The following is a 57,671-nucleotide window of genomic DNA, read 5'->3' on the forward strand; positions in this document are numbered from 1 at the left end:
AGCCGACTCTGAACAGTAGGTTTTTAGGATGGAAGAAAGGGTCGGCTACGCCGGCCCTTTTTTTTGCTTATTTTTTGTCTCTTGGCCACTGAAGTAATAACGAGCATCACGTATTGGCAAGCGATACCTCGCCTCGATCGATGGCGCGTTCTGGAGCAGACCTGCGCAGAAAGGTGGTCATGTCATCTTTTGGATTTATTCTATACTCTCAGTGCAGTCAGTCCTGAAGGGTCTGGTTACAAGACTCGACGTACGCTGTCGATGAAACAATAACAAGGTATTCAAGGAGGCTTGCAATGGCTGAGCGATTTGAGGGCAAGGTGGTATTGGTTACAGGTGCAGGTTCGGGGATTGGCAGAGCCTCTGCCCAGCGTTTTTATGCTGAGGGCGCCAACGTATTCCTAGTGGATATCAATGCTGAAGGGCTCGCCGATACCATGGTGCAGATGCCCGACACCGCCCGCGTGCAATCGATGGTTGCTGATATAAGCCTACCGGAGGTCTGCCATGCCACCGTGACGAAAGCAGTCGAGGCTTTTGGGCAGCTAGACGTGCTGTGCAACATTGCGGGCATTCTGCTGACTGGGCGTATCGAAGATATCACCCCAGAGGCCTGGCAGCGGATTTTGCAGGTTAACCTGACCTCGGTGTTTTTCTTGTGTCAGGCCGCAGTGCCAGAACTTACAAAAACGCGTGGCAATATCATTAACATGGCGTCCACTGCCGCATTGACAGGGCAGGCGTATTCGTCGCCTTACGGTGTCACTAAAGCGGGGGTGGCGATGTTAACCAAGTCTCTGTCGATGGAACTCGCTGAACGCGGTATTCGTGTGAATGCGGTGTGTCCCGGGGCAGTGAATACGCCCTTGGCAGCTACGGCAAACTTCCCTAAAGACGCTACGCCGCGGTTGATCGACAAGTTGATGTCATTCTATGGATTTGCAGAACCCGCTGAAATTGCTTCTCTGGTTGCGTTTATCGCATCTGATGAGGCACGCTACATGAGCGGTTCTGTAGTGCCCATCGATGGCGCGCAGACGGCCGGTTGAAGATGAGGCGTTGTAAGACCAGGCAACGCTTTTGCGGTTGGAAAAAGCACACTGCTTTGGGCTGCAGCTGAGCCCGATCCCCGACTTTTCATCTCTTTTCCCTCCGGCCTCGAAAGACGCCGCTGTGAGAAGTCCATTGGCGGCAAAGCTTGGAAACAATTTTGGCTTTGTAATGAATCAGACCCAGCCTTTTCTCTTAAAGAAAAAATACAGGCTGGTGGCGATGGTGATGAACACCACCCAGACGCCCGGGTATCCCCACTTCCAAGCGAGTTCAGGCATGTGTTTGAAATTCATTCCATATATGCCGGCGACAAATGTTAGTGGAATGAAAATAGCGGAAAAGATGGTGAGTATCTTCATGACCTCATTGAGCTTGCTGCTGACGCTGGAGAGGTAAATGTCCAGCAGGCTGGAGAGAATGTCCCTGTGTGTTTCTATAGATTCGATAATACGCATCACGTGGTCATGCACATCTCTTAGATAGATCTGCGTGCTGGGTTTGATGAGTTCGGATTCACTGCGCAATAAATTGGCGGATAGGTCCCTGACAGGGGAGATATAACGCCGCATTTTGATGACTTCCAATTTAATCTGGTGAATTTTTTCCAACATTTTTGGCGTTGGATCGGTGAATATGTCGTCTTCAAGCGCAGCCAGGGTTTCGTCTAGCTGATCCAGTATGCCGAAGTTCTGATCGACAATCGTATCCAGCAACGAATACATCAGATAATCCGAACCTAGGCTTCTGACGCGACCGTGGCTGTTTTCAATACGCGTGGCAACTAAGGAGAAGAGCGAGTCGGTTTTTTCCTTGAAGGCAAAAACGAAATTTTTGAGGACAATCAGGCTGACCTGCTCATAGGCAATATTAAATTGGTCATTATCGGGTGCTAGGCTCTTCAGCACGATGTAAAGATAGTCCTCGTGCTCCTCTAGCTTAGGCCGTTGGTGCGTGTTGAGAATATCTTCTAGCACCAAAGGGTGAATATTGAAGTGCTCGCCGATAGATTCCACGATCGATGCGTCTGCGAGTCCCTCGATTGTGACCCATGTGATTGAGTCCTGATCACGGTACTTCAGAGCGTCGTCTATTGATGACAACGAGCGCTGTTCGCAGTGGTCTTCGCTATAGTCGATCAACGTTAGCTTTGTATCTGGGTGATGAATGTCGCCTATGTGAATCAGCGATCCGGGCGCGAGGCCCGATTTGTGAGAGCTTTTTGTGCCGCTTTTAGTCATCATTGTTGTCTCGCAACACGGATTCTGGCTTAACCCACTGAATTTTTTTATAATCGAAGTCACCCTGAATTGTGGGCTTAACGATTTCAAAGTATGGGGACAGGTCGAAATCCCGCGGGGTGAAATGGCTGTAGTGCTTAGGTTTCAGCAGGGCGGTGTCGTATTGCCCCGGTGCATTGCTCTGATTCCCGGGTGCCTCATGGGGAATGATGGGGTATTTCACCGACTGGAACGCCTGAGCAATAAGCGTTGAGCAGATCGCCATAGTAGGATCTCCGCTCCCCAGTTCCATCAGGCGCCGACGATAGCGTGTCGGTACCGGTGGCATGGGAAGCAGGTAGCGGACGAGGTCGACAATATTTTGTGTGTCGTAGCGGAGGCCTTCGCGGTCAAGCGCATACTGCAGTGTGGCGAGCCTGTCCGGCTCTGTCAGGTTGACGGGCCGGCAAATCCGCGTGTTGCAATTCGCATATTTTCCCAGCGGAGACCGGATGACACCTTCCGCTAGGTCCGCTTCAATCACAAAACCTTCGCCATCTGCTCCCTTGCCCACAAACATACACACATGTGACCATGTGGATTGGGTCAGATACTTGATGGCCGTGCTGATGCGGCTGTTTCCCTCCACTAATAGTAGATCGCCGGGCCTTAAAGCATCATCCAGCTGCGCCTGACTTAATACTGAAAAGCGTTCGTAGTGGCTGCGAGGCTGGCTCAAAAATCTTGCGAGCCGCAACCCCAGTCGTTGGAAAATAAAATTCATGTCGGCCCTACACAGTCTGCAACGCACTGGATACCCATCTGCACAAGCATAAGGCTCTGTTGCAGAAAAATCTATGGCAGGTGAAGGCTTTTGCAGTACACTTTCGGTGTAGGCTACATCGATGTCATCGCCCCCATTCGACATCCTAGTCGCTAAACACTCTGATTTGCACCACCCGGCGATAAAATGACAGCGAGAGATCGAAAGGCGCTTATTGCCAATGGTTTATGTCATCCAATAGCAGTGGCGCGCCGTAAGGGAGTATCATCTGGCTTTAAAGGAGAATATTTTAGTGGTCAATATCGGCAAGAAGGCTTTGCGTGGCGTGTTGCTGAGCACGGTATTTTTTCTTTTGAGCGCCTGCAGCGATGGCAATGATTCGTCTAGTGTAGCGACGCCAGGGCCTTATGCGGACGAGGCCCTGTGGCTATGCAAACCAGGGATAGAGACCGACAGGTGCCTGGAGTTGGATCAGACAATCACTTATGTTTATGAAGATGGCAATACGGCAGTATTTGAGCATGAGACTGTCGTTGATGCTCCTTTTGATTGTTTCTATGTCTACCCAACGGTAGATATGCGGAGCGAGCCTGGAAACATGCTCGACCTCTCCGACGATACCCTGATGTTGCGGCCTCTCTACAATCAAGCAGCCCGCTTTACGCAACTGTGCGACATGTATGCACCGAAGTATCGGCAGATGACGATTGGGACGTATACGTTAGAGAACCCTTTTGACAGTGAGTATTTTCAGCTCGGTTATTCGGATGTAGAAGAGGCCTTTAATCAGTACCTTTTGGAGAATCCTGGCCGCAATTTTGTACTCATGGGGCATTCGCAGGGTTCTCATGTCCTGCTACAGCTTCTTCAAAACCGTATCGATAATGATGAGGCCCTAAGAGCTAGGATGATCTCTGCGCTGACGATTGGACCTACAGGCCGGCTGAAAGTCCCAGTCGGCGAGTTGTCTGGGGGTACCTTGGATAATATAGCCCTGTGTAGCTATGAGAGCGAGACAGGCTGTATCGTGGCCTACGATAGTATCGCCGCGGGAGATGAAGCGCAGCGGCCAGTCCCGTTGCAGCCGCGCCCGTGCGTGAATCCAACCGAGTTGGGTGGGGAGCCAGGGATCGCCGCCATGACGATTTATAACAGCGACGAGGGCATCCCTTTCCCGGAGGGGGTAGAGACCTATTGGATTGGCTATCTTGGTCTGTACTCCGCAGCCTGTGAAAGCGACGGTTTCCTAGGGATTGGTGTCGCCCCCGGGCAGACTACTGTTTACACACCTGAGCTGATCCAAACATTTTTCGGTGGGTCGTCACTGCATCTGGCAGATTACAATTTTGGAATGGGTGACCTGTTGAGAATTGTTGACACTCACGCCGCTAATTTCTGAGGGTTTAACGCGTTAGGTGGTTTTTTCACTGCTGCAGGTATGGGAGTACTTGGTTTTCAAACAGGCGCAGCATTTCCCATGCGCGTGCGGGCTCGATGCCCGCTAGCAGTGGATTAAGATAGAGCACAGTATCGTCACCCAGTTCGCTGAAGAGTGCCAGAGACTGCTCTGGAGTGAGTACTCGATAGGCTGGACTTTGCCGCACCGTTTCCGGTGTTATGCCGCCCGCATAGGGCCCTGCAGCTTTGCCGAAGGCCTCTCGCGTCCAGGTGCTGTAAGAGATAAGTTGGTGACACACGTGGGGATAGATCCACTCCCAGTCTTTGTCCGGGTGCTCCGAAATCCAGAGAAATATAGGGCCCTGCGCCGGGTAGGGGCCAGGATCAGTTTTGCCAATGGCAATGCACTCATCCCTGTAGGGTGGCCAGAGGCGAGCATCCAGTGGCGGGAACCAGTCATCAGCGATGTGCGCGGCGCGGCGAGCGGCAGCCGGCGAACTGCCACCCAGCAATATAGGCGGTGGACCTGGCTCCGGAGCGGGCGTGATGTGGCAGCGTCGTCCCTGCCATTCGAAGGGCTCGCCAGTCCACGCCAGTCTGAGAAACTGACAGGTCTCCCCCATGAATTTCCAGCGGTCTTTGAGGTCGCGTCCAAACGTTTCAAACTCACTAGGACGGTAGCCCGCGCCGATTCCGAGCAGCAGACGGCCGTTAGAGATGGTCTGGGTTACCGCCGCGTCCTCTGCTAATTTGGGTAGATCGTACAATGGGGCGAGCAGCACCGAAGTGCGTATTTTCAGATTGCGTGTACGCGCGGCCATAGCGCTAGCTAAAATCAATGGCGAGGGATTGTAACCGTCTTCGCTGCCGTGATGTTCGCCCAGCCCCACGAGGTCAAAACCGAGATCATCGGCCCAGGCAACCTGATCTAGCGCGGCATCATATAAGCGATTGCGCGCGGCACCAAAGTCAGGTGTCCGCATGTCGTAGGTTAGGCAAAGTTCCATGATTTCATTCCTTTGTCTGATAGCGGCAGTTGCGCCAACACTCTCTTCTGTTCAAACCGAATCGTTTTATATTATGATGCAGCTGAATTTTTCTTCCAACTACCAAAGGATTTTTACATTGAGTGACCTAATGTACCAGAGCTCTAAACCGGTGTTTATTCACAACCTCAAAAACCTTTCGAGTATTCTGAAGACCGCAGCCCGTGATGCGAAAGCACGGGGTATTGATCCTGCAGTGATGTTGAATGCGCGGCTCTCCCCTGACATGCTCCCCTTGACGCGCCAGGTTCAAATGGTGACTGACCATGCCAAGGGTTGCTGTTCGCGTCTTGCGAGTGTTGAGGCCCCGGCATTTTCTGACAACGAGACAACGTTTGCCGAGCTTGAGGCCCGCATTCAGAACACAGTGCGTTTCCTTCGGGCTCTAAAGGCCTCACAGTTTGTGGGTAGTGAGAGCAGAGAGATTGTGATGCAGTTACCCATTGGAACGTTAAGTTTCAGCGGGATTGATTTTTTGAATGGCTGGTCATTACCCAATTTCTATTTTCACTATTCGACGGTCTACAATATTTTGCGCCACAACGGCGTTGTCATTGGCAAGCTGGATTTACTGGGTGTGATGCCTGGCATGAAGGCCAAGGGAAAGATAAAAAAAATGATGGATGCCAAGCCCGCTGCGAAGGCAAAGAAAAAGCGTTAACGGTATACGCTGCATCATCGGTATAACGCTTGCTCGTATTGTATACACGGCCAAAGCAGAGACATTTATTTCCTCCTGACAGGGAGTATGGGAAAATAAGACTTAATTGGCCACGGTTTGATCCGAGGTAAATAATGTTTACAATAAAACCTATTGCGGCTGCCCTCGGTGCAGAGCTTCACGGGGTTGATCTGTGCGCAGATTTGTCCAGTGCCGTGTATCAAGAAATTCGCCGCTTGTTAGTCAAGCATCAGGTGATTTTTTTCCGCGATCAAAATATTAGCCCTGCGCAACACAAAGCCCTGGCGGAGTCCTTTGGTCCACTGCAGACACACCCGGCCTATGACACGATTGCAGGCTTTCCAGAGATTACTGTTTTGGAAAGTACCGCAGACAAACCGAGTAAGATTGAGGCGTGGCATAGTGATATGACATTTCGCCAACACCCCCCATTAGGTTCCGTATTGCGTTCTAAAATTTGTCCTCCCGCAGGCGGAGACACCTTGTGGGCCAGCATGACGGCTGCTTATGACGGTTTATCAAAGCCAATGCAAGAATTTTTGGCCAATTTAACCGCAGAACATGACTTCAGCTTCGGCTTTAAGGAAAGTCTGGCTGAGCCCGGAGGGAGGGAGCGCTTGGCGAAAGCTGTTGCTGACAATCCTCCAGTAAACCATCGTGTTATTCAAACCCATCCGGAAAGTGGAAAAAAAGTCATCTTTGTCAATTCACTATTTACCACACGGATAGTGGAGCTCGAAGAAAATGAAAGTAGAGCGGTGTTAAAATTTCTTCTTGAGCATGTGACGGCGCCAGACTATACCTGCCGTTTTCAATGGCGACCAAATTCAATCGCAATATGGGACAATCGTAGCACCCAGCACAAACCGATTAACGATTACTTTCCTGCGCATAGACGTCTAGAGCGTATTGCAATTGACGGTGATCGGCCCTACTAGGAATGTGTCACCGACATGATGTTGTTACAATTTTCTATTGTCGCAATGTCGGATTTTCTGCCAACTCGAGCGACATGAACCATCACGCCTTCCATGCTCGGTCACTGCGCGACCGTGCCAATGCCGTCGGTCTCGAGAACGCGGTCTATGCATAAGGGCTCAGTATGGATGGGTGACACTGTTTCGGAGACAGAGGGGGGCGGCCCGCCGATGGTGATGCCTCGTTCAGCAAGAATATCTTCGATGTCACAGTGACTCAGATTGAAACGATCGCAGGCCAGACCTGGATAACTGACGATGACTGAAGCTAACCGGCGGCGCTTGCGAGTGCTTATCCAATGATTTTAACAAGATCGGTTAGTTAATTTGGCACTACTCTAAATTAGCGAGGACGCCGTAGAAAATTTAAAGCGTGGATCGAGTGCCAGCCCGACCCAGCTTGTGCAGGCTTACTCGCCTTCCAATATTAGCGTTTCGCCTATCTGTGCGGCCTGAATTTCCTCCTCACAGAAGGGAAAACGCACCCATTCTTTTTTCGCATAGAGTCTGGTCTGGTCGGCGTAGTGCGGCGAAGTCGGCTGTACACTCTGAGAGTGAACCAGCATCGTGTCCGCAATCGGACAGTCGCTGCCATCCCAGGTGACTGCCTGAATATAGGAGTTACCTGCACGCGGATTGCGGTAACCACCCTCGCTGAGGCCAGAGCTGATGGCGCCGAAAATGCCCGCCGGCCCCGAGCCACCGTGAATGGGAATACATTCGTCGTTGCGTTCCAAACATTGAAGGTCGCCCCAGACAGCATCCAGCGCTACATTGGCATCAGAGAGCCGCCGGTAGGCTCGCAGCAGCGAATCGATTACCAGCGTTCGGTTAGCCTCCACCGAGATATCGATACCGCGGGGCGTGTTAATCGGGTCTGCAGAGTTGTAATCTATCTCCCAGAATTGATCACCGACCACCACGTTCTGGAATTCGCTGCCCAGTTCGTCACGAATACCGCCCCAGAACTCGACGAACACGTGGATGCCTATACTATCGACATTGGCGTATCGGTCCCAGTTTTCAAGTACAGTACACGTTTCGGTCAATGCCTCGTCGGTGGCCTGTTCGGTTTCTGGGTTAGGGTTACTGAGAAAGTCGCTACAGATTTCCAGCACGTCGTCCAGTGTAATTTCTGCCGCGTGAACCTTGTTCGAGTACATCACCGTTTTCAGAGTCTCTAGGTCGAACAGCGGCGCATCGCTGAGGCCGTCGGTGCCCGCGAGTCGATCGGCGATCATGAGATGGGTTTTGCGGGTACGCATAAATTGTTGATCACCCTCGTGGCCCATCCAGCCGAAAACGACGGGAAATCCCTCCAATGGTTTCGTTGCGTCACTGAGCCAGTAGCTATTGTTGCTGTTGCCGGCCGTGCCTCGTCCTAGGTACTGGGGGTGTGCATCAAGACCGTACACATTGCTGCCGAGGGGAGAGTCTGCATCCTCGCCCCATTCGCACTCAGAGCGGCTGCCGTCCAAACCGGTGAAAGCATTACTCGACACGGAGGCGACAATGCCCATGATGCCAGTCTGACAGTCGTCCAGTTGGGCCTGAGTCACGTGCGGCACGGCACTGATCTGGCCGTAGTACATGGCCCCGTGGCGGTCCGCTGCGAACTCGTGAAACACCGGATTGCCCATATCTCTCAGGGCCTCACGGTACTCCTCCATATTGCTAGCCTGAGCTTTTTTGACGAAGGTCGTCAGGGATCGCAAGCCGGTATCAAGGTTGGCGTCGCGCATGGTGATCAGGGTCCCGGAAAAAGTTGGCCAACCGCCAATGGCGGGGTCTACGCCGCCGAGGTCCAGCACGAGGCCATATTGGGTGCTGTAAAAAATACGGTCCACGGTTTCCAGGGATCCGTCCTCCTGCAGTTGCTGGGCCGATACGGTGGTTGCCTGAATGTCGCGCCACTGCCCGTCGTAGTCATACTGCATGGGGTTGTCGGGGTTCAGTGTCACCTCGTAAAGTGTGAAGCGGGTGGCGTAGTCCACGGTGTGCGTCCAGGCCACGTCCCGTGTAAAACCAATGCCGATCCAAGGCAGACCCTGCAATGAGGCACCCGCTGCATCGTACTCGCCGGGGATGGTCAGGTGCGCTTCATACCAGCGACCGGAGCCATTCCAGGGCTGATGTGGGTTGCCTAGCAACATGCCGAGGCCGGATTGGGTGGCGTCACCGCCAGCAACTATTGCGTTGCTGCCCACCTCGGAAGGCCGAATGTTGTCACCCAGTATCTTCAGGTTTTGATACAGGCTAGGACTTACTTCCTGCAAATTGGCCGAAGCCACCTGCTGTGAGGGCGGCCCCTCGACCGCGAGGATTGCGTCACGCACAATACCCTGGTCGGTGCTGGCCTGAAGTGCGATCTTGCGCAGGTACATCATGAGGTCGAGTTGATCGAAGCTGTATACCCAGGGCTCGCTGCGACAGCCATTTTCGCCCTCAGGAAGGTTGTCGATGCCAGTTTCATCGAGGTAGCGGTTCATCCCGGCGGCAAAACCTGTCACCAGGTCGCGGTCGCGTTGGGGTAGGACGTCGAAAAAATCTGCCTTGAATTGCTCCTTGTTGCCATTAAGATAGCGCCACAGGTGATCGCGTTCCACTTGGCTACCGGTCAATTCTGCCCAGCGTCCCCCGGCCTGTGCAATTTCGCGCATGGTGACGCAAAAGTTATCTTGAGAGTAGGCATAGCCATAACCGTACCCCAGGCTGCCCCAGTTTTCCGCCTTCACGTGGGGAATACCGAACTCGGTACGGCGGATTTCAGCGCTATAGCTAGCGCCCGTGGTTGGCTGACCGGGGTCCCCGCCGTTGTCGTTATTGCTGTCGCTGCAGGCTGTCAGTGTTAAAATAAGGGTGAGGGCAATACAGGGGGTACTGAGGCGCACGGCTTTTCTCCAATCGATCGTAATAATTTCTAGTAACTATGATACAAAAAATTTTGCCATCTAGTCTACAGACGGCGCGTCACTGCTATCGGATGACATGAAATGTAGCTGTGTCGGCAACCGTTTGATAAATTGACCTAGACTGAGGTTAGACAGTAGTCGCCAGACCGTGCAGAAAATGGTGTCGGCAAACACCCTGAAACGGGTTTAAGTATGACAGTTGTCGGTTGCAGAATTCATCCCATTCCGCCACAGACTCGATTTAGAACGCTTCTTTTTAGAAAATTTTAATTTTGTTTATACACGGCAATTGATAGTCTTGCGTGCGAAGCGACTATTTTTTTGGGGTTAGCTGTATCAGTAAGCCGATGCTGAGAAACTGTCGGCTAATAGTGTATGAGAAGAAATTATGGAAAATCCTATTCAAGCCTCTGCTACCTGCAGGTTTTTGTTTGCGGCATTACTTCTGCCATTAAGTCTGTCGGTTTCCGCTGCAGGCATCGATGCCAGTATCAATGAAGCAATGGCACCTATTACGGATGCCGTTGCAGGGTTCATTTTCTATGAGGTGACAATCTTTGGCAGTCAGCTGCCGTTGATCATTCTCTGGCTCATGTCGGCGGCGGTATTTTTTACCTTCTATTTTGGTTTTATAAACCTGCGCGGTTTCAAGCACGCGTTTCAATTGTTGCGCGGTGATTATGCTAAACCGGGCGATCGCGGTGAAGTTTCTCATTTTCAGGCGCTGGCTACCGCTGTTTCCGGCACAGTAGGTATCGGCAATATCAGCAGCGTCGCCATTGTGATAAGTATCGGCGGTCCAGGTGCAACCTTCTGGTTAATGATAGCGGGCTTCTTTGGCATGTCGACGAAGTTTGCGGAATGTGTGGCTGGGGTGAAGTACCGGAAGATCAACGCTGATGGTAGTGTCTCTGGTGGTCCGATGTACTATCTGCAAGAGGGTCTGAAGGAACGCAACCTTGGCTGGCTGGGAAAGCCAATGGCTTATTTTTATGCATGTTCCATCGTGATTGGCTGCCTCGGCATCGGCAATATGTTCCAGTCTAATCAGGCGTTCCAACAATTCGTAGTCGTCACCGGTGGCGCTGACAGTTTTTTTCAGGACAAGGGCTGGTTATTCGGGATAGCTCTGGCCGTTACAGTGGGTTTTGTCATCATAGGAGGGATTAAGAGTATCGCTAGTGTTGTCAGTAAGCTGGTGCCATTCATGGCCCTGATGTATGTAGTCGGCTCTTTACTGGTGATTGCTCTTAACGCCGAAAAATTGCCTTGGGCTATCACGGCAATTGTCACTGAGGCATTTAATCCGACTGCCATGGGGGGCGGCATGCTGGGCATTATGATCATGGGATTCCAACGCGCCGCATTTTCCAATGAAGCTGGCATCGGCTCGGCCGCGATTGCACACTCTGCGGTGCGCACTAACGAGCCTGCTACAGAAGGGTTTGTGGGCTTAATGGAGCCGTTTATCGATACCGTTGTGATCTGCACACTGACTGCCCTTGTGATTATCACAACGGTATATGAGCCGAGTCTCGCTGACAGCGGAATACAAGGCATAGAACTCGCATCTAGAGCTTTCGGCAGCACGCTGAGCTGGTCTACGATACCGCTTTCTTTTATCGCGGTGCTATTTGCCTTTTCCACTATGTTGTCCTGGTCCTACTACGGATTGAAGGGCTGGACCTATATCTTAGGAGAATCGAAAAAAGCCGAGGTTATATTCAAAGTTATTTTTTGTAGTTTTGGTGCCTTAGGCTGCATGATTCAATTGGACGCGGTTTTGAATTTTTCCGATGCGTTGGTTTTTGTAATCGCTTTGCCGAATATTTTGGGCCTGTATATTCTGGCACCCATCATCAAGCGTGAACTGAAGAGCTATCAGGCTAGATTGAAAAGCGGTGAAATTCAGAACCTGCGAAAGAGCAAGAGTCTAGATATCTAGAGGGTATAAGCACTTCGGAAACGGCATTCACAAGTCGCCGGCTAGCGACAGGTGTACCCCCCGTCGATCACTAGCTCAGAGCCAGTCATATACTTAGACTCTTCTGAAGCCAAAAACAGGCAGCCGTTGGCGATGTCGAGTGGTTCGCCCATGGTTTTTAAGGGTATCTCCCGCATCAGATTGGCGTGCATCTCTGCGGCAACCTCTGGGGCTAGGCTGCCAATGCCGTCGGTGACCATGGGTGTAAGGATATAACCCGGATGTACTGAGTTGACGCGAATGTTGTAGTCCTCCTTCGCGCAGTGCAGGGCGGCTGATTTGGTGAAGATACGCACTCCACCTTTGCTCGCGTTGTAGGCTGCGGTAAGTGCCTCACCGATAATACCTTCGATGGAAGAGATATTGATGATCGAGCCGCCGTTGACTTTCATGGCCGACACGCCTGCGCGAGTACCCATAAATACTGCCTCTAGGTTGACGGCTTGCGTTTTTCGCCAATCGGAAAGGCTGGTGCTCTCTACAGTGCCGGTGATGACAATACCGGCATTGTTCACGAGGATATCGAGGTGCCCCTCGGCGGTAATAATCTCCTGCATTAAGACATCCCAGTCAGCTTCATCGGTAACATCCTGACGCCGGGCGGTGGCCTTACCTCCTGCGTCAGTAATAGCTGTGGCGATGCTTGCAACGCTGTTGAGGTTGATGTCGGTGAGAAAGACGTGGGCACCTTCTTCGGCAAAGCGAGTTGCCGTGGCAGCTCCAAGACCACTGCCAGCGCCCGTTACCAGTGCTACTTTATTCTCCAGTCTACGATTCATTGCAATCTCCGGTAAATCGGTTAGCGGCGAATACCTAGGTTGCGGCCGAAGCCAGCGGGCACGCCGAGATGTTTGCCTAGGTCAAGTTGCTCTTGAAAGCGCTGCAGTTGCTCTTCGGTAAAACCTGTACCGCGTCGTGTCTCCATGTCTATATACATTGTTAGACACTCGTTCGTAGCGGCAATATAGCCTTCATCAGCATGGTACATAGTGTGGAAGTAGTGCAACCGCTTGCTGTCATAATCCACCAGTTGACTGGTGAAGCGCAGCGCGTCATCGGCGACGACCTCGTGGATAAAATCGATATTGGAGCCAAGGGTAAATGTTGAGTGGTTACTGGTTTGCAGGTGTGCAATGCCGATATCGAGAAAGTCGAAATAGGAATCGGTGGCAATGTGGTCGAATGCCACCAGGTAATAGCCCATGTTCATGTGACCGTTATAGTCGATCCACTCAGGTTTTACTACTGCAGTACTGTTGAATAACAGTGTGTCTGGCATGGCTGCGGCCTGTTGTTAGATTTTGACACTGGAGCGGGTAGTAAGTGTTATAAGAAATCACACATCACGCCGCACAGTACACACTTGATTGTATCCGGCTTGTCGCACTGGGCCAACGCTTGGGGATATTTTTATTGGTTGTCTGTTTATATATTTAGGTGCCGATGCGGTGACAGTAGAGTCCAACTTCTAGCACCTACAGCGCAGCGGGTCTGAATAAGTAATAATACCGATTGAGACTCTCCCGGTAGTCTTTAGACTGGCGGTTAAAGTGGGTTGCTTCCTGCATCTCTGCATGTCACTATTTACATGACTTGCGGGCGTGATATGTTGGGTGTGGTGAGTGCCGTGAGGGTGTCTACTGAAGAGTTTTTGTGCCGGCGAGGAGAAACTCCGCGACACTCTTGGGTCAACGCCTATGCTTACCAGCACACACGGCGCCCACGTTTGCTAAATTACTTGCTGACTAGGCTTTTGCGTATGCGTATCTTTGGGATTAAGTTTCTGACAGTGTTGATGACCATAGTAGTCATCGGTCTTAGCCTTACCGTCTATGCCTCTAAGGCAAAGGCCCAAGGGGTTGCAGATGGCATGAACGCTGTTTTCATGGGACATAGTTTCTTTAAGCCGTATGCCGAATTAATGCCTGAGTACACTGCTAATGCTGGAATAGCAGGGCACTCGCAAACTATTGTGTTCTCTGGTGGCGCATCTGGAGCACCTGAAGCTCTCTGGAACAACGCTTCCAAGAAACTCGCTATCACTAACGCGCTAGACACGGGGGATGTTGAACTGTTCGGCATGACGTACCACCCTGACTACCCAGAGAAAACTGGATATGTCGATTGGATCAACTATGCGTTAGACAAGAATCCCTCTACACGATTCTTTATCGCTCTGCCTTGGATTCCACAACCGTCAGCATTTACGGATGAACTCTATGCAGCAATATGGGAAGCGTACAAACCCAGTTGGTATACATTCATTGACGAACTCAGAAGCCTATTCCCCAATACTGACATCTACTCCATTCCTTACGGACAATCTGCGGTTGAACTGCGAGGGCACTACACCGCTGGTGACCTGCCTGAGATAACCGCGATGCAGGGAGCAAAGGCGACATCAATATTCAGAGACAATCTCGGACACCCTGGAGACATCTTAATAAGTCAGGGAACCTTAGTATGGTTGGCTAGTATCTACGGTGTTCCCCTTACGAACTATCCTCACGGACCAACATACAGCATTGACCTCAACCCGATTGCTCAAGAGATAATCGACGACCAAGATCCAGACTATAATGCTGCCTACCTCACGGATAGCGACGGTGATGGTGTGGGAGACGCCATTGATAATTGTCTTCTAGTTGCCAACCCTGATCAATCAGATGTTGATGAAGATGGTGTTGGCGATCTCTGTGCTTCGACCGGCTGCTAAACGGCTCTAGTCACTCCCCAAGCCCGCTCCCATGGAGCGGGCTTTTTTTTGCCGGAAAATTGATGTGGCTGATGTCCACTTTTAGCTACGATGATGTTGGCCATGAAATCTTCAGCTTTCTGATGGACGGCGTAGCGTTGAAAACCAACACCAGTTTAACGTACCGACTATCGAATTTTCCAAGTAGGGACTACACTAGACACTAGGAATTGCGACTTGTAGCCCATTACACCTAAATGAATGTGGAGAAAATGATGAGTACTTGCCCCTTCGCTAATCTAATTGACCCCGAAACCTATGCCAATGGAATGCCCTATGAAGAACTGAAGCGGATTCGGGATGATGGTCCGGTGCACTATATGGAAGACGATATCAGGGGAGTGCCCTATTGGCTTATTACTGGCCGCGACGAAATCGACTATATTTCGAAAAATCCCAAGATATTCTCCAGTGAGGCCCGGAGTGTTCTGGTCGAGGAATGGACTGAAGAGGAAATGACGAGTATTCATCGCAACATGACAATCAATATGGACCCTCCGCGCCATCTGAAGAATCGCCGTAAAGTACGCACCTCCTTTAGTCCGTCTGCGGTCGATTCATATGAGGGCAGCTTTCGAGCACACGCCAAACGTATTATCGATGAGGTCGCTAGCCGTGGCGAGTGTGAGTTTGTCGAAGAGGTCGCGGCTGAGCTGCCGTTGCTGGCGATTCTCGAGCTGTGTGGGATCCCGCCTGAAGACAGAAAGGATTTCTTTCATTGGACGAATACGATGATGTTCAGTGAAGACCCAGACATGTCAGTGGGGGAAGAAGAAGCACAGGTAGCATCCTTACACATCATAGAATACGCGATGAAACTTGCTGCGCAACATCAAGAAAACCCCAAGGACGATATTATCGGTGCACTGCTAACGGACAAAGGCGGAGATAAAGGACTGACGGAGGATGAATTTGTCTGGTTCTTTCTAATGTTGATCGCTGCGGGTAACGAATCCACACGAACCATCACCAGTCACGGCATGCGGATGTTGATGCAGCATCCAGATCAGCTGCAATATTTAGTTGATAATCCTGACAAAATTCCGGGTGCTTGTGAGGAGATGCTGCGTTACAACACCGCATTTATCCTTATGCGACGCACTGCGTTAGAAGATACTGAGGTAGCGGGTCATGAAATCAAAGCCGGTGATAAGGTGATTATGCACTATCATACGGTCAACCACGACGAGACGGTGTTCGGTGATGATGCAATGGAGTTTGATGTGAGACGTGCGGAGCGCATGCCCGACCTCTATAAGGAGCACCGCGCATTTGGCGTGGGACAACACTTCTGTCTGGGGTCTCATCTGGCCCGTTTAGAGCTGCTAATTATTATGCAGGAAATTATCCCGCGGCTTCGTAACCCCAAGTTAGCAGGAGCGATAACGTATACGCGTTCTGCTTTGGTGAATGGCATTAAACGCATGGATATTACGTTTGATCCTGAAGTGAAGACTGCAGGTGCAGAGCGAGAGGTCGCGTAACGAAGCCTGTTCAGTGGTGTAAAACGCCTGTCGACTAGCGTCTATGTAGCGTTAGCACCTCAGGGTCATAATATGGCCTGATCAGCAGTCTCGACTAACTGTGTGATGAATGACGAGTTCGCCGAAAAACTATGCTATCCCATATGTAGCAGTAATGAATTACAGCATTAATCATGGGAGCAACAGTCGATGAACGAATCTTTAGAATCTCAACGGCTAATATCCCTAGCCGCTGGTGTTGTTCCTGAATTCACGCCCGATCAAGTGGTTTATGCCGCTGCTGAAGCTGGCTTTAATGCGGTTGGTATCTGGTGCGACTTGCAAACCTGGACCAATGAACGTACCGATAAGGTTAGAAAGGCCCTCGCTGAAACCGGCATCACTGCTTTAGATATAGAGGTTGTTTGGTTTCATCCCGGAGAGCCCATAGACACTCATGATCGGTTTGTGGATATCGCTAAAAGCATCGGCGCCAAAAATATCCTTTGCGTGTCATCAGAGAAGGATATCCATGAGACAAAAAAACGGTTTAAACATTTATGCCAATTAACTAACGGAAGCGACATTTCCGTTGTGTTAGAATTTTTAGCCATTACTGAGATTAATTCGCTAGCCAAAGCACTAGAAGTCGTTGACGGCGTGGCCCATCCCGCAGGGGGTATTTTAGTCGACACACTGCACTTACAGCGCACCGGGTCCTGCGCCCACGATTTGGTAGAAATCCAGCAGGAGAGATTAAAAAATGCTATTGAGTATAAAAATCAGTTGTTCCCTTACATTCAAATGTGTGACGCTAGCGAGGCCTTGCAGGATGACAGCTTAGAGGGAGTATTGGAAGACGCGTTGTTTTTGAGAGAACTTTTGGGGGAGGGCGAGCTACCTCTCAAGGATGTCCTTCAAGCGGTTGACGGTAGCCTGCCCATCAGCTTGGAGATCCGCTCTCGTGCTTTAATGGAAAAGTTTCCAAAGCTACAAGATCGCGCGAATGTCGTTTTTCAGAGCACTCAACAGTTTTTGACTTCAGTCAAATAGAGCGTTTAAGACATCGGGTCTTCGACCGCGTCGAAGTTAATGCTTTTCATAAATTTTAATGTGAGTATCGAAAAATCGGCTTGTAAAGAGATCTAGCATGAAAGCGATTAAAGTCATTGATAAAAAACCAGTGTTGTTAGATGTCCCCGTACCAAAGACCGAAGGGGTAAAAATCAAGGTGGTGTCATCGTCCATCTGTGGTTCAGATATCCACATGATAGCGCAGGGTGCATTTGGAGATCATGTTATTGGCCATGAATTTTCTGGGCTTACTGAGGACGGACGTGCTGTCGCCATAGAACCCGTGACGGGTTGTGGTCAGTGTGGTAGCTGTGACGAGGGGCACCGTATACATTGTGAGGCTGGACTTTTCGTAATGGGGGTTTTGGGTGACGGTGGCATGGCTGAATATGTCACTGTCCCCGCTGCGAATCTTGTCGTTTTACCGACTGGGCTCGATGTTCGTATCGCCAGTTTGATAGAACCCCTGGCAGTGGCAGTCCACGGTTTAGATCGCGCTCGTGTGCGAGAGAGCGATCGTGTACTGGTCATCGGCGCCGGCCCTATTGGGCTAGCGACGGGCGCTGCATTACGGTCGCGAAAAATAAGCTACGATATTGTCGCACGCCATGATCACCAGAAAGTCGCCGCTGAAAAGTTGGGGGCCGGCTTTCATTATGATGGCCATTACGATGTGGTAATTGATGCCGTTGGAAGTTCCGCTTCGTTACAGCAGTCGGCCGAGATGATTAAGCCCCTGGGACGTATTGGATTGGTCGGCATATCCTGGATACATTTGGAGCTGGAACAGGGGTTTTACGCGAAGGAACCCGAGTTGATTCCCTCTCTAGGATACAATTGCAGCTACCCTAATCGAAATTTCGATGAAGCAGCAATGATCTTACTTCGCCACCCAGATGTATCTGACTGCTTGGTCACGCACCGTTTTCCACTGGACGGAGTGACGGAGGCTTTTGCAACAGCCGCCGATAGGGCCGGTGGTGCTATCAAAGTTGTTTTTGATGTTGCCTAACCCCGCTGTGTTGACAAAATGTCTAGCAAGGTCACAAGGGTAAGCCCAGCTGACATTCCGAGATATTTTTCAGGTCTTCGCACGGTGACTCGGGCCACAGTGATGGGGTACTACCCCGTTTTTGGGTAAGATAAGTGGGTAAGTAAGGGGGCGACCGTGTAACCTAGCTCCCGGACATTAACCGTATATCGTAGAGGAGAGCTGGCCGTGCCCCTGCCCGTTTTAGACAATAGAGAGCATGTACACACCCGGACAATCACCATGAAGGCGTTTCGGCGCGATGACGGTTTACTCGATGTTGAAGGCCACCTCACTGATGTGAAACCGTTTGCTCACCAGATGATGGATAGCTTTCGGGCAGCAGGGGAGCCGGTGCATGACCTGTCGCTGCGGATCAGTCTAGACGACACTTTCGCTGTGGTAGACGTTGAGGCCTGCATGGATCAGGGTGCCCATGATCTTTGTCCCGGTGCCGAACCCAATTTCGCGCGATTGCTGGGCCTGCAGGTCGGGCCAGGATGGAATAAGAAGGTCAAAGCGGCTATGTCGCCAGGCCGCGGTTGTACCCACATCATTGAAATGCTGGCGCAGATGGCGACGGTTGCCATGCAGGCCAGCTGGTCAGCTAAGCTTGGCGAGCCGCTGGATATTCCTCCGCCTGAAGAGCGTAATATACAATCGAGTATGCTTAACGCCTGCTACCCGTATCACGAGAGTAGCCCTTGGGTTAAACAACACTTTCCTAATGCGTATATCCCGCTGTTGGCTATAGATGAGTAGGCAGTACGTGTGCTTCCATTGGTGAAGACGCTAGCGGCTAAATTACGCCTATTCAATGTCCGATAAAAATGGCTGATAACTGAGAGAAGGCTATGCTTTTTAAAAGAAGATTAACGTAGTCATAAAAATAACGACGTCTTACTTTTTAAGGCGAAAAATAAGAAAGGACAACAATACTCATGAATGTCAATTTTTCAGCGACAGTGGTTAGTGCAGTGATGCTGCTATTTTATCAATCTGTCAGTGCTGAACCAGCTAAAACGAGTATCGAAGAGAAGGGAAACATCTATCAGTTTGCTAACCAGTGCTACCTGATTAATGTGTCCGAGAGTGACAGTTATCTTTCTAAAGAAGATAACGGCTATGGCTTTTCTGAAAATAAAAATTCTGCGGTTAAGTTCTACATGCGTCCTGCTGCCCTCGGTGTTTACTTGCTTTTTAATCAAAACAAACAGTACCTGATCGCTGACGGCGAGCACTTGAATTTTGTTAGCAATCTGGAATCAGAAATGACCCTGAACATTCCGGAAAAAAACTATCTAATAACGCTGGCGGAATGGGAGCTACAAGCGGACGAAAATACTAATGGATTCCATTTAAAAAATATAAAAGAGAATACATGGCTAGCGAAAGAAGGTTTGAATAAAAACGTTAGTTTTGCAGTATCCATTAACTTCAAGTCAACAAGCGGCTGTGCCCGTTTTCCTGAATCTGAGTTAGGTGCCGTAGGAGCCGTCACGAAAACTCAACATGACAACGGTATGCTTTGGGGCTTTGCTGATGCGCATGAACATAGCGGCGCAAATCATGGCTTTGGCGGGAAAATTTTTCATGGCGCTAGTTTCCATAAGCTTGGCATTGAACACGCCTTAGCGGATTGCGAAAAACACCACGGGGAAAACGGCTCCAAGGATTTAATGAGCGTTACCTATAAATCAGGTTCTGGAAATGTGGCTCCAGATTCTTTTGGCGCCGACTTGTACAATCATTTGATAAAGGGTGAGCCAGATCACCTTACCGATGGATACCCAAAGCTTAGCGAATGGAACGTTCACGAAGCGCCAACTCACCAGAGCTTATACTACAAATGGATAGAGCGTGCTTACCTAGGCGGTATGCGAGTCATGGTTGAGTACATGGAGTCGACAGAGGTCGTTTGCGAGGCCTATAAAACATTATTGCCCGGAGATAGCGAATCGAAAAGCTGCAATGAAATGGAGCATGTTGACCATCAGCTGATAAAAGTAAGAGAGTTGCAGGATTATGTGGACGCACAATATGGCGGCCCAGGCAAAGGCTGGTTTCGAATTGTGTATTCGCCTGAAGAAGCACGTGAAGTTGTAAGAGCGGGTAAGCTAGCAGTCATCCTAGGCATAGAAATCGAAAATCCTTTCAATTGCTTTGTTGATGAAAGAGAGGGGTTTAAAACGTGTGATGATGCACTGGTGCGTGAACGTTTAAACAGTTATTACGATAAAGGTGTAAGAGCACTCTTCCCTTCGCACAAATTTTTAAATGCTTTTTCAAGTGGCGACGGCAATGCAGGAATCTTAGAACTAGGCGACTACTTGAACACGGGTCAGTGGCGCGATTACGTTTCCTGCGAAGAGGTACCTGGAAAATATTGGATGAAAGCTCACGGAGAGGGAGAGCAAACAAGTATATTCTCAAAACTTGCAGGTATTCCGGGTATAAAGACACTTAACGAACTCCTTTCTGACAGCAAAGATCCGGCTAAACAAGCACTACCAGTTTACCCAGAGGCAGCATCACATTGCCAAAGGACTGGATTTACGCCACTTGGCATGAGCCTAATTGAAGAGATGATGTCACTCGGCATGATTATTGATTTAGGACATACACCTAAAGCATCACTGAACGATATTATTCCTGTCTTAGTCGACAATAACTACCCCGCGGTGCATACCCACGGCGGCGATCAGACCGCTGTTAATCTCATCGATGGGCTAGCGTCTAGAGGCCTTGGAAGCGCCTGTAGAGACGAGGAGGGGGGCTCAGGTTTACTCGCTAGTTTTAACAGTATTAATGAACAAGTTGACCCCGAAACAGGTTTACCCAGAAAAGGTTTAAGTTACGATTTCAATGGTTTCGCTTCCTACAATAGGCCACGCTTTGGTGAGCTTTCAAGATGTGTACAAGAACAAGAGGATCCATTGACGTATCCTTTCACTTCTTTCGCTGGTGACATTGTTTTTGAGAAATTACAAACCGGTGAACAAGTATTCGACTTTAACCAATTTGGTTTAGCAAATATAGGCTTATATCCTGACCTGATTGAAGAAGCGAGGCGCGGCGGCGCAAGTGAAGAAAGTATGAATTCATTGTTTAAGACAGCTGAGGCCTATATTCGTATTTGGGAGCGGGCTGAGCGTAGAGGTACACAGCAGCAAAATTTCAGTGATAGGTGAGCAGCGGTATATGAGGGTGTGCAGTGAGAAAGGTGTGTGGACCTGCGCTATACAAATGTCTCGTCGTAGAAGCAACCATGAAACCCAAAAGGTACATGGTGTTCAAGTGGAATGACAGCCAGTTCATGTTGCAACTCTTTGGCATCGACAATGACAACTTCGCTCTTTTCGCGCGCGTGGTTGTAGACAATGGACACCAGATAACCTTCGTCTTCTGCCGCATTTTCGCCCTTTGGTGTGAAGTTGGGTTCCGACGTGAAACGACCCTCGCCAAAATCGTGTATTTTTAGTTCCCCAGTCTGGTGGTCGACCTTCTGAAACGCATTAAAGCTATAGGGAGTGCCATTCTCGACAATGGTAGCCAGCCAGGTATAGCGATTTTCGCGTCCTGTGCAACGTGGATTCCAAGCTGGAAATTCCCCGGCAACTGCGCCCTCTATCAGGGTTTTTCTCACATCACCCGTTGCAAGATTTAGGGTGAATCGATTAAACCTAGAGCCATTGGCGAGAAATTGAAAATCGTCGCCCCGCTCCATAAAGACATCCGACAGCCCTCCCATAATATCCATGGTGTCGACACAGAGGGCGTCAACAGAGAGTTCATCGCCATTCTCACACGCGTTGCCTAGGTGGAAGCCAAAGAAGCAGTCCAATTCATACTCCCTGACAATCTTGGCCGTTGCCAGCTCGAGCACGATCACCTTGGTATTCTCGCTGTTATCGAATTCGATGGACTCGAAAATACTGCGTAAACCCAGCAGGAACCTAAATGGCGTACGCATAAATGCCGGGCACAGTATGAAGACCGCGTACTTTTCGGTAATCGCAAAATCGTGGCACATGGCGTAGTCGCCAACGCTCTGTGAGGTGTTAGCGACCATCTCTCCATTTGAGCCGATCTTGTAAAAGTGCAGTTTGGGTTTCGGTATGCCGAACACGCCAAAGTTGTATAGGTCACCGTTGTGCGGATCGATCCGCGGGTGGGCGCTGAACGGTTGCATAGAGGACAAGCCGCCTTCGTAATCGTACTCACCTACCGTTTCGAGTGTCGTCGGATTCAGTTCCCAGGGCTTGCCGCCCTCCCACAATGCCAGTAGCTTACCCCCATGAAGTATGACGCTGGTGTTTGCGGCGTTACCCGGCGTGCGAAACATGTTTTTTAGCGGGCCACCGGGGATCTGAGTGCCTACGCCGCGATATAGAATTTTCTGTGCAGCGGTCTCGTTGACGTATTTTGGCGTGCGCACATAACGATTCTTGTAGTGTACGCGTCCATCCTTGATGGTGACTGCACTGATCATACCATCACCATCGAACCAGTGACCGTATTGTTGGTCGCCGATCTTGTTACGCCCGGGGCAGTTGAGAAACAGGGTGCCCTCCAAACCGGAAGGTATTTCGCCGACGATGCTTTCAGGGTTTATCCAATAAGAGGACTCTTTGAACAGGGTTTCGTAGCCCTGTAGTTCGCAGCCGGGCAGTACCCGAGTTTTGTCTGGAAGATTCTGTTTCAGCGCTATATGCATTGTCCGCCCTCCGATAGTGGCCGTCATCAGTATTACGCATGTTGTCTTATCTGGACGACGTTACCGCGTTGCGTTCAGCATCACAAGTCAGTTTATCGCAGAACAAGGTGACAATTGTTTAATGCAAGTGGCCCACTGCGGCCTGTCCCTGAGGGAGGAGAAGATTTTCGCGTTTTTTGTGCGTTGCTGATTGAAAAGCTAGTTTTCTTGTCGAGAACGTGTCCTACAGAGTCCGGCAAGTTTAGTTCTCATTGTTAAGCATTGAGTTTGAGTCAGCCGCCGCAAGCGATCAGCGGGTCAAAAAGGCCAAAACCTTGATGTCAGACGGAGGAAGGTTTACGTCGCTCTAGCCAATTGTCGAAGCGCACTAGCAGTGGTGGCAGGAAAAGCAGATCTAGCAAGAGTGCGACGATAATGATCGGAGTGAGTAACAGCGCAACATTCTGGTAATAGAAGGTGTTTGATAAAACAAGGATAAAGGTACCGACGGCCAGTGATAATGTTGTAATGGTGATTGCCGAACCTGCCTTATCAAGGGAGTACTGCACTGCTGCTTCGGGCGACTCGCCCTCGCGCCGGGCGACAATATATTTGCTCAAGACGTGGACGGAATCATCCACTACCAGGCCAATACTTATGGAGAACAACATCAGGATGTAAGGACTCAACTCGCCCACTAGCAAGCCCCAGATACCAAACACTATAGTGGCAGGAAACAAATTGGGCATCATACTGAGTAAGCCGTAGCGCACACTTTTCAGACCGACCAGTAATGTGGCTGTGATCAACAGGAAGCTGAGGGTGAAGCCTTCCATGAGTTGCAGTGAAATCATTTTATTGAGACGCGCGTACAAGATGCTGTTGTCACCGTGCATAACGTCATACGCCGGATCCATGTTCAGGGTAATCCAGTCCTCAATCGCTTCACTGAAGTCGAGTAACTGTACATTGGAAAGGTTTGAGGTGCCGACGACCATGCGGATAGCGGAATATTCGGAATTAAAAATAGGTTCTAGCTGCGGCTCGATTTCCTGCACAAGCTGATAGCCCACCAAGTAATCGATGATCTGCAAATTGTCTTCCGGCAAAACTTCCCACGCGGGGTCGTTATCGTTCTCGGCCATGTTGCGGTTTTTGAGAAAGCCTGTGTAGCTGGTAACAAAACTGGTTTGCGGCTGTTCTTCGAGCCAAATACTAAACTCTTCAATTTTACGCAGGAATTCAGGTTCGGTAATGCCATAGTACTTGCCGCTATTAATGCTGTAGACCAGGCTTTGGTCATTGCCGATTTTTTCGGCCAGCGCTGAGATGACCGTGTGGAAATCCGAATCTTTATCGATAAAGCTGAAGCGGTCAAAGTCCACCTTATTGAGTGGCAGCATCGCAAACGTGACGACAATGAGCAGCAGGCTCCCCCAGAACAGTCGTTTGCCATGGTTGGCCACCAGCTTTGCGACAAAGTTGATAAAGCCCTTCACGCCCAAGGGCTCAGGTACCTTTTTGACGGGTAACAATAGGATAAGCGCGGGCAACAAGGTAAACGTCACGAGGAAAGCCCACACCACACCCATAGCGACGACATTGCCAAACCCGTAGATACCGGGCGATGCACAGTAGTTGAGGCTAAGAAATCCCATCGCCGTCGTCACTGTCGCCAGTGTCACTGGTTGTATATTGACACGCAGGCTCTCGCGTAGGGCTTCGAACTTACTGAGTGATTTGTGCAAGCCCTGTAAATACACCGATACAAGGTGGATTGAATCGGCCATGGCGATCATAAAGACCACCAGCGGCCCCATATTGGATATCTGGTTGAAGGGTACTTGCGCCCAGCCGACGGTGCCAACGGTCAAACCGACCGACATTACAGATACGACGGCGATAGCCAGCGCAAACGACAGCGAGCGTAGACAGAAGTACATCAAGCCGAGGATGGTGAGCATGACGATCGGAAAGAGGTATTTTGCATCCTTGATCTGGGCGTTGTAGCTATCGTATTCAAAGAGAATGCGCCCGAGCACATAAATATTCTGCTCGGGATATTGCTCGCGCAGGGAGTCCCGCAGGTCGATGACCGTTTTCGCAATCCGCAGCTGTGTCGCTTGTTCCTCGGAGGTGGCGTGAAACTTGATCACCGCCAATGCCATATCACCCTCGGGTGATAACATGCTCTGAGTCAGGTCTTTATCCGCCAGGGCTATCTCTCGAATTTTGACCAGATCCTGCGCTGTCAGCTCATCCAGTTCTGGCAGCAGGTAGTCGCGTTCGTGAATATCGGCATCCACTGCATCGAGGCGGCGATTGATAAGCGAGGCCACAGAGACTGCCGACTCCACATCCGTATAGCGGTCGGTGAGATCCTGCATCGCTTGCAGCATATCCCTATTGAACACATCGCCCTCGGGTGACATGAAGGCAAAGAGAACGGACGTGCTAGGAGGAAAGTCTTTGTTGACCTGGGCGACTTCCAATCGATAGGGATCATCTTCACTGAGAATAGCATCATCGCTGCTATTAATTGTCGTTTTCAGCGCGCCCAGCGAGATAGCGCCACCCAACAGGATAGAGAGGGTCGCAAGCAGGTAACGCTGCGACAGGAGGAAATTGATCAAACGTGCCATGGAATTGCCAATAGACCTGAGAGCGTGTTTATACCATATTCTAGGTAAGATTAACCTGCGAAATTTACCTGCCAACCCGTCGCAGTAAGCTCACACTCTGCCCGCCAGAGTGAACGGCGCGGAGGCCTAAACGATGGGCTATGCATAAAGCCGCAGTGCAGTAGGATGCCATCCGAGCGATCGGCAGTGAAGTTGGTCCCCAACGCGCCCAAAAACTCAGCTTTACTCAGCAATTTGATTTGTGGTTTTATAGCAGGCTAAGCATGATGACTGCACTCATTCGCCCCGCTGCGCTATGCAGATGAAGGGCACCAGGAGATACCGATGAAGTTTTACCGCCTGTTACTGCTTTTTCTCGCTACCAGCCTCTCTGCTACACTCTATGGCGCCGCGCAACCCACCTCAATCGGCGATTTCGCGCTGCTCGATCATCAGGGCAAGTTCCATCAACTGAGCTGGTACGACGACCAGAAGGCAGTAGTGATTTATATACAGGGCAATGGCTGCCCTATCGCGCGCAACGGCGCGCTTACCCTGAAGGCCATCCGCGACGACTTCGCCGGCCAGGGTGTAGAATTTTTCATGCTCAATCCACAACCACAGGACGATCGCGACAGTATCGCCGCTGAGGCTGCGGAGTTTAACTATGACTTTCCCATCCTCCTCGACAAATCCCAGTTGGTGGCGGAATCCCTTGGGGTGGATCGTACCTCAGAAGTGTTTGTGATTGATCCGAAGACATTGCAGGTGTTGTATCACGGTCCTATCGACGACCGCCTTGGCTACGAAGCACAAAAGCCTGAAGCGCAAAACCACTATTTACGCGATGCACTGACAGCGGTATTGTCTGGCACCGCAGTTGCACAAGGTGCGCCGGAAGCACCGGGCTGTTTGATTAGCTTTCCTGCGCGCGACAAGTACCAGAACACCACTATTTCCTACGCCGATGATATCGCCCCCATACTGATGGAAAATTGTGTGTCCTGTCACCATGACGGCGGTATTGCCCCTTGGTCGATGAATGATCACAAGATGGTGCAGGGTTGGTCGCGCATGATGAAAGAGGTATTAATGACTCGCCGGATGCCACCAGGACAAATCGATACGCATGTGGGAAAGCCCATTAAAGACGTCGTCGAAATCACACCGGAAGAGTTACAAATGCTAGTGTATTGGATTGACGCTGGCGCACCCATGGGCGAAGGCGAAAAAGATCCTTTACCCGAACTCACCTTTAGCGATTCCCTGTTCGCGCTTGGCGAACCAGACCTGATATATAGTGTTCCGGCGCAGTCTATTCCGGCAACCGGGCTGATCGACTATCGCTACGTTCCCGTGGAGCTGAATCTCGATGAAGATGTCTGGATCAAGGCGATTGAATTCGCCCCGGGTGATCGAAAAGTACTGCATCACGTCATCGCCTATCTTCAAAGCCCTGCAGATAAATCAGCAGGTGGCCGGGATGAGGGCGACGGTCGTGATGACAGCATCGGCGGTTTTGCGCCGGGCCGCCAAGCTGACGTTTTTCGCGACAATAGCGGTCGCCTGATACGCAAAGGATCCAATCTGTTACTGCAAATGCATTACACCACATCGGGGAAAGAGACTGTTGACGAGACAACTGTGGGTATCTACCTTCATGACAAACCACCAAAGTATGTCATGTCTGGCGGTGTCGCCGGACAGCGCAGGTTTATGGTGCCGCCCCATGCGAAGGAGCACGAATTGGAGGGTGAAATGCTCATCGAACACGATGCTTATCTTTACGGCATGACGCCGCATATGCATTTTCGCGGCAGATACATGAGTTACAGCGCGGAATACCCGGATGGGACTTCGGAACTGTTGCTGTCAGTACCCAAGTACAATTTTAACTGGCAGTTCAGTTATGACTTGGAGGAGCCCCTGCTGCTGCCGGCAGGCACTCGGCTTGTAGCGCGCGGTGCTATGGATAACTCTGCGCAAAACCCGTTCAACCCCAATCCTGAAGTGCCCGTCGTTTTCGGTCTACAAACCAAGCATGAAATGTTTTTCGGCTTTAATACTTTGCGTTATGTGGGTGACACCCCGGAGAGTCTTGGCGCCAGCAAGATACCCGATAAAGAGTCAGTGTCTGGTTCATAGTCGGCAGGCATTTCTGCCCACGCTGAGGGTGCGCTGTAACATGTGACTACTACTAGCCAGCACAGTTCAGCCTTGCTAGGGCTGATAGGTGCTATGCCCCTTGTCCGCAGACGAGAGATCTTGAGGCGAAGAGTAAGGCGATGGCTTGAGACAGGAGCATGGGAATCCAGGGTTTTAGCGCGTCAAAACCCTGTTGAGCCGTGCTCAGCGATAATCGCGTTATCAATAGCCATTTGCTCAGCGTCTGCGTCTACTTCACTGCAGTGACCCTGGTCCCAGTTAGCGTATCCCGCGTAATCGGTATCACCTACTTTAGTCAGGGAATCCCACACGAGCAAGCAAAGCTCTATGTTCGATAAGAGGGTCGAACGTTTGGCCTCGTCGAGAATGCTTGCCATTGTCGCGCGATCGCTTGATACGCGGAGGGCATCGCCAACATCTAGGTGTACAAAATCTCGATCCGTTGCAGAAAAATTTGGCCAGTCTATTGGCAGCTGTGGCGAACCTGTTCTAGCGAATTCGGCCCACGCGGACATCATCAGGTCTTGCATTTGGTCTCGCGACTCACCTTCGGGATACACATAGCTTGATATCGGTCCGTAGGTGTACGTTCCCGTTACAAAAGCGATGTCGATGGCGTGCGCCGCACCAATAAGGTGAGGAAAGTCAGCAAAAAATGAGATCTCCTGATCATCCCAGTCAAAGCGATAGGCGTAGAGATCTGGATACCCCGCGGCTTCCATCGCAATCAGGGGTTCGTCGACCCCACGTAGTTTCCAAGCTTCGGAGCGTATTCGGGCCCAGAACGCGTAAAGATCAGGGTCTCTTAGGGTAATGCGAGGCGGTAGCCAGCGAGTCAGCATATAATCGGCATTGACGAAGTAGCGATGCCTGCTCATCCACAGGGTAACTTCATCTCGGTTGGCGCCCGCAATCACCGGCACATCTTTGGCATTGCTGCTGTCCGCCAGAGCAGCCAGCATGCCCTCCTTGGAGATAACGATTCCATCGGCGGTTGTCAGCGGGACATCCCCCTGATCGTTCAACTCTAGGTAGTATTCCATTAGTGTGTTGCCAGCCACATCATAGGCAGATTTTGTGGACACATCAGCAAGCACACCCGCGTCCACCATGGATGCAAACAGTTGTGAGCTAGAACGCCTTATTCTGGGGTAGTCGTCGTCGGCATTGATCGCCTCTTCCACAGTGTTTGTTTTCAAGTAACCTGACTGCGAGATAGCTTTTTGAAACAGCCCTTCGCTTAACGGACTGGCGAGCAGTGCGAACACGTTGTGGCCACCTGCGGACTCACCGAATAGGGTCACGTTCTTGGCATCACCGCCAAATTCACTGATATTTTGTTGCACCCAGCTTAGTGCCTGAATGATATCCAGCGTACCGAAATTCGAACTGCGGTCTAGCCCTTCAGCCTGCTTTTGCACCACTGGATGACTGAACCAGCCAAACGGTCCAAGGCGGTAGTTGATTGCGACAACAATGACCTGCTGCGATTCCACCAAGGTGGAAAAGTCATAATAACCCTTGAAGCCTGAGGTGTTGCCGCCACCGTGAATCCAGAACATTACGGGTAGAGGCTCGACTGCGCTAGCCCCAACCGGCGCTGTGATATCGAGATACAGGCAATCTTCGGCACCCACCACGCCATCACCGGGTATGCCCCCTCCGTCCCAAGCGACCTGCAAGCAGGCGACGTTATCGCGCACGCTGAGTTCTCCCAATGGAGACTCAACAGGTTTGGGCGCCCGCCAACGGAGTGCGCCAACGGGGGGCTGTGCGTAAGGGATATCTCGCCAAGATACGACGTTTTTTGCGACCTCGGCGGTCACTGCTCCCGAGGTTGTGTTTACTCGCCAAGCTTTAGATGATGTTTCCGGGTCACCTCCACCAGAACAAGCGGACACCAGTACTAAAATGAGTATGGGGGAAATACGCTTCATTATCACCTCAGGACTTTCATGCCAACGTTACTGGGTTCGGCCGAAGTATAGGCTGATAGGCTTGGGAACTCTACACGCTAGGGCGTTGTATTCGACGGCTACGCACCTCGAGCAGATATTTTGCCACTAAGACTTCTCGGCCTTTTCTTTACGCAACTTTAGCAGCCATGAGCTCTGATTTTTCTCCGCGTCATAAAACACCGCTACGGTGAAGAAAAACATCAGGATTAATATGATATGTGCCGCTATACTGATCCCGAAGTAGTAAATGCTGCCTAAATACGCGGCCACGGCACCACTCCACATAAAGGCCAAAATGGTCATTATGAACATGCGGCTGGTGGGATCAGGAATGTGTCTGAGCGGATTTTTGCTGGAGTCAAAGATATATTGGTACGCCTCATAAATACTCAGTCCGATGTGCTTCATAGAATTATAGCCCTTGATGATGTCATTGGTTATACGTTGACCGGCTATTATTGGATTGGTTCGAAGACGCAGACTGAGTGAAAGTGGTGGTCTGGCATGCAAATAAGGTTAGCTAGACAGAGGATTAGCTATGAATCATCGATACGTGGGTAAGGCCGTCAAGTTGATTCTGTTAGTCGCTTTGCTTTTGTTTTTCTTGCTGCTGGCGTGGGCATTTCAGTCGCGCAGTATGCCTGCTCTGAAAATCTGGCATACCACGACTCTGCAAAGCGAATTTCACAGTGCAGATGCGACAGTTGGCTATGGGCTCGCAGACTACCTAGAACAGGAAGATCGCCTGTTTGCGGAGCTGGAGGCAAAAATAGTGCTGCAGATCGAGCCGATTCTGCAGTTGCGCTATGAGCGCTATAAAAGAGGCGGGGTGCAGAATCCAGCATGGCCCTCAAGAAACTGGAATCGGACTTATGAGATGGTTCCAGATGAGATCAAAGGAGGAGCTCTATTATTACACGGCCTCAGTGATTCGCCTTACAGCCTGCGTCGTCTCGCCGAGATTCTGTACCAGCGGGGGTTCTATGTCTTGGCTCTGCGGCTGCCTGGCCATGGCACTATACCGGCTGCCCTCACTGAGGTGCGTTGGGAAGATTGGCGAGCGGCCAGCCGCATCGGTGCCGAACATGTACGAAAACGCATCGGCAGCGCACCACCTTTCTTTGTGGCGGGTTTCTCCAACGGTGGTGCCTTGGCGGTCACCTATGCATTGGATGCGATGGTTGACGAACAATTGCCAGAACCTGAGCAACTGCTGTTATTCTCACCAGAGATCGGTATATCGCCTTTTGCCAGCATTGCCAACTCACAAAAGCTACTGAGTTTCCTGCCGTACTTTGCTAAGTTCAAGTGGCTGTCAATACAGCCTGAATACGACCCCTTTAAATATAACTCATTCCCCAAAAATGCTGCGCAGGAAGCCTGGGAGTTGACCGATTTTCTCGATAAGCGTGTTACTGCTGCGCATTCTGCGGGCCTGCTAAAAACCTTTCCCGGTGTACTGACGTTTCTGTCATGGCAGGATTCAACGGTGTATACGTCAGCGACTATACACAGGTTATATAGCTATCTGGATAACGATGACAGCGAACTGGTTGTTTTTGACGTCAATCGCTTCGATTCGCTGGTGCCCTTTATCCCCGCAGCCAACGCTTCGCCACTGTTAAAGCTCAAGGACGATGCCAACTTGCCCTATCGATTGACGGTGATTACCAATGTGTCGGGTGAATCTGAGGAGATGGCCGAGAAAACGAAGGCGCCACATACAGCCTTGATAGAGTCGCGACCACTGGATCTGATGTGGCCGCAGGACGTGTATTCCCTGTCCCATGTGGCGATTCCTTTCCCGCCGGATGATCCTGTTTATGGTGCTGGCAGGGTGGTTGGGTCAGATTATCAGGGTTTGCCGCTGGGGGCGCTGAGTCCGCGGGGCGAGACTCGCTTTTTGACCGCGCCCGTAGGCCAACTTATGCGGTTGCGGCACAACCCGTTCTTCAGCTATATAGAAGCGCGTGTTGAGGAGGAAATAAGAGAATCGTTTTATCCCGTTAAATAATGCCGTTAAAGAGCGCTATTTTTGATTCAAGGCGTCCTGCCTCTTTCTAATAAGGGCCCAACGCATTGAGCTCATCGACAGTTATGATGGTGTCACCGATACTGATAAAATCAACCGTCACAAAATTGGCCATAGTCGCATGGAAGGCTTCACATTCGGTAATACGAGCCGTCAAGAAAGGGTTATGATTGACCTGCGCAGCTGACGCTGGCGAACCGAAGACATTGGTGAGGAAGTTGTTAAAAATGAACAGGTCGTTGCTGGGGTTTCCTCGATTATGCTCGCAGGAAAAATCCTCTGGGGTGACAGCAGCATAGTTAGTTTCAAAGGCATAATCCCAGACATACATCTGCCACGGATAGGATGGGTAAACTGATACGTCTTGGAACACAACGAGGCGCGTGCCTGCGTCGATCATTTGCCCCAGTGTAGGCCACGCTCCACCATCATGTTGATAGGTGTATTTTTTGAGATCTGCAGCTTCGAAGGCAGCGGAAGCAAGGTCGGCGGAAATATAAGACTCGAAAATTATGGTCACTACCTGGCCGGGAGTTGCATCCAGGAAGTCGGTTATTTCGCGAAGTCCATCCGCAAGGGGCATGTTACCGAGGAAACACAACGCGTGACAAAGAAATGGCTTTTCGGGATCCTCGTCAGGTAGTTGAATCTGGCCATTAAGCAGGTTCTGATCACTCGCTTTCCAGGCATCCAACATCAGTGCTCGGACTCCAAGTTCCAGTTGAGCCGGTACATCTAAATGCTGGTTAGGACCAACCCAGCCGTCTGTCGAATTGGACATTGCATTGTGCGTGGTGGCATAGCGAACCTGATTGTAGGGGCGACTGCACAAATGGTGCCCGCCGTTACATCCGCTCACAGTGATTATTTCGGCTTTACTCGCGGAGATGTCGCCATCGTTAGCGATGATCAGTATCTCATGATCACCGGGTTCAAATGCGGTAGCGTCAATTGTGAATGAGAAGGGTGCCGACGTGTCAACCTCGACCCACTCGTCAGCGATTCCATTGGGATAGAGACGCACGGAAGTCGGGGTTATCGTAGAAACGCTGACGTCAATTGTGAGGGTTGCATCAACTGCCGACCAAGTCGTAGCGGTGGTGATGCTGGGGGAATTCGCGTTTTGTGTAAAGACCGCCGTCAGTGCAGGGGCAGTTTTTCCCCACAATGAATCTACGGCGCTGCTTGGCACACTGAACGAGCAGTCGACCCATTGATCGCCGCACCCTTGCCATCCAGAAAAAACCCAGCCTTCTTTCGGCAGCGCTGTGTAGGTAACGTCATAATCGCCAGTGACATAGTTGGCACAAGGCTGATCTTCCCATGAGCAATTATTGTTTCCGGTAGAGGAGATAATATCCCCTTCACCGACAATCTCCTGCGGATGAGAGCAGGCTGTGACGAAGATCAGAAGTATCAGAGCGAACAGTATTTTCATGAAGCTGCCACTTTTTCGTCAATGATGAACGTACCCAACACCAGCACTGTAACGGATTTTTCCTTGGAAGAGTGGGGTTGAGAAACCGATTTTCTATCGATTAGTCTAAATAATGGCACGAAGTACACTTAGCGGGGCATATTTTGCCCTGATTTGCCCTTTGAGCCATTCGCCTAACGGTAAATGCGGGCCAACCGGCTGAATTGCTGCCTCAAGCTTTATTCGACAGCGCCTCGCAGCAGCGTCACTGAATTCGGCCGGACCTCGATAGTCAGGCGTCCGTCCGTCACGTCCAATTGGTCCAGTGGCTCTGTCATGTAACCCCACAGGGTCTCCTCCTCCGTGGCGAAGTCGAACCCCGGGCTTGCAAAGTCATCGACTGTCCACTGGCGATAGGTCTTGGCGAAGGTGTTGCGGTAAGCATCAATGCGATGACGAGTCGCCGGACCTTGCCATCCTGCGGCCTCGATCGTCAGTTGAAAGGTCTCACCCACTTGACCCACCCGGGGCGCAGCGTAAGCGAGCGCCGTTGCTATAGACGCGGCCAGCGTCGGGTCATTAAGGTTAGGGCAGGCATCAAGCAACTGCTGTGCTGTGGTGCCTGCCTGCGCCAGTGCCGCGATTTGCGCCTCTGTGTCTTCGCCCTCTAACACCGTGCAGTCGGCCAGTTGGGGGGCGACATCTTCATTGAAGACCAGCCCGTCAGACAACAGCCCTCGGGTAAATTGCTCGCTGACAGTCTGATCTTGGCTGGCCACGACAATCACCATCTCATCGCCCTCGCGGGAGGCCAGAAGATGGAACGGGAACGCCCCACCCAACTCGTTGATCACAGCGATCCGTTCTCCCTGTAACTGCGAAAGCATCCAGAAAGAAGTGGCGGTGGGCTTGGGAAGATTATTGACGGTTAGAAGCCCCATGCGGGTCTCCACCATGTCAGTAGCGCCCCAGTCCCACACCTCGAAACGATACAGCCGATCATGATCTTGCGCCGCCATCGTGGCAGCCAATGCGACTTCCTCCGCAGCACCACGGTGATCGCAGAGCACGGCTTTTGGATTAACGCCTATTGGTATGGGCACCTCACCATCAAGACTTGCGATCGCGCTTAGATCACAAGTGGTTGTAACGTCTGCGCCAGACAGGGCTGCCGCATACTCACCCACATCGATTATGAGGTTTTCATTTGTGCTCCAGGAACGAACCTCCGCCACGGAATTTTCAAGCAGGAACCGTTCGGATTTGCTGTAGTTATGGTAGACCAAAAAGTCGAAGCTGCTGGGTGTGCTGGGTGCGGGGCCACAGGTCTCCTGGATCAGTTTGAGAGCGGGACTGTCTAGTGGATTGATGCCGCTCTCCCATGACGATATATCCGGTCCACCCACCAGTACCGGTGATCCTGGGCCTAACGTGTCACGAACTTGCTGTGCTGAGGCGCACCACATGGTCACGAAGCTGGCCTGATTGGACTTCCACCAGATCTGGTCTGGCTCGTTCCACAGACCAATGCGCAGCTTGGGGTTGGCCCCGTCAAACTCCATGAGCAGCTGGGAGATGGTGATATCCAGGTAGTCGAGCCAAGAGGAGGTCCCTACGATACCCACGGTTGGAGGACCGGCCCACCAATCGTCGTCGGTACAAGAACAGGCGATATCCTGACCGGTGTCGTTTCTTACGTCAGACGTCAAGACGTTCACCTCTCTAAGGATGTGAAAGGGGTCGTCGTCGCCATTCGCGACAACACAACCTGAGCAGGAGTTCCTCAAGAACGCGGGGGTGCCCATTAGTGACCAGAACATCGAAAAGCCTCGCGAGTGAAGCTCCGCTATTTCGCTGCGGTGCGTGATCTCTTGCTCAAGAGCAAACCGGCCGAATTGAACCTTGTCCCAGTATCGGATAGCGCCGGGCGTACACGTCAACGGGTCCCTACACATGAGTTGTGTGATACGGTCAATGTCTGCGGCGTCATTTAATTGTTTGCCCGCGTCGAGGTTCACGCTGCGAAAAATGTCACCGAAGGGTTTCGCTTCTACCTTGTCGATGTTGAGCGTGACGAGTCGATCGCTTCGTGTGAAAACAGCGGTCAATGCAGGCGTTGTTTCTCCCCAGAATAGATCTACGGTACTGCCTGGTACGCTGATAGAGCAGTCCGGAAATTGATTGCCACACCCATCCCATTCAGAAAAAATCCAGCCTGCTCTCGGCATCGCCGTATAGGTAACGTCGTAATCACCAATGACATAATTGGTACAAGGATTATCTTCGAGTAAGCAGTCATGTTCACCGCTAGCCGAGATAATGTCGCCATTACCGACTATCTCCAGTGGGTGGGAGCAGCCTATAACGAATATCAGGAGTATCACGGCGAATAGTGTTTTCATGAGCCTTACCCTCTTCTGGTAAATGGTCATCACACTCGACACTAACACACTAAATGACTAGAGGGTTTTCTTTGCGGTGTTGGAATTAGGAAACTGACTTTCTATATTTCGGCGCTTAACGTTTACCTGCTTATTAGACTGACTGACCTACCAATGATTCGCCGCTCGTCCAAATCTGCCAGTGTATTGGGAAGCTTTTCGAAATTGTGTGTGCGTTCAATGTGAGGAGTGGACTTCCCAGACTTTACTAGACACTTTCTAGCCTCGAAAAATCATCTTCTTTAAACTGCGCTGGAGAAACACCTCCAGTGTAACTATGTCGTTTAATCGGATTGTAGAACATCCCAATAAAATTGAATATCTCCATCTTTGCCCCGCCGCGCCTTTACGGCATCGATGTGCGTTACGCATTTTGATGCGATCACTCGCAGGGGTTAATGTTGTTAGTGTGACGGCGATCTGCGGCAATGGTTAAAAGCGCCTGAGTCGTTACTGACCGCATCAATCGACTTGGGTCATTCTATGGCTTTTTCCAAATTATTATAGTTATAGGTCTAGCCAAAACTCTGCGGTCGGGGTCTGTCTGTGAATAGAAAAAGCGCGCAAGTAGACTCCAGATGCTGTGATATCCAGCTCGATAAAACCTTCTTTGGAATGCGCAAAGCGAGTACTGTCGTTATGCCAAACGCCACTCACCTTGTTGCTATTGCCTGCGCCGCTAACCAACAAATAGCTGGCGCTGGTGCCCTCTGATGGCTGCATCAATTGCAGGCTGTGTTCATGGCCGGCAGTGTGTATTACGCGGTCATATTGACGCATTACCCGACTCTGCGCTTGGACCATCTGCTGATAATTGGGGTCCTGGGTATCCTGCGAAGCTGCGTCTGGAAAAATTTGGTATAAGATATTCATGATCAGCCAGTAGCGAAAATCGCTGAGGTATCCCCCATGTGGTCCTTCGGTGACCAGAGGATGATGCTGAGCTACGATGATGAGATTCTCTGGGTGTTCCTGTCGGATACGGGCGAATTCTTCCGTCATTGCCGCCTCGGATTTGTGCTGTTCGTCGCCCGTTAGCCACCACTGGGAATCAACAAACACGACGCTAACACCAGGCAAATCACGCGATTTTGGAAGCGTCATCCCTTCGCGCGCACGGGGCTCGAAAAAAACATTAGCATTGTTCTCGCGGCCGTACTGCTCGATATACAGTGCCTGGCTGTCCACCTCTGTGGCGTACCAATCGTGATTTCCCGGGACTAGGTAAAGGCTGGCGCCGGAAACTTCGGCAACCTTAAGCTGAGCATCCAAGTAGCTGATAGACTCTAACTGATCGTCCGTCCATTCCTGCTGGCCAGCTTCTTTGCGGGGGAAGCCCTCGTAGTAAATGTTATCACCAAGGGCGATGACAATAGTCCGTTCCGGTAGCATGCCGGCGCGAGCAGCGACCTTGGCCATGCTGGGCTGCCACGGGTCAATCGAAGAGTGCCCTGCATCACCATATAAAAGCACGCGTTGTACTACTTCGTCAGGGCTTGGCGGAGGTGCTTGCGATTCCTCGCTTAGATCGAGGTAGGGCTCCATGTGGGCGGGTTTTACCTGGGGGTTGATATAGAACAGTCCGATCAGAACAGCGAAGACGGTTAGAACAGACAATAATATTTTCTTCATAGATATTCCTCCAAGCTGCTGTTTTTTGGATTATCTGCTATGCGCTTAAAGCATGACCCTATTTTTTTTAAATTCGTTCAAGACGTAACGGCAAATCATCCATGGGTTTTGGCATAGGGATCATCATGAGTTTGGGGTTGTAATCGTCGGGCACACTAAAACGATAACGGAGTAAGAACTGGTGCAGGAAACACTTTACCTGCATGCCGGCAAAATGTAGGCCTATACACTTATGAGCACCGCCGCCAAACGGTGTGAAGGCAAAATTATTACGCTTGTGTTCAGCACGTTCTGGCGAGAAGCGATCTGGATCAAAACGCTCGGGGTCGGTCCACCATGTCGGGTCACGGTAATTATACAATAGAGGCATATAAATTAGCGTGTTCGGCGGAATAGTGTAGCCCTCAATTTCACATTCACGAATACTCCGCCGCCAGGTCATCGGAATCGACGGGTGCAGACGCTGGGCCTCCAATAGCACATTATCAAAATCTACCAGACTTTCGAGGTCGTCATAATCGAGGCAATCTTTAGACAAGGCCTGTGACTGTTTTCGTAGGCGTTCTTGCCATTGAGGGTTTTTTGCCAACTCCATAATGATATTGGTCAATGAGGACGCCGTGGTGTCATGAGCGGCCATCAGCAAGAAATTGATATGATCAACAATTTGTTGGTCGCTAAAGAAACTGCCATCTGGTTGTTTCTCTTTGCTCAGGTAGCTCAAAAAATCTTTGCTTACAGCGGTTTCGCGGCGCAGTGGTATCAGGCTTTCGTAGTGCTGCTTTAGATTGCGTAATGCGCGTTTTGCCTTTGCCCACTTTGTACCGGGAATTTCTTTCTGGATGATGCCCACCATCCCGTCAAACATATCGACAAAGTTGCGGTTAAGTATCTCTATCTCGTCCTTGCTTTCGACCCCAATAAAGATACTGGCGGAGGTCGTTAACAAACACTGTTTAACATGGGGAAAGAACTTAAAATCATCAACCTCGCTCCATAGTGGAATATGTGCGGCAATGATGTCGTTTATCTGCAGGGTATATTGTCTCATCGGCTCTGCTTTGAACGCAGTCTGGAAAAGCCGACGTTGTGTTTTGTGCTCGTCAAAGTCAATTAACAGAAGGCCGCCAGAGAAGAATCTTCCAATGGTATTCTCAAAGGCTTTTTCGTTTGAAAAGTTTCTGTGTGGATCTAGGAAAACCGCTTTAACCACCTCGGGGTTCGCCACAAAAACACCTTTACTGCCGGCTATATTGAGCTTCGCAATGGGACCATATTTTTCCCGGAGTTTGATGGAAAGCCCTCGCAAGTCGCTAAACACCCACGGCAAATGGCCAATAATGGGTAAGCCGAAAGTGCCCGGTATATGATCCAGATCGGTGCAGTTGGGCTGGGTTTTATAGTCGTATCCGGGCGGGAGCACTTCACTGTTAACTTTCATAGGCTGTTGGCGGTTTCTCAAAATGGCGGTGGTAGCAGTGGTGACTATATTATCTAGAACGCGGGCCTCTAGCCAATGGAAAGAGGCCTTCGGCGGCTATTTTTCTGATAAATTGAGTTGTTTGAACGCAGTTGTCTTGGCCCATCGATAGTCTGGCTTGCCCGAGGGCGAACGTATCACCTTGGCAACCTGCAATACATGTCGTGGCACTTTGTAACCAGCGATTGTCTTGCGGCAGTGATCTTGAATATCCTTGAGACTTGGCAATACCGCACTCTCGCGCAACTCAACTAAGGCGCAGACTGCGGCTCCCCAGCGTTCATCTGGTACCCCAATAACGGTGACATCGAGTATGTCTGGGTGACCTTTTACGGCCGAGTCGACTTCCTCGGAAAATATTTTTTCACCCCCGGAATTAATGCACTGAGAGCCACGCCCCAGCATCGTGATCGTACCATCAGCCTCAAATATGGCTGAATCACCACTGAGCGCATAACGCTTTCCATCGGCAGCGGTGACAAACGTTTCGGCTGTCTTCACTGCATCATTATAGTATCCAAGTGGAATAAAGCCCGTGCGGGCGACGACACCCTCCTTCTTGCTGCCCGGCTTTAATGCTTCCAGTGTATCCATGTCGAGCACGGTGGCGCCTTGGCCAGGCTTAACGGTTGGCCCACCCTTCATTGTTTGCCCCTTGGCAGCCATCAAGATGCCCCCTCCGCCAATCTCAGAAGAGCCAATCGAGTCAATAATCATCACGTTGTGAAACGTGTCAAAAAATTCATCTTTAACGACCTGTGAAAACACCACTGCAGAACTGGCCAGTAGGAAAAATGACGAGACATCAATCTCAGTTTTGAACGACTTGTAAGCCTCTATCAGTGGACGCGCCATAGCGTCGCCGGTAATAAACAGGCCATTGATTTTTTCCCTTTCAATCAATTTCCATGTTTCCACTGGGTCAAATGTCCTGGACAGGACAACTCGGTGACCTTCAAAGCCGCGGCCTATTACTGCCCACTGGGATGCGCCGTGCATCAGCGGTGCCAGCGGGAACATGGTCATCTGACCGCTTTCGCCTCGCTTTACTACTTCCATCGGGCTGGTGACGACATCGCCCGTGGTCTGGTCAACGCCACCTCCAAGTGCAAAGAAAACATCCTCCTGACGCCATACGACGCCCTTGGGCATCCCAGTAGTGCCGCCGGTATAGATAATGTAATGATCGTCACCGGAGCGCGGGGGGAAATCCCGTTCAGGAGAATTCGCGGTCATTGCCGTCTCATAGTCGGCAATGTGAATGCCATCGCTACTCGCGTTGCTGTGATCTTCAATGACCACTGTATGATGCAGCGCTGGCAGGCTGTCGATAACATTTACCACGCGCGGCAGGAACTCTCTGGCGACCACTAGTGCTGTTAGGTCAGCATTAGCGAAAATATAGGCCAGCTCATCTTCGACATAGCGAAAGTTGATGTTGATCCACACTGCGCGAATTTTGAACACAGCCCACAATGTCTCAACCCATTCCATACAGTTGTAGGCATAGATTCCTACGTGATCGCCAGGTTGCACACCCTGGGACTGCAAATGGTGTGCGAGACGGTTGGCCCTCGCCTCCATTTCCTCGAACGTGCATCGTTTATGGTCTGCAACAAGGTATTCACGCTTCGGGTATGTATCTACAGCGAGTTCGAACACATCCGCCAGGTTATAACTGGGTTTTTCCCGCATATTAAATTCTACCCTTGGATTTCTGACAGATTAAACTGTCTCGTCAACTCAAGCACCATCAAACCTCTGAAATGTGCCTTGTTAACGTCTCGGAGTTTGGAAAATCGCACTATCCACAGGCCTTTTGGGTATCAGTCATAAAGCTAATGTGGATTGTATGCGGAAGAAAACACGTGAGTATGGCATGATAAAGCCAATGGATGACGGAGCTTAACGTGCTAAAAGCACTCTTTCTCGATCTCGACGACACACTGTGCGATACCTCTAGTGCGAATGGGCAGGCCATGCGGTTAATGGCAGAATCGCTGCAGGCGCAGTATGGCATTGACTTCGACGGGCAAGCCTTTTCGCGTGCCTATGTTCAGTGCATTTATCGCAACTGGAGCGCTAGTCAGCGCGCAGACTATACCCCCATCATAGAGCAGCAGAGTGAAAGCGCGTTTCGTGTGCAGTTGATCCGCGACTTATTAGCGGGGCAGGGTGTGCAGAGCGTGACTGAAGTGGAGGCTCAATCTGTGCAACATAAATTTGACAGAGATCGCCTGCAAGCCTTTGGCTTTTATGCTGGAATAACTGAATTTTTAGCCGAAGCTCGAAAGCTTTTCACATTGGTCGTGATTACGAATGGACCTGAGTATTCACAGATACCTAAAGTAGAGACGGTCAATCTGGCTGCGCATGTCGATCACATCATTATTGGTGGGCAGGAGCCAGAGCAGAAGCCAGCCCGTTCGATATTCGATAAAGCGCTTAAACTTGCCGGCTGTGAGGCACACGAAGCTATACACGTGGGTGATAGTTTAGCCGCAGACATCGCAGGAGCGCACAACAGTGGTATCACGTCGGTGTGGATTCAACACCAACAGCCACTGGATGCTGAACTGGGTATTGATCCCCACCACACTGTATTGCACCCACGTGAAATACCGGGGTTAATTCGTGAGTTACATCGGGATTAAGCGCGCGACAGTTTTGCGCGGATATCTTGCTCCACCATGTATAACACCGGCAGCAGGACGAGAGATACGAGCCCGCCAAACACAATGCCCCATGCCATACTCATGACCATCGGGGTGATATAGCTGTTTTCACCCATGATCCCGTAAGCCGTGGGAAATAGACCGACGGCCGTAGTGACGGAGGTGATGAGAATTGGCCTGAAGCGACGATGGGCTATGCCTGCCACTTCAGTCACGGATAAAGGCACACCTCGCTCACGACGCTCTTCATTAATGGTGTGCAGCAGTACCAGAGAGTCGTTGACCAATACGCCTATCAGTCCTATGACCCCGGTTATTGCCATCATCCCTAGGGACAAGCCCTGCAAGCTGTAACACAGTACTACTCCTACTAGGCCAAAAGGTATACACAGCATGATTAGCAATGGCTGCGACAGGGAATTGAACAGGATAACCAACACAGCAAAAATCGACAGCAGGCAGATAAAAGTTGCAGTCCCCAAGTCTCCAAGGGCCTCTGACTGTTCTTCCATTTCGCCCCCTTGGTTCAGGCGCAGTTGCGGATAGATATCGTTCCAATGCTGCAGCGCAATCCACTGGGCAAGTTCCGTATTAATCTGCTGCACACTGGTTTGGTCGGTATCGATTTCACCGTACACCGTAACCGTGCGCTTACCCAGATAATGTTTGATATCTGCTTCACCCGGATGCAGCGAAAAACTCGCAATCGCGTTGAGGTAAATCGCCTGCCCGTCATCATTGACCACGGCTAAATTCTCAAGCGTTTGTAGTTTTCCCGCGGCCGCTAACGGTAGTTGCAAGCGATAGCTTACGCGCTCATCCAGTGTCTGCAACTCATCGACTACGAGGCCATCTACCGCAATTCGCATCGCAGTAATCAGGTGCTCCATCGTCAAGCCACGCGCTTTCAGCAGCGCGTGATTGACCTCCAGTTCAATAACATCCTTGCCTGGAGTGGCGCTAGTCCAAGTGTTTGTAACCGCCGTGTGAGCGCCTAAAAAATCACCGATACGACCTGCCACGTCATAGCGTTCATCGCCGCTGCTGATGACCTCCACCTGAATGGGTTTCCCGGCCACGGGAACGTCAGTCTGAGCCTGCACGACCAGCGATTTAAAGCCGGATTGTTGTGCAGCCCAGTCCTGCATTTCACTTACAACGTCATAGGTGTTGGTGTTCCCTGAGCGTCGCCCTAGCGGCTCTAGCTGCAATGCGACTAGAGCCCACGCATGGTTGCGACCTTCGGTAGCGCCATAGAAATCTGTGTCGTGATGGCCAATCTGGCTGGTAATAGCCAGCAAGTCTTCCGCGACCACAAACTGACGCAGGTCTTTTTCCAGTTGAGACACTTTAGCCACTGTTTCGTCAAAGCGACTGCCCACCGGCAGTTCAACTTTGACATGCACTGTATCAATATCAATGTCCGGAAATAGACTAAACTTGATCGTGAGGGCGCCCAGTGTCATTACAGCGATAAACATGATTAAAAATAATATCAGGGTGCGATAACGGTGCCGTAACCAGACAGTAATGGTGCGATGGTAAAACGCATGTAAACGATCGAATGCGGGGCGTACTGGATCCTTTGCGCGCATCGGGACGCCCGCCAAATGGCTGGGCAGCAGACAAAGGCTTTCAAACAGCGAGGCACACAATAATATGATGACACTTGCAGGAAGGAACCACATAAATTCGCCACTGATGCCGCCGAGAAAGAGTAACGGAGCGAATGCCAGCATAGTGGTGAGGGCACTAAAAATAACCGGCTGAGATACCTGCGCCGCGCCCTGAATGCTCGCCTCTTTACGATCCATGCCGGCGCTGCGCAGTCGCTGTGTATTTTCGCTGACCACGACTGCGTCGTCGACCAGAACGCCCATAATTAAAATGATGGCCGTTAGACTCATGGCATTGATGGTCACATCAATCGATGCCATGAGCAGGAAAGCGAGGCAAACAGCAAAGGGAATGCCCAGAGTCACCCATAGGGCGAAGCGCACTTGCAAGAAGTAGCACAACAGCAGTAATACGGACATGAGCCCCAGCAGCGCGTTGCCTCCAAGGACATCCAGCATATTGACAGTTAGCCGTGAAATATCTGCCACCATCACTAATTCCACGCCCTGCGGCAGCGACACGCTGTCGACGAACGCGCGCACATTAGCCGCTGTATGAAGCTCATCAGAAAGGGTTTTTTTACGCGCCTGTAGAGCAATACTTAAGCGGCCATTGACCCGAGTTTGTACGTCCCAATCCTCGTAGTCACTGACAAACGTCGCCACATCTCGCAGCAATACGGTGTTGCCAGGGGCACCTGATCGCACCACGACTGTTTCTATCTCACGCGGATCGCGGAACTGGCCTATAGCAATGATATTCTTCTCTGTCATGAATGAATCGACCGCGCCGCCACTGTCACGCTTATTTCGCGCGCGAATCGCCGTTATAATTTCGTTGTGACTGATGCCTAATTTGGCCAATTTTGCTGAATTCAGCATGATGCGCACTTCTGGCCGACGGTAGCCGCGTTTTTCCACGCTGGCGATACCCTCCACCTCGCGCAGGCCATCGGCTACATTGCGAGCAACATCGCGTAACAGCGCCTCCGGCACGTCACCCGTTATGTGTACCTCCATCACGGGTGTCACCAGAGTTGAAAGTTCTTCAATCCTAGGTTTTTCTGGCAAGTCCTGCGGCAAACGCGCAAAGGCACGGTCAACAGCCTGTTGAATATTGCGCATGATCTCTTGCTTCTCTGCTGCGTCTAGATCGAGGCTGACCGTGATAACTGATAGGTTTTCCATGCTGTTGGAGTAGACTTTTTTAACGCCGTCGACTTCCAGCAATTCCTCTTCCAGCGGCAGGGTGATGGCCAGTTCGATCTCCTCCGGTCCGGCGCCGGCTTTTATGGTGGTGATGTTTACCACGCCCATGTCCACAGCGGGGTTGTACTCATAGCGCATGTCGGCAATGGTAAGAAAGCCCATGGCGAATACCATCACCATGATCATGGTGACAACCAATGGTCTATCGACGAACCAGCGCGTAAGTTCTCGCATGACGACTAATCTTCGCTCACAATGCTGACGACTGTACCCTCCAGCAGCCGCTCCTGGCCGCTGATAACCACCAGATCGCCCGGTGCAACCCCGTCGAGAATATGTAGCCGTTGGCCAAATCCTGCCGCTAGCATTGGCTCGCGCATTCGCGCAACACTGCGCTGTGCGTCTTCCTCCACAATAAACACCACGCGTCGACGATCTCGGTCCACGAGTGCCGACTCTGGTAGCAGTAGGACATCGGGTATGTTGATGCCCTCGAGGACAGCTGTTGCGGTCATACCAGGTCGCAAGGCGTCCGTTTCATCAGTCAAAATAAGTTTCACTGGAAAGTTGCCTGTATCGGGGTCTGCACTGACACCCACCCACTCTATGCTGGCCTGAAATTCCCTGCCAGCCAGTCCAGCGGCGATGACCCGTGCTTTGCCTCCGGCCCGAATATGACGGATATCGGCTTCGCTGACCCACGTATGCACACGCAATTCCTGCATCGCCTGCAGGGTAATGAGGCTGGCGCCGACCATTACAGCCTCTCCTACTTCTACGGCTTGTATATCGACAAGACCGGTCGTGGGACTATAAATACGCGTATCAGCGAGTTCGCGCGCAGCCAGCTGCTGGCTGACCAGCGCCTGCTGGTAAGTTGCCGTGGCAGCGTCGACGGTCAGCTGTGCGTTATCAAGCACTTCCTTAGAAATTGTCTCCTGTTCGGAAAGGTTGCGCCGCCGCTGCAGCTTCAGTTGCGCTTCTTCTAGCGCGGCTCGGGTGCGATTGACCTGCTGTTCTGACTGCTGCAGGGCCAACTGACGTTTTTGCGGGTCCAGCTCCAACAGCAACTGTCCCGCTTCAACCGGGTCCCCTTCGTTGACGTGCACTGCCTGCACTGTGCCAGACAGTTCTGCAGCGACATTGACTTCCTCCAGCGCCTCCACGACACCAAAGGTGCGTATGTTGCCCTGCCACACTTGGATGTTGAGTTCTTGCACCGTAACGTCTACCACCGGCGCAACAGTGGGCGCCTCTGCTGCGGGCGCAGGCTCTTCTGAGCAAGCACCAAGCACCAGCGATAAGGTGATAAGAAGCAGTGAGCGCAGTGAGCGCAGTGATGCCGGCCGGATATTACCCTGTGCTCGATGGGCATAGCCTTTGAAGGTGATTGATCTGATGGTCAACGCTATTTCTCCTGCCTGACAGTTATCTTATCGCGACCATATCCTAACGCTTGAGGGAAAAGAATCCACACAATAAAAGTTACCATTGAGCAAGAATATAATAATACCTCTCAAGAGCTTCCGCGCTAGGCTTCTATCGGGAAAGGCTTGGGTGGCGTTTTTTCGCAGATTATCCAGTTCGCAGTGAAGTACTCACCGTTGCCACAGGATGTGCGCAGGTCTTTGTGCTTATCTTCAGCGTTATTCTGGCGCCGGTCGGATACATTTGTCTGTGATTGTTGACCGTTTTAGTCATATATTCGCCAAGTTAGTCGCCATATTATCGTCAGACGGTCATGTAATTTAGAGACAGTAGCCCCAAGCTGCTAAACGTAAGACCACAGATCTCAATACAATGTACTAGGTTTTAACAGGCCTATTGTTCAACCTCACCCGCAGAAGGTAGAGAACTATGAAAGGCTATAAAATTTTCACACTACGCAAAACCGCCCTCGCCGCAGCGTTATCAATAGCGGCCGCGCCGAGTGTGGCCCAACTGGTGCTGGAGGAGGTGGTTGTGACCGCCCAAAAGCGCTCAGAAAACGTACAGGACATTGCTGCTACGGTTAACGTGATCAGCGGCAAGGACATTGAGAAGTATCAGGCATTTGATTTCAGTTCAATTCAGCAACAGACCGCTGGGTTGACGCTTGCCAGTCCCAATGCCCGTAACAATATTATCGCCATGCGCGGGGTCAGCGTGGATCCGGAGTCTGGCACGGCTACCGCGGTGGATACGTATTGGAATGATGCGATTGTGCGGCCTGACGTAGCGTTTACTCAAATGTACGATCTGGAACGTATAGAAATTTTGCGCGGTCCCCAGGGTACCCTGCAAGGCCGTACCTCTCCGGCGGGCGCCATTAACATCATTACCAAGCGAGCCGATGTTGACGAAGCTGAAGGCTATATACAGCTCTCCGCTGCGGACAACGATGGATTGAATGCTCAGGTCGCCTATGGTGCGCCACTTATAGAGGGGACGTTGGCTGTTCGCGTGGCCGCTGATTACGACAGAAGCAATGGTCCAAATATTCAGAATCTCACTACCGGCTTCGATGATCAGGAATACGAAACGAAATCTGGCAGGATTAGTGCGGCATGGAACGTCACCGACACGTTTAACACGCAACTCATCTATCAATACCTCGATCAGGATCTGGACGACCCCAAAGCAATGTCCGGGGTTGACCAGCAAGGTGGTCGTCCCACACTGGTTCCTACTGACCTTAAAGCGCTGGCCCTCACTAATGATACTGCGGAGCTGGATTTTAACGTTGCCAATCTGGTCATGGACTGGGAAGTGTTGAATCATGAGGTGACGGGTATTGTTGGCTACACCGACTCCAGTAAAAAGGCGTACACCGCCGCTGACCGGGCAGATTCATTGCGCTACTTCGTGCCGGCTACTACCGCACCTACCTACCAAAACTCGCAAACGGACGTCACGTCGTACTCCTACGAACTGAGGTTAGCCTCTCAGGACAACGACTTCTGGGACTACCTGGTGGGCGTTTACTACCAAGATCAAAACACCGATACGACATTTTACGCCAATTCAGTTCTATTGACCCAACTCCCTGGGGTAGGCTTCAAAACGAAATCGGTACTCCCTGTTAACGCCAACAACTTTGCCATATTCACTTTCAACACCTTGCAATTAACCCAGGATATTCAGTTAGAGGCAGGCCTGCGCTGGACGAAGTATGACGGCTATGCTCAGGCTACCGTGAATTATGGGGGTGCAAATGACCCAGGGCCTCTCCCTTCCAAGGAGGTTGTCAACGACCTCTTTGCACCCAGATTTCCGATTGTAGGTATTTCGAACCCCAACACGAATGCCAATGCGGTCACGGGCTCTTTGAAGCTGCGCTATGAATGGCGTGATGAAGTCTCGCTTTATGCGGCATATAATCGGGGCTATCGGCCAGGTGGCACTTCCATCGTGCCCTCGCCCAACATTGAGTTGCTGCCGGATCCCGATGCTTTCCTCACCTATGACGAGGAAACAAGTGACGCCATAGAATTGGGCGCCAAAAGCACCTTGTGGGACGATCGAGCCACTCTCAATGTAGCCTTGTATTACCAAAAATTCGACGGCTATTTAGGCTTTACGCGCGGTATTCAAGTGCTTAATGACGCAGGTGAGCCGGTCGATCTTCCTGGCGGCGTTGTCTACAACGGCGACGCTAATATCTGGGGAATCGAATTCGAGGGCAAGGTTTTGCTGAGTGAAAGATGGGATGCCGGCGGCGCGCTAAGTTACAGCAAGGGTGAGTGGGATGGTGCCACGCAACCGTGCAATGATCGCATAGGCAATGAGGTGATTGGTTCTTGTGATATTGATGGCCAGCCTATAGGGGGTGAGCCAGAGTGGTCACTGTCACTGAACTCGGAATACTTCTATCCATTGAAGTCAACCGAGGTTTATCTCCGCGGCCTGTTTAAGTATACGGATGACCGCCTTAACACGGATGCCTCCGCGGGTATTGGTAATGTCCGCAGCGAATTTAGTTCTTACCAGACACTGGATTTGTTTACCGGTTTGCGCAGCAACGATTTCGCTTGGGATGTGTCGCTCTGGGTCAAGAACGTCACTGACGAAGACGAGGTTATTTATCAGCAGGGGCCGGACCAATACGATATCGCTCTCAGCGGTGGGTCGTATACCCAAACGAATATCCTTCGTGAGCGCACGTTCGGCATGACCGCCCGCTATAATTTCTAATAGACATTTCGGCGGTTACACAAGAATCCCAGACGGCCGGCGCATTTAGCACGGCCGTATTTGCAACACCTGAAACTAAAGAGATCCGCCTAATGAAGGTCATTTTTTTGGCTAGCCTGGCCGTGCTTTTGTCGACTGTAGCGCAGGCTCAGGAGGTTAACATGCCTCCACAAAACCCGCATCTTGCGAATTCTAGCTACTCGATGGGACACGGTAACCCGTCGCAGCAGGACGCCGTTTCCCAGTCGGGCCCGTCCGGCCCTTCACAGACTTTGCGGCCTGATCAGATTGAGTATCAGCACACTGGACCTGCACATTTCGGTGCTGCCACTTCCGGAGTTTACCCCGACGGCAAGCGCGTATTCTGGAGCAACGGCATTGATCGCATTGTCAAAATAGATTACGACAGCTGGGAAGTGGTGTCCGAGTACTTTTTTCCTGGGGTTGAGGTGTACGATGAGGAACGTGCCAACGAGTCGATCGCTGACTTCAACGCGAATAACAACGGCGTGTTCGCGTTGGTGCGTGCCTTTAGAGAAATGAGCAAACTACGTGACCTGTCCAACCTTTATACTGTGCTGGGGGCGGACCATATCTATTACGTGGGTAGTAAGACGGGCTTAATTACCGCCTACGGTGATGCCGACCCCAATGACTCGAGTTCGGCAATCGTCAAGAAAGCTGAGTTTCAGTTGCCGCCCGATTTGACCGGACCGGTTATGGGTTTGAATATGACCTACGACGGCTGGCTGATCGCTGCCACAGAGCACGGGTATATTGCGGCGGTAAAGTCTGATTTCAGTGAGGCACACACTGTTCGTTTACACTTCAGTGAGGGCGCCGAGGAAAAGGAAACAGGCGCTACGGGTAAGGGCTGGATTCGTAACGGCTTCGCTATCGATGACGATGGGGGAATCTACATCGCATCACAAGACCATATGCACAAGGTTATTTGGACCGGTGATGGGCTCAGTGTCGATGAGAAAGAGGGCGCATGGACGGCTCGTTATCTGAACAGTTGGGGCCAAGGTACTGGTGCGACGCCATCACTGATGGGCTTTGGAGAGGAAGACCCATTCGTAGTGATCACCGACGGTGAAAACCTGATGAATGTGGTGTTGTTTTGGCGTAACGATATTCCTACAGACTGGAAGCAGTTAAAAGACACGCCAGACCGTCGGATAGCAGGGATGTTGCCGGCAGATATGGGTGATCCGGAGCTGGCTGCTCTGCAATCGGAGCAATCTGTCATTGTTAAGGGCTATGGTGCGCTGGTGGTGAATAACACGCCGCGCAACATTCCTTGGTATTTGCCGGAGCGGGCCAGCACGCTGATGATCAGCATGGCCGGCAGCAATCCAGAGTATCAGCCCTACGGCGTACAAAAATTTGAGTGGAATCCAGCCCTGCGTCGTTTAGAGAATGGCTGGGTAAACACGGATATTAGCTCGCCTTCTAGTGTGCCAATGGCGAGCATGGGATCCGACAGTGTCTACCTCATCGGCGCGCGCGACAATCAATGGACGCTGGAAGCGCTCGACTGGGCTACGGGAGAATCTGAATTCTATTATGTTATCGGGGGGCAGCGCTACAATGTGTTATTTTCTGGGACTTTATTGGATGAGGATGGCCGCATCCACTATGGCACTCCTTGGGGCCGTGTTCGGCTGAATACGAAAATCGAGCCCTAGTCTCCGCGTGGCATTCAAGTTTTTGAGGTGAGCATGATGAACAAAGACCTGACTTTAGAAGTTAATGACGGCATTGGCCTGATTACGTTCAATCGCGCTGAGGCGTTGAACACGTTCAATGCTGCTATACAAGAGGGTCTGGGAGAAGCGTATCGTCTTTGCGACGAAGACGATGCGGTGCGAGTGATCGTTCTCACGGGTGCTGGGAAAGCGTTTTGTGCGGGGGCTGATCTGAGTGCGGGTGGTGATACCTTTGGTGCCGAAGGGGAGATGGACTTTAGCTCCTGTCCGCTGAGTGTTCAGGCCTGGGACCTGCGTAAGCCAGTGATTGCTGCCGTCAACGGACATGCTCTAGGCGTTGGGCTTGGTATTGCGATGCAGGCCGATATTCGCGTGTTCGCGCAGGAGGGGAAGTATGGGTTTTTACAAAATCGTCGCGGCGCGCTAGTGGATTTTGCGATGGAATATTTCCTTCCACGATTAATTGGGTTCGAGCGTGCGTTCGAGTTGATTGTAAGAGCACAGAAGTTGAGCGGTGCAGAGGCCTTAGAGTGGGGTTTGGCAAGCCGCGTTGTGCCTGCCGATGAGGTGTTGGAGTGTGCGCTTGAAATTGCACGGGATATGGCAGTGAACTGCTCACCGCTGGTAATGGGTATGCATAAGCGTTTGCTGTGGAAGGGCCTAGATATGAAGCGGGATGATCTTGTCGAGTGGGAGACCCGTGCATTGCACGACACACTGTCTCGTCCGGATGCAATGGAGGGCGGTATGGCGTGGTTTGAAAAACGCAGCCCGCAATGGACTTCCAGCGTACCAAAGGACTGGCCCTCAGATTTAATGGATGGCGAATAAAATAAAAGTCGCTATGTTACTGATGTTCAATTTACTGTGTGCGTGAACTGATTCATTGCGCAGCCTTTTCTATTTAGGCGCGCCGGTGTCAGTCATTCTTGAGGCAAAAACCGCCCAGCCACCATTTTGGCGAACAATCATAGGTTAGTCGACCTCTCTCTCCATGTTGTGCATCCAATATTCTTTCAGTTTTTTTGCTTGGGGCCATGCCACGCGCGGGTTCTTCCTGCAACTGGTCCAACGGGATTGGGTAACTCGCCCAGTCCTTAGGAGCACGCCACCCCGGCGGCGCCACTAAATAGCTTCTGGTGCCATTAATGGGATGTAGGGCGCGCCAGTCGTGAATCTTTATTGATAAATCTGCAACAATCTCAGGGTATGTCTGAGCGAGGTTATTGTATTCGTTGGGGTCGTCCTGAATCTTGAACAGATAATTGGTAACCGTCGTTTCCAGTTGGTCCTGATCGATTTCCTGTACCAGCTTCCAGGTATCGTTGAATGCGGTGAGATTGAAGTGCCCGGCGATAGGCGTTTCGGACGCAAAATAGATGAAGTCCTCGCGCGGCATCGCTGTGCCATTGGCAATTGCTGACCAAAGACTCTGGCCATCAAGCGCCCTTCGATTTTTTGGGATGACACCGCTTGCCTCTGCCAGAGTTGGAAAGACATCCATTGCTGTCATGATTTGGGTCATCTTTTCTCCGGCAGGTACATGTCCAGGCCAACGTATGATGGATACTACGCGGATGCCGCCCTCAAAAGTTTCACCTTTCCCTCCGCGCAGCGGAGCATTGTCGGCACCGCCAACGGAATATGCGGCGCCGCCGTTGTCACTGAAGAAAAGAACGATTGTGTTGTCTGTTATTTGCTCTTCATCCAGCGTATTAAGTACCTGACCAATGGCCTGGTCCATTCCGTCTACGACCGCCGCATACATGGGTCGTGCGCTGTCCATCATGAGTAACTTAGATATGAGCCGGGTGTCATCCGTATTTTTCGCTCGTGCTGGAGCTAGGTCAGTGTTGATGTCTTTGTATTTTTCCTGCAATTCCAGCGGCGCATCAAGCGGCGTATGGGGTGCGATGAACGGCATATAAATTAAAAAAGGCTTTGTCTTATCACGCTCCTGTATGTAGCGGGATACCTCATCTGCCAGTAGAAACGATTCATAACCCTGATCGTCTATTGAAACGCCATTGCGCTGGAAGTCCTTGCCTCCCTGATTAGCAAACGGCGGATAAAAGCCCACCTCGGTGTGCAGGTGCCCATAAAAGTGCTCAAAGCCACGGTTGTTAGGGTGGTAGGTCATCTGCGCATGCCCCAAGTGCCATTTGCCCACCATGGCGGTCTGGTATCCTGCGGCTAGGAAAGATTCGGGCAAAAAGTGCTCGTCCGGATGGATACCGTTGTTATCCCAGGGCAGTATTACACCGTAGGCCACACCGAGGCGCATGGGGTCGCGCCCTGTCATTAGTGCTGCCCGGGTCGGGGAGCAAATGGGTGTGGTGTAGAACCGATTGAGTTCCGTGCCTTCTGCCGCCAGACGGTTTAGCGACGGTGTGTCGATATCACCACCGTGAAAACCAACATCATTCCAGCCAAGGTCGTCGGCTACGATAATAACAACATTGGGCTGTTCAGCCGTGGCAGGCGCCATCGCGCCAAAGGACAAAAAAATTGCCGCTAACATCTTCGTGTGTAGTCGTGTCAATATAATCATGAGGAGCTCCATCCTTCTACTTTTTTGGCTCAACTTCGGGAACGCGTGGTCAAAACGTTAAGGTGCAGTGTCAAGCTGCGACTTCAGCCAGTAAATCTCGTAATCGTTGCGCAGTCCATTTTCGGCGCGCTCCAACAACTCGACCAATGCCTGGCCTCTTAGCGCCAAAGCGCTAGCGTTTTGTGGATCACCCGCAAGGGCTATTTCCGTGATGTGCAGCGTCTTAACCGGCTCACCTTGGATAAGGTAATTATTGGCTAGCGCAATCAGGTTCTCGTTGCCCGCTATTTGTGCAAGGTCTGCATAGACATCTTGAGCAGGTATGGGGTAAAGCTCTGTGGTACTTTCGAAGCGAAACCAACCCATGTAATACTCCCAGATGCTCTTCACCGCCCAATCCACGCGGCCGTGATTCTGGACCAGCTCGAGGTTAGCCGGCAATTTTATTTCCTTCATCAATTGGTTAACGGTCTTGCCAGCATTCATCCCCGCAATGGTCTCGTCATGCACGTATTGTACGGCGTCTCGTATGCGCTGCATGCCCTTCCGAATCTTCTCTGCGCCTATTGTGGGGTCGAGGTGGCTGGGGAGAATAACGTCAGGATTCAAGGCAATAAGTCGGTCAAGAGATTTTATGTATTCAACCGGTTTTCGAACCTTTTCACCACGCATGGTGAAGATGTTGGGAAATTGAGGGAACTGGGGGCCGAAGAAATCGCCACTGATTAATACTTTTTGCTGCGGTAGCCAGAGCACAGCGTTATCTGCGCCCTCAGCGCCTGGTGCTCCTATCACTTGGAACTCTATGCCACCCAGAGTAAATGCATAGGTTTCCCAATCATCCACGGTAATCGTGGGCACAATACCGCCATAGCGCATCAATGCGATATCTGGTCGGTCCTCCCAGGCAGGCATCCAGGGAAACAACGTGCGATTACGGCCGTATTGGTAGGGTTGCAGTTCAGAGAGATAGCGCTGTTCTTCTTCAAAATTTTGATGGGCAATAATGTCAGTGCCCTCGTCCATCCAGAACCGTGTGCCGCCAATATGGTCTGCGTGGGAATGGCTGAGTATGATATAACGCACGTCCGCATCTGACACGGTATCCTTCAGTATTTGCAACTGGTTAGCCGACTGTATGACCAGTCCTGTGTCGAACAGGACAACGCCCTCGCTGGTGGTAATCATAATGGTGTTGCCGACGCCCGTGGCGTAGTGAATATTTTCGGCTACTTCACGCACCTCGATAGGACGTTTGATGAGGTCGACTGCTGCACCATGAGTTCCTTCTCCGCTGGCACTGGCCAAACGTTTGGTAGCGACATCTCCGATCACTGCCATGCTTTGAATTTCTGCCTCCTGCTTTAACTTACGTGCGACGTCTTCGTCAAAATAAATCCAAAGTGCACCTGCGCAAACCACGGCGATGCAGAATAGGATTACTGTTCCGATCGCGCCGCTCTGTTTTCGCTTAGTGGGATTCATTGCAATAACGCCTCTTTCAAAATATTAGTCGATGCAAAACGGATGAAAATCGGGGAGGACCAAGCGCGTTGTTCAGCGGGCGCCAGACAGTCCTCGCTTGCCGGTGTGCGATAGTCGCCATAGCAAGGATTGACCGCGATGCATTCTCCCTCCTCTGAGTATTCGCAGCGGAGGTTGTTAGCGTTGATCATGGGCGTCGCCTGCTGGATGGCGCGTGCGTAATAAATGGATTCTCGTTCGCCCTCGACAAAGCCCTCATCTTCAAACTCTATGCTACAGCCCATCGCGTCGCCAGAACAATCGAAGGTCCGCCAGGGATCTTCAATCAATTGATCCAAAGGCTCATTCGAGGTCGCCTGAGGCCGGATGCGAATGACTTCAATGCGATCGATGGCATGCCGCTCACTAGAGGGATTATAGCACTCGCCGCCACACAGCCATTGCAGTCGTTTCTCTCCGAGACCATTAAGGGCGTGAGCAGGGCAACCGGGATCTTGCTTAAATGCGCCTACCGCGTTAACGCGAAAACGCGGGTTGGTTGCGGATTCAGTCTCGGAGCCCATGGGTGTTGAGTGTTTTACTTGCAATAAATCAAACCATAGAAGAATACGGTCTCCCGAAGTACCATAGACCTGCTTGCGTTTTAGTCCGTCCCATATAGCTTCTCGACTGCGTCCCTCACTGTGCACCGCAACCAGACCTCCGCTGAGCCAGAAGGAGTTTTGTCGCTCCATGTTGCGCAGGTTGATCAGGCCAACACCGTCAATGTCCAGCGGTATGGAGTAGGGCATCGGGCCGAGTTGGTCGCCCTGTGCCGCGTTATCGAAGCGTTTGCTCGGCGCGCCGAAGGTCTCGGTGGTTCGTTTGCGTTGGATTTGTTTATACCCAGTGCCAGCCATTGCGCGATGATTATCGCTAGAGCCTATGAATCCAAATCGAAAATTGAAGGGTTCCTGCGGTTGCTCAAAATCAGTAATTGACAGTGCGTACTGAGCCGAGGTGCCCGGGCGGTGATCCATGGGCGTGAGAAAGCAGTCCGGGCAGTTGCCGCAGTCCAGCCAGTCAGTCACCTGCTGGCCGGGGACAGTGAGATGCCCAGATATCCCTGCGGCAACAAAATTTTTCCGGGCATTGGCGGCGCGAAGTTCACAGGCTTTCGAAGCGACACCCTCAGCGGAACATCGCTCGGCGATTATTTCACCAGCTCGCCAGCAGCAGGGAAGATAGTCATCGGAGGGGGCAGGGCAGTATCGTTCACCATTGCCGTCTTTTTTGAGCGCACGCCAATCTCGGTACTCTTCGGAGTTGCCGTGGCCCGAATATACTTCAAACAGAATTTGTCGTTTCGGGTCGTGCTGCTGGCGATTCAGCTGTTTGTCGAAAGTCGTGGTTGCTGGGGTATTCATCCCCCAGCTGGTGCCATGAGGAATGACGATGCTGTCAAAGCCCCACTCGTCTAACTTGGTAAATAACGCTCTTGGATCGGCGGCTAATTCAAGACAGTCTGCGGGCAGTTCTCGTGTGTTTATGCCTTGCTCACACAGTGGTGTATTTTCGATCTCATCGTAGTATCCCTGTATGCCTAAATAGAAGGCGCGATTCTCGAAGTCGGTGAGGGCGAGCATCATTTGCGCGGCGATACCCAATGGCGCTTTGGCAAGCTGTGCACGTGGCGCGGCGATGGCTCGCGCGGGCACCAGCTCATCTGTTGTGTCTAAAAACATGATGTTCTTATGGCCATAGTGTTTCCCCGGGTCAGTATTGACTTGGCTCCATTCCCACCCTAGAAAAGACACGAGGTCGGGGTTTTCGGGGTCTCCCGATACCGCGTTGCATTCGCGAATACTTTGCTTTGTTTCTTCCCAGAGGCGCGGGGTGATGCTTTCGGCATGGTCGTTAATGGACCAGAAGTCCAGATTAGAACAGTAGCGCGCAAAATCGCAGGCATCTGCCGGAGACTTCAAGCCGCTGCCCCCCATGACAGGCAGGGACATAATGAAGGCATCCGAGGAAAAGGTGGTGTGAACGTGCAGATCACCGAAGACAATCTGCTGCTCGATGTTGTTTTGGCGTTTTCCAGAATCTGTTTCTGCGTGCGATGGAGCGACGCTGCCCTGTCGAGCTAGCTTGTGGGATAACTGTATTGGGGGAATAGGGCCTCCCACGATAACACCCCGGTCCTGGGGCTTACTGCAGCCCGAAAGCAATCCCACGCATATTAACAACGCTGTTAGAGTAGACATTCGTAACGTTGGTTGCATTCAATCCCATTCGTCGGCACGTACTAGAAACACGTTACGGTACAATGGCCTTGTCCACCATGTTCTTGTCGGCCAAATATATATTGCGCGAATTTTCTATTAGACCTGGGGTCCGTTCCGGTAATGCGATGATTGTCGTTTTAGTGACGTCTGAGGTCGGGGCAATGATTCGATGGAGAAATGGCATCTTGTGCAGTAGCACAAAGCTCACAACTCGTTAAATGAGCCTGCCCGGCCGATAAAGCTACCAATACGAGGCTTACCGTTTATGGGCCTGATCGGGCTGCTGTTACTTTTGCGCAGTTGAGCCCGTCAATGAACGTTGCCAAGCATTTCCCCACATTTAATTTAGCGGAGTTCCTTCTCTACTTTTTGCAAAGCATCGGGCTGAAGATTGTCTTTGATGGCGCTGGAGGTTGCCGTGACAGTGGCTGCGACTATGACACCTGTGAACATAATTCCAGTCCATGCGATCAATATGGCAAGTATTTTGGATAGGCGTGTCAGCGGGCGTATGTCGCCGTAGCCGACGGTAAATCCTGTGATGAATGCCCAATAGATTGAGTCAAAAGCAGTCCATCTTTCTTTGCGGCTAACGATCAAGGCCAGAAGGATAATAACAGTGATCAGAGACAGTAAAATGGGTGCACCCAAGTATAGTGTTTTGAGAAATAACTCAGTGAAGGTGATGGTGAATTCCATAGCTAGTCTTACTCCCGTTGATGATCAACTCTGCAAATATCTGCATTAAATGAACAGGTATATTCAGAACCTCATGATAGTCGTGTCAAGGCTTGGGTTGAACAATGTTAGCCCTATCGGCATTGTCAATCCTAGGCGCTAGAAGATTAGTAGCCCTTTGCGCTTCAACTATTGTAGCCTGATACTCGATAGTGCAAGCTATGGGTATGGTTTATAGTAATCTGTGGATTTTATCGCTGCATCTGCTGGTTCTGGTAGCGGTAGTTGTGCGTGTTTTGCAGCGGCCGCATAGGGCGCCGGCCTCACGGATTGCGTGGCTTGTTGTCGTATTGGCTTTACCTGTGATCGGAATAGTCGCCTACCTGATGCTGGGCGAAACCCATATAGGGCGTCGCAACCAGAAGGCCATGCTAGCTAAGCTTGGAGAGGAGCACTACAGCGAGTACTTCATTGACGAAAATGCGGATGA

General features: G+C 51.2%; 40 protein-coding genes (2 of these 40 running past the window's edge). 19 read left to right on the top strand and 21 right to left on the bottom strand.

Annotated elements, in window-relative coordinates:
* Both ABXT62_RS05070 and ABXT62_RS05075 read left to right on the top strand, forming a co-directional pair.
* Window positions 1-19, top strand: the 3' end of a protein-coding gene (locus ABXT62_RS05070; RefSeq protein ID WP_415357516.1) for a bacteriorhodopsin-like. Its footprint begins 674 nt before the window's first position; only the last 19 of its 693 coding nucleotides appear in the window; its start codon lies off the left edge, out of view; the stop codon is at window positions 17-19.
* A gap of 277 nt (window positions 20-296) precedes the next feature.
* Window positions 297-1,049, top strand: coding sequence for an SDR family NAD(P)-dependent oxidoreductase (locus ABXT62_RS05075; RefSeq protein WP_415357517.1), 753 nt, complete (start codon window positions 297-299; stop codon window positions 1,047-1,049).
* A 177-nt stretch (window positions 1,050-1,226) separates the two neighbouring features.
* Here ABXT62_RS05075 and corA read toward each other — a convergent pair whose 3' ends face one another.
* Entirely contained in the window at window positions 1,227-2,294 is a 1,068-nt protein-coding gene (gene corA, locus ABXT62_RS05080; RefSeq protein ID WP_415357518.1) for a magnesium/cobalt transporter CorA, read from the bottom strand.
* Complete coding sequence (locus ABXT62_RS05085; RefSeq protein WP_415357519.1) at window positions 2,284-3,054, bottom strand: YiiX/YebB-like N1pC/P60 family cysteine hydrolase; 771 nt, start codon at window positions 3,052-3,054, stop codon at window positions 2,284-2,286. Before ABXT62_RS05085 ends, corA begins: the two co-directional genes overlap by 11 nt.
* A 292-nt stretch (window positions 3,055-3,346) precedes the next feature.
* On the opposite strand from ABXT62_RS05085, the gene ABXT62_RS05090 reads away from it, so the two are divergent.
* Complete coding sequence (locus tag ABXT62_RS05090; protein ID WP_415357520.1) at window positions 3,347-4,453, top strand: DUF3089 domain-containing protein; 1,107 nt, start codon at window positions 3,347-3,349, stop codon at window positions 4,451-4,453.
* 25 nt (window positions 4,454-4,478) lie between these two features.
* Here ABXT62_RS05090 and ABXT62_RS05095 read toward each other — a convergent pair whose 3' ends face one another.
* On the bottom strand, window positions 4,479-5,459 hold the full coding sequence (locus tag ABXT62_RS05095) for an LLM class flavin-dependent oxidoreductase (protein WP_415357521.1): 981 nt from the start codon (window positions 5,457-5,459) through the stop codon (window positions 4,479-4,481).
* A 118-nt stretch (window positions 5,460-5,577) separates the two neighbouring features.
* On the opposite strand from ABXT62_RS05095, the gene ABXT62_RS05100 reads away from it, so the two are divergent.
* Together ABXT62_RS05100 and tauD are read left to right on the top strand one after the other, a co-directional pair.
* Window positions 5,578-6,159, top strand: coding sequence for a DUF1993 domain-containing protein (locus tag ABXT62_RS05100; RefSeq protein WP_415357522.1), 582 nt, complete (start codon window positions 5,578-5,580; stop codon window positions 6,157-6,159).
* A 134-nt stretch (window positions 6,160-6,293) separates the two neighbouring features.
* Complete coding sequence (tauD, locus tag ABXT62_RS05105; RefSeq protein ID WP_415357523.1) at window positions 6,294-7,118, top strand: taurine dioxygenase; 825 nt, start codon at window positions 6,294-6,296, stop codon at window positions 7,116-7,118.
* 449 nt (window positions 7,119-7,567) lie between these two features.
* On the opposite strand, the gene ABXT62_RS05110 is transcribed toward tauD, so the two are convergent.
* On the bottom strand, window positions 7,568-10,048 hold the full coding sequence (locus tag ABXT62_RS05110; protein ID WP_415357524.1) for a penicillin acylase family protein: 2,481 nt from the start codon (window positions 10,046-10,048) through the stop codon (window positions 7,568-7,570).
* Between the two features lie 409 nt (window positions 10,049-10,457).
* Here ABXT62_RS05110 and ABXT62_RS05115 point away from each other — a divergent pair, with 409 nt between their 5' ends.
* Window positions 10,458-12,014 carry an alanine/glycine:cation symporter family protein gene (locus ABXT62_RS05115; RefSeq protein ID WP_415357525.1) on the top strand — a complete coding sequence of 519 codons (1,557 nt, stop codon included), beginning with the start codon at window positions 10,458-10,460 and terminating at the stop codon, window positions 12,012-12,014.
* 41 nt (window positions 12,015-12,055) lie between these two features.
* Here ABXT62_RS05115 and ABXT62_RS05120 read toward each other — a convergent pair whose 3' ends face one another.
* Window positions 12,056-12,832, bottom strand: coding sequence for a glucose 1-dehydrogenase (locus ABXT62_RS05120; protein WP_415357526.1), 777 nt, complete (start codon window positions 12,830-12,832; stop codon window positions 12,056-12,058).
* A gap of 20 nt (window positions 12,833-12,852) precedes the next feature.
* On the bottom strand, window positions 12,853-13,332 hold the full coding sequence (locus ABXT62_RS05125; RefSeq protein WP_415357527.1) for a thioesterase family protein: 480 nt from the start codon (window positions 13,330-13,332) through the stop codon (window positions 12,853-12,855).
* 480 nt (window positions 13,333-13,812) lie between these two features.
* Between ABXT62_RS05125 and ABXT62_RS05130 the strand changes: the two genes are divergently transcribed.
* The 6 genes from ABXT62_RS05130 (at window position 13,813) to ABXT62_RS05155 (ending at window position 21,566) form a co-directional block, all read left to right on the top strand.
* Window positions 13,813-14,769 carry a thrombospondin type 3 repeat-containing protein gene (locus tag ABXT62_RS05130; protein WP_415357528.1) on the top strand — a complete coding sequence of 319 codons (957 nt, stop codon included), beginning with the start codon at window positions 13,813-13,815 and terminating at the stop codon, window positions 14,767-14,769.
* A 254-nt stretch (window positions 14,770-15,023) separates the two neighbouring features.
* On the top strand, window positions 15,024-16,292 hold the full coding sequence (locus tag ABXT62_RS05135; protein WP_415357529.1) for a cytochrome P450: 1,269 nt from the start codon (window positions 15,024-15,026) through the stop codon (window positions 16,290-16,292).
* 189 nt (window positions 16,293-16,481) lie between these two features.
* Entirely contained in the window at window positions 16,482-17,324 is an 843-nt protein-coding gene (locus tag ABXT62_RS05140; protein WP_415357530.1) for a sugar phosphate isomerase/epimerase family protein, read from the top strand.
* 97 nt (window positions 17,325-17,421) lie between these two features.
* On the top strand, window positions 17,422-18,357 hold the full coding sequence (locus tag ABXT62_RS05145) for a zinc-dependent alcohol dehydrogenase (protein ID WP_415357531.1): 936 nt from the start codon (window positions 17,422-17,424) through the stop codon (window positions 18,355-18,357).
* 207 nt (window positions 18,358-18,564) lie between these two features.
* Window positions 18,565-19,137, top strand: coding sequence for a DUF2889 domain-containing protein (locus ABXT62_RS05150; RefSeq protein ID WP_415357532.1), 573 nt, complete (start codon window positions 18,565-18,567; stop codon window positions 19,135-19,137).
* 179 nt (window positions 19,138-19,316) lie between these two features.
* Window positions 19,317-21,566 (top strand): hypothetical protein, encoded by a 2,250-nt coding sequence (locus ABXT62_RS05155; RefSeq protein ID WP_415357533.1) that lies wholly within the window; start codon window positions 19,317-19,319, stop codon window positions 21,564-21,566.
* A gap of 47 nt (window positions 21,567-21,613) precedes the next feature.
* Here the strand turns inward: ABXT62_RS05155 and ABXT62_RS05160 are convergent, their stop codons facing one another.
* Both ABXT62_RS05160 and ABXT62_RS05165 read right to left on the bottom strand, forming a co-directional pair.
* On the bottom strand, window positions 21,614-23,092 hold the full coding sequence (locus tag ABXT62_RS05160) for a carotenoid oxygenase family protein (RefSeq protein WP_415357534.1): 1,479 nt from the start codon (window positions 23,090-23,092) through the stop codon (window positions 21,614-21,616).
* A 320-nt stretch (window positions 23,093-23,412) separates the two neighbouring features.
* Complete coding sequence (locus ABXT62_RS05165) at window positions 23,413-25,713, bottom strand: efflux RND transporter permease subunit (RefSeq protein ID WP_415357535.1); 2,301 nt, start codon at window positions 25,711-25,713, stop codon at window positions 23,413-23,415.
* Window positions 25,714-26,037: 324 nt separating this feature from the next.
* Here ABXT62_RS05165 and ABXT62_RS05170 point away from each other — a divergent pair, with 324 nt between their 5' ends.
* The gene (locus ABXT62_RS05170; RefSeq protein WP_415357536.1) at window positions 26,038-27,837 is read left to right on the top strand and encodes a redoxin domain-containing protein; all 1,800 of its coding nucleotides are present in this window, start codon (window positions 26,038-26,040) and stop codon (window positions 27,835-27,837) included.
* Between the two features lie 182 nt (window positions 27,838-28,019).
* On the opposite strand, the gene ABXT62_RS05175 is transcribed toward ABXT62_RS05170, so the two are convergent.
* Both ABXT62_RS05175 and ABXT62_RS05180 read right to left on the bottom strand, forming a co-directional pair.
* The gene (locus ABXT62_RS05175; RefSeq protein WP_415357537.1) at window positions 28,020-29,795 is read right to left on the bottom strand and encodes a carboxylesterase family protein; all 1,776 of its coding nucleotides are present in this window, start codon (window positions 29,793-29,795) and stop codon (window positions 28,020-28,022) included.
* A 126-nt stretch (window positions 29,796-29,921) separates the two neighbouring features.
* Window positions 29,922-30,224: a hypothetical protein gene (locus ABXT62_RS05180; RefSeq protein WP_415357538.1), complete on the bottom strand. Its 303-nt coding sequence runs from the start codon at window positions 30,222-30,224 to the stop codon at window positions 29,922-29,924.
* Window positions 30,225-30,354: 130 nt separating this feature from the next.
* Here ABXT62_RS05180 and ABXT62_RS05185 point away from each other — a divergent pair, with 130 nt between their 5' ends.
* Window positions 30,355-31,830, top strand: coding sequence for an alpha/beta hydrolase (locus ABXT62_RS05185; RefSeq protein WP_415357539.1), 1,476 nt, complete (start codon window positions 30,355-30,357; stop codon window positions 31,828-31,830).
* Between the two features lie 46 nt (window positions 31,831-31,876).
* Here ABXT62_RS05185 and ABXT62_RS05190 read toward each other — a convergent pair whose 3' ends face one another.
* The 5 genes from ABXT62_RS05190 to ABXT62_RS05210 all read right to left on the bottom strand — a co-directional run bounded on the left by ABXT62_RS05190 (window position 31,877) and on the right by ABXT62_RS05210 (window position 40,513).
* A complete protein-coding gene (locus tag ABXT62_RS05190; RefSeq protein ID WP_415357540.1) occupies window positions 31,877-33,286 on the bottom strand; it encodes a hypothetical protein in 1,410 nt (469 codons plus the stop codon).
* Window positions 33,287-33,504: 218 nt separating this feature from the next.
* On the bottom strand, window positions 33,505-35,667 hold the full coding sequence (locus ABXT62_RS05195; RefSeq protein ID WP_415357541.1) for a hypothetical protein: 2,163 nt from the start codon (window positions 35,665-35,667) through the stop codon (window positions 33,505-33,507).
* Window positions 35,668-36,213: 546 nt separating this feature from the next.
* The gene (locus ABXT62_RS05200; RefSeq protein WP_415357542.1) at window positions 36,214-37,338 is read right to left on the bottom strand and encodes a metallophosphoesterase; all 1,125 of its coding nucleotides are present in this window, start codon (window positions 37,336-37,338) and stop codon (window positions 36,214-36,216) included.
* A 67-nt stretch (window positions 37,339-37,405) separates the two neighbouring features.
* The gene (locus tag ABXT62_RS05205) at window positions 37,406-38,779 is read right to left on the bottom strand and encodes a cytochrome P450 (RefSeq protein WP_415357543.1); all 1,374 of its coding nucleotides are present in this window, start codon (window positions 38,777-38,779) and stop codon (window positions 37,406-37,408) included.
* Between the two features lie 96 nt (window positions 38,780-38,875).
* Window positions 38,876-40,513, bottom strand: a complete 1,638-nt coding sequence (locus tag ABXT62_RS05210) for an acyl-CoA synthetase (protein ID WP_415357544.1) — start codon at window positions 40,511-40,513, stop codon at window positions 38,876-38,878.
* A gap of 215 nt (window positions 40,514-40,728) precedes the next feature.
* Between ABXT62_RS05210 and ABXT62_RS05215 the strand changes: the two genes are divergently transcribed.
* The gene (locus tag ABXT62_RS05215; protein ID WP_415357545.1) at window positions 40,729-41,472 is read left to right on the top strand and encodes an HAD family hydrolase; all 744 of its coding nucleotides are present in this window, start codon (window positions 40,729-40,731) and stop codon (window positions 41,470-41,472) included.
* Here ABXT62_RS05215 and ABXT62_RS05220 read toward each other — a convergent pair.
* Window positions 41,469-44,552, bottom strand: coding sequence for an efflux RND transporter permease subunit (locus ABXT62_RS05220; RefSeq protein ID WP_415357546.1), 3,084 nt, complete (start codon window positions 44,550-44,552; stop codon window positions 41,469-41,471). The two genes, ABXT62_RS05215 and ABXT62_RS05220, sit on opposite strands and share 4 nt — an antisense overlap.
* Window positions 44,553-44,557: 5 nt before the next feature.
* Window positions 44,558-45,724 carry an efflux RND transporter periplasmic adaptor subunit gene (locus ABXT62_RS05225; RefSeq protein ID WP_415357547.1) on the bottom strand — a complete coding sequence of 389 codons (1,167 nt, stop codon included), beginning with the start codon at window positions 45,722-45,724 and terminating at the stop codon, window positions 44,558-44,560.
* Between the two features lie 451 nt (window positions 45,725-46,175).
* Here ABXT62_RS05225 and ABXT62_RS05230 point away from each other — a divergent pair, with 451 nt between their 5' ends.
* From ABXT62_RS05230 to ABXT62_RS05240, 3 genes are all read left to right on the top strand, one after another.
* Window positions 46,176-48,491 carry a TonB-dependent receptor gene (locus ABXT62_RS05230; protein WP_415357548.1) on the top strand — a complete coding sequence of 772 codons (2,316 nt, stop codon included), beginning with the start codon at window positions 46,176-46,178 and terminating at the stop codon, window positions 48,489-48,491.
* 92 nt (window positions 48,492-48,583) lie between these two features.
* On the top strand, window positions 48,584-50,182 hold the full coding sequence (locus ABXT62_RS05235; RefSeq protein ID WP_415357549.1) for a hypothetical protein: 1,599 nt from the start codon (window positions 48,584-48,586) through the stop codon (window positions 50,180-50,182).
* Between the two features lie 33 nt (window positions 50,183-50,215).
* Window positions 50,216-51,034 (top strand): enoyl-CoA hydratase/isomerase family protein, encoded by an 819-nt coding sequence (locus ABXT62_RS05240; protein WP_415357550.1) that lies wholly within the window; start codon window positions 50,216-50,218, stop codon window positions 51,032-51,034.
* Between the two features lie 88 nt (window positions 51,035-51,122).
* Here the strand turns inward: ABXT62_RS05240 and ABXT62_RS05245 are convergent, their stop codons facing one another.
* The 4 genes from ABXT62_RS05245 to ABXT62_RS05260 all read right to left on the bottom strand — a co-directional run bounded on the left by ABXT62_RS05245 (window position 51,123) and on the right by ABXT62_RS05260 (window position 57,202).
* Window positions 51,123-52,754, bottom strand: coding sequence for an arylsulfatase B (locus ABXT62_RS05245; protein ID WP_415357551.1), 1,632 nt, complete (start codon window positions 52,752-52,754; stop codon window positions 51,123-51,125).
* Window positions 52,755-52,811: 57 nt separating this feature from the next.
* Complete coding sequence (locus tag ABXT62_RS05250; RefSeq protein ID WP_415357552.1) at window positions 52,812-54,239, bottom strand: MBL fold metallo-hydrolase; 1,428 nt, start codon at window positions 54,237-54,239, stop codon at window positions 52,812-52,814.
* Entirely contained in the window at window positions 54,236-56,404 is a 2,169-nt protein-coding gene (locus ABXT62_RS05255) for a DUF3604 domain-containing protein (RefSeq protein WP_415357553.1), read from the bottom strand. Before ABXT62_RS05255 ends, ABXT62_RS05250 begins: the two co-directional genes overlap by 4 nt.
* Window positions 56,405-56,848: 444 nt before the next feature.
* Window positions 56,849-57,202 (bottom strand): potassium channel family protein, encoded by a 354-nt coding sequence (locus ABXT62_RS05260; protein ID WP_415357554.1) that lies wholly within the window; start codon window positions 57,200-57,202, stop codon window positions 56,849-56,851.
* Window positions 57,203-57,402: 200 nt separating this feature from the next.
* Here ABXT62_RS05260 and cls point away from each other — a divergent pair, with 200 nt between their 5' ends.
* Window positions 57,403-57,671: the beginning of a cardiolipin synthase gene (gene cls, locus ABXT62_RS05265; RefSeq protein ID WP_415357555.1), read on the top strand. Its footprint extends 1,180 nt past the window's final position; the window shows 269 of its 1,449 coding nt (coding positions 1-269); the start codon lies at window positions 57,403-57,405; the stop codon falls past the right edge of the window.

Source organism: Halioglobus sp. Uisw_031 (assembly GCF_047729875.1).
Lineage (GTDB): Bacteria > Pseudomonadota > Gammaproteobacteria > Pseudomonadales > Halieaceae > Marimicrobium.

Bases quoted from the DNA above. Each gene is read 5' to 3' on its own strand.
- ABXT62_RS05075 (WP_415357517.1), top strand. From the start codon at position 297: ATGGCTGAGCGATTTGAGGGCAAGGTGGTATTGGTTACAGGTGCAGGT.
- corA (WP_415357518.1), bottom strand. From the start codon at position 2,294: ATGATGACTAAAAGCGGCACAAAAAGCTCTCACAAATCGGGCCTCGCG.
- ABXT62_RS05085 (WP_415357519.1), bottom strand. From the start codon at position 3,054: ATGAATTTTATTTTCCAACGACTGGGGTTGCGGCTCGCAAGATTTTTG.
- ABXT62_RS05095 (WP_415357521.1), bottom strand. From the start codon at position 5,459: ATGGAACTTTGCCTAACCTACGACATGCGGACACCTGACTTTGGTGCC.
- tauD (WP_415357523.1), top strand. From the start codon at position 6,294: ATGTTTACAATAAAACCTATTGCGGCTGCCCTCGGTGCAGAGCTTCAC.
- ABXT62_RS05115 (WP_415357525.1), top strand. From the start codon at position 10,458: ATGGAAAATCCTATTCAAGCCTCTGCTACCTGCAGGTTTTTGTTTGCG.
- ABXT62_RS05120 (WP_415357526.1), bottom strand. From the start codon at position 12,832: ATGAATCGTAGACTGGAGAATAAAGTAGCACTGGTAACGGGCGCTGGC.
- ABXT62_RS05125 (WP_415357527.1), bottom strand. From the start codon at position 13,332: ATGCCAGACACACTGTTATTCAACAGTACTGCAGTAGTAAAACCTGAG.
- ABXT62_RS05130 (WP_415357528.1), top strand. From the start codon at position 13,813: ATGCGTATCTTTGGGATTAAGTTTCTGACAGTGTTGATGACCATAGTA.
- ABXT62_RS05135 (WP_415357529.1), top strand. From the start codon at position 15,024: ATGAGTACTTGCCCCTTCGCTAATCTAATTGACCCCGAAACCTATGCC.
- ABXT62_RS05140 (WP_415357530.1), top strand. From the start codon at position 16,482: ATGAACGAATCTTTAGAATCTCAACGGCTAATATCCCTAGCCGCTGGT.
- ABXT62_RS05145 (WP_415357531.1), top strand. From the start codon at position 17,422: ATGAAAGCGATTAAAGTCATTGATAAAAAACCAGTGTTGTTAGATGTC.
- ABXT62_RS05155 (WP_415357533.1), top strand. From the start codon at position 19,317: ATGAATGTCAATTTTTCAGCGACAGTGGTTAGTGCAGTGATGCTGCTA.
- ABXT62_RS05160 (WP_415357534.1), bottom strand. From the start codon at position 23,092: ATGCATATAGCGCTGAAACAGAATCTTCCAGACAAAACTCGGGTACTG.
- ABXT62_RS05165 (WP_415357535.1), bottom strand. From the start codon at position 25,713: ATGGCACGTTTGATCAATTTCCTCCTGTCGCAGCGTTACCTGCTTGCG.
- ABXT62_RS05170 (WP_415357536.1), top strand. From the start codon at position 26,038: ATGAAGTTTTACCGCCTGTTACTGCTTTTTCTCGCTACCAGCCTCTCT.
- ABXT62_RS05175 (WP_415357537.1), bottom strand. From the start codon at position 29,795: ATGAAGCGTATTTCCCCCATACTCATTTTAGTACTGGTGTCCGCTTGT.
- ABXT62_RS05180 (WP_415357538.1), bottom strand. From the start codon at position 30,224: ATGAAGCACATCGGACTGAGTATTTATGAGGCGTACCAATATATCTTT.
- ABXT62_RS05185 (WP_415357539.1), top strand. From the start codon at position 30,355: ATGAATCATCGATACGTGGGTAAGGCCGTCAAGTTGATTCTGTTAGTC.
- ABXT62_RS05190 (WP_415357540.1), bottom strand. From the start codon at position 33,286: ATGAAAATACTGTTCGCTCTGATACTTCTGATCTTCGTCACAGCCTGC.
- ABXT62_RS05195 (WP_415357541.1), bottom strand. From the start codon at position 35,667: ATGAAAACACTATTCGCCGTGATACTCCTGATATTCGTTATAGGCTGC.
- ABXT62_RS05200 (WP_415357542.1), bottom strand. From the start codon at position 37,338: ATGAAGAAAATATTATTGTCTGTTCTAACCGTCTTCGCTGTTCTGATC.
- ABXT62_RS05205 (WP_415357543.1), bottom strand. From the start codon at position 38,779: ATGAAAGTTAACAGTGAAGTGCTCCCGCCCGGATACGACTATAAAACC.
- ABXT62_RS05210 (WP_415357544.1), bottom strand. From the start codon at position 40,513: ATGCGGGAAAAACCCAGTTATAACCTGGCGGATGTGTTCGAACTCGCT.
- ABXT62_RS05220 (WP_415357546.1), bottom strand. From the start codon at position 44,552: ATGCGAGAACTTACGCGCTGGTTCGTCGATAGACCATTGGTTGTCACC.
- ABXT62_RS05230 (WP_415357548.1), top strand. From the start codon at position 46,176: ATGAAAGGCTATAAAATTTTCACACTACGCAAAACCGCCCTCGCCGCA.
- ABXT62_RS05235 (WP_415357549.1), top strand. From the start codon at position 48,584: ATGAAGGTCATTTTTTTGGCTAGCCTGGCCGTGCTTTTGTCGACTGTA.
- ABXT62_RS05240 (WP_415357550.1), top strand. From the start codon at position 50,216: ATGATGAACAAAGACCTGACTTTAGAAGTTAATGACGGCATTGGCCTG.
- ABXT62_RS05245 (WP_415357551.1), bottom strand. From the start codon at position 52,754: ATGATTATATTGACACGACTACACACGAAGATGTTAGCGGCAATTTTT.
- ABXT62_RS05250 (WP_415357552.1), bottom strand. From the start codon at position 54,239: ATGAATCCCACTAAGCGAAAACAGAGCGGCGCGATCGGAACAGTAATC.
- ABXT62_RS05260 (WP_415357554.1), bottom strand. From the start codon at position 57,202: ATGGAATTCACCATCACCTTCACTGAGTTATTTCTCAAAACACTATAC.